Consider the following 53,176-nt stretch of genomic DNA (forward strand, 5'->3'; position numbering starts at 1 on the left):
GTGTGCTGCTTTGCTCCCGAATGAGAGAGTGGCCCAAATGGCATCGGCGTTAATCCCTGTCGGCACAGCTTGCTGTGACCACGTATAGAAGAGTGAACACTTCGCCGCCATTGACCCCGCGCGCCTGTTTTTTTCGCTAGAAAGAACAGTGGGTTATCTTTTGTTTGATAGAAGCGGGTTCACCCGCGAAGAGGCCGGTGCAAGCAAAGCAGCACCTGAAGGTGTCTATGCTTACTGCAGACCCCTCAGGAATCACACCCATGACCCTGATCAGCCGCGAACCCTGGTGGCTAGTCCCCCCAAAGCCCGGGCAGCAAGAGCAGGACCTGCACTGGGGCTACCTGGAAATCTACGCCGACGGTCGCGCTGTGTTCGTCGACCAGCGCCCCACTGACCGGGAGCTGGCCGAGCGCAAGAGCTGCCGCAATTTCCCCGACCCCGAGCCGTGACGGCTCAGCCTTCCAGCTCAGCCAGGCGCGCTTCCAGCGCCGCAATGCGGGCTTCGAGGGCTTCGATGCGGTCTTCTGACACACTGCCGCCACTGGTGCGCGCGCCGCCTTCCTGCTGCCGTGCAGCGAGAATCGCCTCGATTTCCGCCGGGTCGCCCAAGGCATGGGTGTAGCGGTCTTCACGCTGGCCGGCCTGGCGTGGCAGGTGCAAGGCCAGGTCCCGCGAGATCAGGCGCTCCAGCTGATGCTGGATCTGCTCGGCGTCGTCAAAGTCGTGCAGGCGGTTGCTACGAGTCAGCAGTTCGTTGAGGGTTTGCGGGCCCCGCAGGAACATCAGGCCCATCAGCACCAACTGCGCTGGCACCAGCTCCAGTGCCTTGTCTACCCGATGTTCCCAGCGGTCGGCACGGCTGCCCATCTGCAGGCGGGTCATGCCCTGACCTTCGAGGGCGCGCAAGGCCTGGCCGACCTGGCCTTGGGTGAGGTTCATCACCGGCTCGCGGCTGGTCTTCTGGTTGCAGGCCAGGACCAGGGCATTGAGGGTCAGCGGGTAGCTTTCCGGGCTGGTGGCCTGCTTTTCGATCAGCGAGCCGAGAACGCGGATCTCGATGCTGTTGAAGCGGCCTTCACCCGCGGTTTCGTGTTCTGACATGGCCCTGTCTCGTGGCTGGGGAAAGGCCACTAGGGTAGGTAATGCCATCGCGTAAGGCAATTGGGGCCGCAAAGCGGCCCCGGCCCTCTTAGCCGTGGCGCTGCTCTTGAGCCTGACATGCCGCGGCAGTGAACAGCACATCGGTCGAAGAATTCAGCGCCGTTTCGGCCGAGTCCTGCAACACGCCGATGATGAAGCCCACCGCAACCACCTGCATGGCAATTTCGCTTGGGATGCCAAACAGGCTGCACGCCAGCGGAATCAGCAGCAGCGAACCCCCGGCCACGCCCGAGGCGCCGCAGGCGCACACTGCCGCTACCACGCTGAGCAGCACGGCAGTCGGCAGGTCCACCTGGATACCCAGGGTATGCACTGCGGCCAGGGTCAGCACGGTAATGGTGATCGCCGCACCGGCCATGTTGATGGTCGCGCCCAGCGGGATCGACACCGAGTAGGTGTCTTCATGCAGGCCAAGGCGTTCCGACAACGCCAGGTTCACCGGGATGTTGGCGGCCGAGCTGCGGGTGAAGAATGCGGTAATGCCGCTTTCACGCAGGCACAGCAGCGTCAGCGGGTAGGGGTTGCGGCGGATCTTCCAGAACACGATCAGCGGGTTCATCACCAGCGCCACGAACAGCATGCAGCCGATCAGTACCGCCAGCAGGTGCAGGTAGCCGAGCAGCGCGTCCAGGCCCGACTGGGCCAGGGTGGAACTGACCAGGCCAAAGATGCCCAGCGGGGCGAAGCGGATGACCACGCGCACGATCAGGGTTACACCATTGGACAGGTCTTCGACCACGGTACGGGTCGTTTCGCCGGCGTGGCGCAGGGCCACGCCCAAGCCGATGGCCCATGTCAGCACGCCGATGAAGTTGGCGTTGAGCAGGGCATTGACCGGGTTGTCTACCGCGTTCAGCAACAGGTTCTGCAGCACTTCGGCGATGCCGCCTGGCGCGCTCAGCGTGGCCTCGCTGGTGCTTAGCGCCAGGTGCGACGGAAACAGCATGCTGGCAAACACGGCCACCACTGCTGCGGCAAAGGTGCCCAGCAGGTACAGCCAGAGGATCGGGCGAATGTGGGTTTCCTGGCCGTGACGATGGTTGGCGACCGAAGCCATGACCAGGATGAACACCAGCACGGGCGCAACCGCCTTCAGGGCACTGACAAATACCTTGCCAAGAAAGGCCAGGTCGCGGGCGATGGCAGGTGCAAGCAGGGCGAGGGCGATGCCGGCGAGCAGGCCGATGACGATCTGGGTCACCAGGCTGGTGCGGTTGAGGATGCGGAGGAAAGGGGTCATGTGCAGCGGTATCTCGGAATCTGGAAAGGGCGGACTTTACCATAGAGCACCTATAGCGCATGTCGGGCCGTGTTCTTTGTCAATCAGGCTTTTACGGCTACCAGTGAAACAACTCCCGCCGCGCCCCCTCGGTAATCGCCACGATCCCTGGGTGCTTGACCTTGCGCTCCACCGAAATGGCATAGAACGATTCGTGCACGGCCTCGGTCTGCCCGATCAGTTGCACGCCATACTGACGGCACACCTCCTCGGCGATTACGCTGGGCGCTACGAAAATGCCGCTGCCCGACTGTCCGAACGCTTGCATCAAGGCACTGTCATCGAACTCCCCCACGATCCGTGGCTGCACCTGCTGCTCGCCCAGCCACCGCAGCAGGCGGCTGCGTACCACGGTCTCCTGGCCGGGAACCAGCAGCGGAGCATCCTGCAGGCAAGCTGGAAAAGGACCTTCAAGCCGTTGTGCCAGCGCCGGGGTGGCGAAGAAGCTCAGCCCGCACTCGCCCAGCTTTTGGCTGTAGCACTTGATGTCCAGGTGGTTAGGCATGGGGCTGTCGGATATCACCAGGTCCAGGCGCTGGATAGCCAGGTCTGCCAGTAACCGCTCAAGTTTGTCCTCGCGGCAGTTGATGCGCAGCACCTCCTCCAGGTCCATGGTCGGTGCCAGCAGGCGGTAGACAATGGATTTGGGCACCACGTCAGCCACCCCCACACGGAACAGGATCTGCTCTTGAGGGCCGGCACGCAGCATGGCTTCAAGCTCGCTGCCGATCTGAAACATCTGCTCTGCATACACCAGGGCCTGACGGCCGGTTTCTGTCAGTTCCAGCTGCCGGCCAGCGCGCTGGAACAGTTCCAGGCCGTAGGTTTGCTCGAACAGGGTGATCTGCCCGCTGATGGTTTGCGGTGTGAGGTTCAGCTGTTGGCTGGCGCGGGTGATGCTGCCCGTCTTGGCCACGGCCCAGAAGTAATGCAACTGGCGATAGTTAAGCACCGTCGGTCGTTCCGATTCGTAAAAACCGAAGTATATGCCATGAAAATACGAATTTTCCTGAACTATTGCCGTCTTTAGAATGCACGGCTATCAGGCGCCATGCGCCGCCGGGTTATTTCAAGCGAGGACACCATGCTGCAACTCAAATCCATAGGCACCCCGTTGGTGCTGGCTTTGGCCCTGTTCACCCTGGCAGGCTGCGACCAGGCCGAGAAATCCGCGCAGCAGATGCTCGATCAGGCCGCGCAGTCGGCCAAGCAAGCCATCGACGACACCAACAAGGCTGCCCAGCAGGCGCTGAGCGAAGCCATCGGCAGCGAAGGGCAGAAGCCCAAGGATGCCGAGAAGAAAGAAGAAACCCAGGAAATCTGACCCCAACCGCTGCTGCAGGATTTGAACAATGGAATATTTGCTGGAACTCGCCGCTAGCCCTACCGCCTGGGTTGCCCTGGCTACGCTGGTGGCCATGGAAGTTGTTCTGGGCATCGACAACCTGATCTTCATCTCGATCCTGACCAACAAATTGCCGGTGGAGTACCGCTCCAAGGCGCGGCGTATCGGTATCAGCATGGCCTTGGTCATGCGACTGGCCTTGCTCAGCACCGTGGCCTGGATCGTCCAGTTGACCGACCCGGTGTTCGAAGTGTTCGGCAACGCCTTCTCGTGGAAGGATGTGATCCTGATTGCCGGTGGTCTGTTCCTGCTGTGGAAGGCGACCAAGGAAATTCACGAAAACGTCGACCCGCATGGCGCCAAGGAGGAAGCCAAGGTCTCCTCCACGGTTACCCTGGGCTTTGCTGCGGCGATTTTCCAGATCCTGCTGCTGGACATCGTCTTCTCGGTCGACAGCATCATTACCGCCGTGGGCATGACCGAGCACCTGCCGATCATGATTATCGCTGTTATCACGGCTGTGATCGTGATGATGGTGGCTGCCGACCCGCTGGCCAACTTCATCAACGACAACCCGACCGTGGTCATGCTGGCGCTGGGCTTCCTCATCATGATCGGCATGACGCTGATCGCCGAAGGCTTTGGCGCCCATGTACCCAAGGGCTATGTGTATGCGGCCATGGCGTTCTCGACGGCTATCGAGGTCCTCAACATCCTGGCCCGTCGAGCGCGTTTGAAGCGTGAGGCGGCTGAAGGTTGATGTAAAAAGGGGCGCCTCGCGCCCCTCTTGCGGACAAGCCCGCTGCACAGGTATTCGCGTGGCACTGGCAACGCGAATACCTGTGCAGCGGGCTTGTCAGTCAGTGGGCTTCGGGAAATCCTGAGGTTAGCTCACCCCGGCATGCCGCCGGGGCCGTCTTACTGGCTGTGGCTTGGCGGGTGCCTGCGGTGGCAGGTGGTGTGCATGACGCCGCACGATACGCAGTACACCCCACAGCATGGCGGCTGCGACGCTCAGCCACATGCCTACCAGCATGAGAATTGCCATGGTCAGGCTCATCTGTGCCTCCATCTTTGCGGCAAGCGCTTGATTGGGCCGCGTTTACCTTCCAGACACTGCTTTAGTCTAGCCCTTCGTCTGTGACGTTCCATCGAACAATGGTCTATCTCTAGGGCCGATTCGCTCCAAGGCGCTGTCGGACTATACCCGCGCCGCTGTCGGACCTATGATCGGTGGCCAGAGCCGGGCGCTGCCTGCCTGGCGTTGGAACAAGCGAGTGTCCATGGAGCAACATTCCTTCAAGGCTGCCCCCCGGCGGCTACTGGCTGCCTGCCTGCTGGCTGCCACCCTGGCCGGCTGCGCCGGCGCACCGCCCGGCAACCTCAAGGGCCTGCCGCAGCGAGTCGAGATCAGCAGCGTGCCGTTCTACCGTGGCAACGCCAACCACAGCGGGGCCATGGCGCTGGCGGCAGTGCTGTCGCAGCAGGGGGCGCCTATTACGCCGGGCTTGCTGGATAAGCCGCTCAACCTGCCTCAGGGCGCTGAAACGCTGGATACCGCTATTCCCCGTGTGGCGCGGGACTACGGTAGGGTGGTGTACCCGCTGGACAAGCAACTGGACGCGCTGCTGACCCAGGTGGCAGCGGGCAACCCGGTGCTGCTGCGTTACGAGGACGGTTCGGCCTGGTGGAGCGAGCCGCGCTATGCGGTGTTGATGGGCTATGACCGTTACAAGCAGCGGGTGCTGCTGCGCTCGGGCATGCACCGGCGGCAGGTGATGGCATTCGATGAATTTGCATCGGCATGGGAGAAGCAGGGGAGTTGGGCGGTGCTGGTGCAGCCACCTCGGCAACTGCCGGCCCAGGTTGATCGCCAGCGGTGGTTGCATGCTGCGGATGAATTGGCCAAGGCCGGGCAAGAGATTGCGGCGAAGCAGGCGGTCAATAGCCTGAACGAATAGCGTTGCCTGTGCCGGCTTCTTCGCCGGCAAGCCCGCGCCCACAGGATTTGTGCTTATTGCACAGTCCGTGTGGGCGCAGGTTTGCCGGCGAAGAGGCCAGGCCTGCCTGAATCAGAAGCCCAGGCGATCGCGCAGGCTGTAGTACCAGGCACCGATGGCGCTGAAGGGTACGCGCAGCATCTGGCCACCCGGGAACGGGTAGTGCGGCAGGCCGGCAAAGGCGTCGAAACGCTCTGCCTGGCCGCGCAGGGCCTCGGCCAGCACCTTGCCCGCCAGGTGGGTATAGGTCACGCCGTGGCCCGAGCAACCCTGCGAGTAGTAGATGTTGTCGCCAATCCGGCCAACCTGTGGCAGGCGCGACAAGGTCAGCAGGAAGTTACCGGTCCAGGCGTAGTCGATCTTCACGTTCTTCAGCTGCGGGAAGGCCTTGAGCATTTTCGGGCGGATGATCGCCTCGATGTTGGCCGGGTCACGCGCGCCGTACACCACGCCGCCACCGAAAATCAGGCGCTTGTCGCTGGTCAGGCGGTAGTAGTCGAGCAGGTAGTTGCAGTCCTCGACGCAGTAGTCCTGCGGCAGCAGGGTGCGTGCCAGTTCTTCGCCCAGTGGCTCGGTGGTGATCACCTGCGTGCCGCATGGCATGGACTTGGCGGCCAGCTCGGGTACCAGGTTGCCCAGGTAGGCGTTGCCGGCAACGATGATGAACTTGGCGCGGACCTTGCCCTGCGGGGTATGCACGACCGGGTTGGCACCGCGTTCGATGCGCACGGCCGGGGTTTGCTCATAGATGATGCCACCCAGCGACTCGACCGCGGCAGCTTCACCCAGGGCCAGGTTCAGCGGGTGGATGTGGCCGCCGCTCATGTCGAGCATGCCGCCGATGTAGCTGTCGCAGGCAACCACTTCGCGGATGCGCTTCTGGTCCATCAGCTCCAGCTGATTATGGCCAAAGCGTTCCCACAGGCGCTTTTGCGATTCCAGGTGACCCATCTGCTTGCTGGTAAGGGCAGCGAATACGCCACCATCTTTCAGGTCGCACTGAATGTTGTACTTGGCCACGCGTTCACGAATGATGCGCCCGCCCTCGAAGGCCATGTGACCCAGCAGTTGCGCCTGCTTGGGGCCGACGGTGCGTTCGATGACATCAATGTCGCGGCTGTAGCTGTTGACGATCTGGCCGCCGTTGCGGCCCGATGCGCCGAAGCCGACCTTGGCCGCTTCGACGATGCTCACCTTGAAGCCGTTCTCCAGAAGGAACAGGGCGCTGGACAGGCCGGTGTAGCCGGCACCGATGATGCACACATCGGTTTCCACCTCACCCTGCAGCGCCGGACGTGGCGGCACCGGGTTGGCCGAGGCGGCGTAGTAGGACTGGGGGTAGGGGGTGTTAGCCATGCTGCAGGAACCTCGTGTTTTATATTTTTAACGAATGTACCGATGCTATCAATAATAATAAACACCCGCTAGTCGTCTGGTGAAAATCCTTTACGGGGCCCCCCTCAGTCAGCCTCTCTATAAAGAGTTTAAGATTCAGTAGGTTAGCGCGAAAAAAAGTGTTGACAGGGTTTTTGTAATGCGTAGAATGCGCACCACACGACAGGCACATAGCTCAGTTGGTTAGAGCACCACCTTGACATGGTGGGGGTCGTTGGTTCGAGTCCAATTGTGCCTACCAAATCGAAAAAGGGGTGATCCGAAAGGGTCACCCCTTTTTTCATTGTCCATTGCCGCGCGAGCGGGAATACCGCGGCATGGACGCAAAGCGCTTTCATTCGAAAGTTTTTGATTTTTCTCAAAAAAAAGCTTTACAGGTACGCATCGGGCCACTAATATGCGCACCACACGACAGGCACATAGCTCAGTTGGTTAGAGCACCACCTTGACATGGTGGGGGTCGTTGGTTCGAGTCCAATTGTGCCTACCAAATCGAAAAAGGGCGATCAGAAATGATCGCCCTTTTTGCATTTGCGCCCGAAGCAGCGTGTAACGTTTGGTCGCGGTTCGGGGCATACCCGACGTGCTAGAATCCGCCCCTTCGAATCTGGAGGTACACGCGTGCGCAAACTGGCTGTGGTAATGGCAGTGCTCGCCCTGGCGGGCTGTGAGAACGAGGTCGAAGGCGTGCACAAGCAGGTGGCCGAACACCTGCATAACCCCAAGACCGCCAAGTTCGGCAACGTGCGGATCGACACCCAGGGCACCATCTGCGGTCAGGTCCGCGGCAAGGACGATGCCGGGCAGTACGAAGCCTACCGCAGCTACGTGGCGATCAAGCGCGATGGCCAATACGACATCATCGTCGACGATACCGGCAACAACCTGCGTATCCGTGAGCTCTGCGGTGGAGCCGACCTGCAGCGCCGTGCCGAGGCGCTGGCAGACCAGCCGGCGCCACAGGGGTGGGATGTGGAAGTGGTACAGGGCGCCAACATGGGCGCACTCAGCGATATGACGGCGCGCCTGATCGAAAAGGGCATCCCCTCTTCGGTGGAGTACCGTGACGGCAAGCCGGTGGTGCTGCTGGGGCCGTTCCCCACCCGTGAAGAAGCGCAGGCGCGCAGGGACGAAGTGATGGCCAAGCTGGGTACCGATTCGGTGGTCATCCAGCACGGCGCAGCACGCTAAACCAGTAAAAGTGGCGCCGCAGCCAAGGCTTGTGTCAGGCGCCGTTCACACAAGTTTGGCTATGCTTGGGGTGGTAGCTGCCAAACGGGGAGGGCCTCATGTCTACACTGGAGCGGGCCATTGCCGTGGCCGCCAGGGCGCATGAAGGGCAATACGATAAGGGTGGGGCGGCTTATATCCTCCACCCTTTGCGCGTGATGATGCGGGTTTCCACACCTGAACAGCGGATTGTGGCGGTGCTTCACGATGTGATCGAGGACACCCCGCTGACCCTGTCCGACCTGGCGCGTGAGGGCTTCGCGCTGAAAATCCTGGCTGCGTTGCTGGCGCTTAGCCGCCGCGAAGGCGAGCCTTACCAGGATTTCGTGGTGCGCCTGGGCGAAGACCCGTTGGCGCGCACCGTCAAGCTGGCTGATCTGGCCGACAACAGCGACCTCTCGCGCATCCCTTGCCCGGGCCCCGCCGACCTGGCGCGGCTGGCCCGTTATCGCCAAGCCAGTGCCTATTTACAGGCACTGGCCTGAGGATCAACCGCACGCCTTGAGGTTGACCGGCCCCACGAACGCGTTTCCTCGCCCCATCACGCAGGCGACCTGTTGGTTGCGTTGCTGCTCCCAGGCTTGCGGCGGGTAGGTCTTGTTCCAGGCTTCGAACAGCTGGCGGTCCTGTTTGGACAGGCGCAGGTTGTACTGCTTGCTCATGTAGAAGTAGGTGCGGGCGATCATGCCGCGGATCGACGGGCGCGGCATCACCTTCTTGGCCTTGAAGTCGACTTGGGTCAGGCAGCGGCCATACTGGCCGCGTTGTTCTGGTAGCCAGCCGAAGCTGAAGTTGCTGCGGTCGCCGTTGACCTCGCCGATGCTTGGCACCAGGTTGTGCAGGTCGGCTTCGGCGCGTTGGTACACTTCGTCATGCTGCGAGCACTGCTTGCGCCCGCCGCTCTGCCAACACTGGCGCTGATGGCCGATCTGCCAGGCGGGTACGATGTGCTCCCACTCGATGCGCGACGCGCGCTGGGCGTTCTTGCGTGGGGTATAGCCGCAAGATGCCAGGTCGACCTTGTTGCCTTTGTATTTACAGCCGCAATAAAACTCGGTCGATTGCGGCGCATAGAGCTTCCAGGCGACCTTCTTGGCCTCCTGGAAGGTGCGCGGGGCGTCGGCTTGAACAAGCGGAGTGGTCAGTAACAGGCAAGCTGCTGCGAAAAGCGAAACTCTCATGCGCAGTCAATCTTCCTTCGGTACGGTCCAGAAAATCTGCACACCGCCATCGTCGCGATGCGCGAGGGTGACGTTGTCGTTTTCTGCGATCTCCTGAAGCAGGGTCTCCCAGTCATCCGGGCTTTCCTGTTCCAGGCGGAAGATCAGCGCCGCACGGCTGCGCTGGGCGGTGGGGCTGTTGATGATCTTCTGGATGCGTACACCCAGCTGTTCATAGCTGCTCGGGGTGGCGGAGGCGGTGCTGGACACAGGAATTCCCTTGTTTTTGCTGTATGCACATACAGTATTTCACTGTAGGTAAATTCGCAACAGCTTGTCAGGAGAAATCCAGCGTTGGCCTGTAAACCATGAGGCCGGTCAGAAAGGTAAACGATGTCGCCGGTTTGTAACCTCTGTGTCTATGCGGTTGAGGAATTGGCAACGAGGCCCTCAGAGCCGGCGCACCGGCCCTGAGGGGGAAGCACTCAGTACTCCCAGAAGATCCGCTGCAGCTCTTTGCTGTCCTGGGTCTTGGTCATCGCTACCATCGCCAGGATCCGCGCTTTTTGCGGGTTCAGGTCGTGAGCCACGACCCAGTCGTTCTTGTCATCCGGCTGTTCGGCGTTACGCAGTACGAAACCACCCTGGTTGACATGCGACGAGCGGATGATCTGCACGCCGTTCTTGCGCAGTTCTTGCAGCGCCGGGACTACCCGCGACGATACCGAACCGTTGCCGGTACCGGCATGGATCAGCGCCTTGGCGCCGTTCTGTGCCAGGGCCTTGTAGGCGGTGTCGGTGACGTTGCCATAGCCATAGGCAATGTCTACCTGCGGCAGGCTGCTGATCTGCTTGATATCGAACTCGGAATTGACCGTATGGCGCTTGGCCGGCAGGCGGAACCAGTACGATTTGCCTTCCACCACCATGCCCATCGGGCCCCAGGCGCTCTTGAAGGCTTCGGTCTTGATGTTGACCGCCTTGCTCACATCGCGGCCGGACTGGATCTCGTCGTTCATGGTCACCAGCACGCCCTTGCCACGCGACTGCTTGTCGCTGGCTACGGCCACGGCGTTGTACAGGTTGAGCATGCCGTCGGCGGACATGGCGGTACCCGGACGCATCGAGCCGACCACCACGATTGGCTTGTCGGTCTTCTCTACCAGGTTGAGGAAGTAGGCGGTTTCTTCGAGGGTGTCGGTGCCGTGGGTGATGACGATGCCGTCCACGTCCTTGCTTTCGGCCAGCTCGGCGACGCGCTTGCCCAGCTTCAGCAGGTCGTCATTGCTGATGCTCTCGGAGGCGATCTGCATCACTTGCTCGCCACGGACATTGGCGATGTCGGCCAGTTCCGGCACGCCGGCGATGAGCTTGTCGACGCCCAGCTTGGCAGCCTGGTAAGTGGCGCTGTTGGCAGCGCTGGCACCGGCGCCGGCAATGGTGCCGCCGGTGGCGAGGATGACCACATTGGCCAGCTTCTGTTGGGTTTCGGCTTCTTTGGCCGAGGCGCTGGATGGCAGGATCAGCAGCAGGGCGAGTGCGCTGGGGGCGAAGGTTTTCAGTGCGGCATTCATCGTTATTGTTCTCGCTTCCTAGTGAGTTAGTTATTGAGTCGCGCAGGGCTACAGGCATTTTCCGTACCAAGGCACCACGCGTTGCCTGGGTTGGAGCGGCCTTGCGTTGCAATGGGCGGCGTAGCAGCCCCCGGCAATGTGTGGTGTTGCACCGAACCGCGCCTGCCAAAGGCGGCATTTCATTCGTAATACCGAACAAAAAAAGGAAAAGGGTTCGGTTTTCCGTAAAAGCCTGCATAATCGGCCCCAGCAGCACGCTGGCCTCCGACAGCCATGCGGATTTGACAAACAACGGTCCTGTTACCATAGTTGGTCAACGCAAACGTTTGCGATCCGACAAAAAACACAAGATTCGGAGTCATCGTTCATGAAGCTGCCGTTCCCCGGTCGTGTGCTGGCCCTCGCTGTCATTTCCTCGCTTAGCCTCACCTTGCCATTGTCTGCCGCCCACGCTGAAGACAAGCCTAAGGTCGCCCTTGTCATGAAGTCGCTGGCCAACGAGTTCTTCCGCACCATGGAAGACGGCGCCAAGGACTACCAGAAAGCCCACGCCGACGAGTTCGACCTCATCGCCAACGGCATCAAGAACGAGACCGACACTGGCGAGCAGATCCGCATCGTCGAGCAGATGGTCAATGCCGGCGCCAAGGCGCTGGTGATTGCCCCGGCTGATTCCAAGGCGCTTGTGTCGGCGGTGAAGAAGGCCATGGACCAGGGCGTGGTGGTGATCAACATCGACAACCGTCTGGACCCTGATCTGCTAAAGAGCAAAGGCATCAGCGTTCCCTTCGTCGGCCCCGACAACCGCAAGGGCGCGCGCCTGGTTGGCGATTACCTGGCCAGCCAGAAGCTCAAGGCCGGCGACCAGGTGGGCATTATCGAAGGCGTGTCGACCACCACCAATGCCCAGCAGCGCACCGCCGGCTTCAAGGACGCCATGGACGCCGCGCAGATGAAAGTCGTCTCGGTACAAAGCGGCAATTGGGAGATCGACAAAGGCAACGCCGTCGCCGCCTCCATGCTCAACGAATACCCCGACCTGAAGGCCTTGCTGGCCGGCAACGACAGCATGGCCCTGGGCGCTGTGTCCGCCGTGCGTGCCGCTGGCAAGACCGGCCAGGTGCAAGTGGTGGGCTATGACAACATCAATGCCATCAAGCCAATGCTTGAAGACGGTCGGGTGCTTGCCACCCTCGACCAGGCGGCCAGCCAGCAGGCGGTGTATGGCATTCAGGCGGCGCTGAAAATGGTCAAGGGCGAAAAGCCTGATGTGGATGCCGACAACGTCATCCAGACCCCGGTCGAACTCATCACCAAGAAGCCCTGATGCTGCCAGGAGAATCGGCCATGCCTGCATTGGCCAATGAAGTGGTGCTTGCCGCCAGCGGCCTGGGCAAGACCTATGCCCAGCCCGTACTCGGCGAGGTCAGCCTGAGCCTGCGCGCGGGCGAAGTGCTGGCCCTGACCGGCGAGAACGGCGCAGGCAAGAGTACGTTGTCCAAGCTTATCAGCGGCCTGGAGGTGCCCACCACCGGTCACATGACCTACCGCGGCCAGGCCTACGCGCCCGGCAGCCGCGGCGAGGCCGAACGCCTTGGGGTGCGCATGGTCATGCAGGAGCTGAACCTGCTGCCGACGCTGACCGTGGCGGAAAACCTGTTTCTCGACAACCTGCCCAGCCGCTTCGGCTGGATCAGCCACAAGCGTTTGCGCCAGCTGGCAACGGCTGCCATGGCTCGGGTCGGGCTCGACGCCATTGACCCGGACACCCCTGTCGGCGAACTGGGCATCGGCCATCAGCAAATGGTCGAGATTGCCCGCAACCTGATCGGTGACTGCCATGTGCTGATCCTGGACGAGCCCACTGCCATGCTCACTGCGCGCGAGGTGGCGTTGCTGTTCATCCAGATCGAGCGCCTGCGCGCGCGCGGCGTGGCCATCGTCTATATCTCGCATCGCCTGGAAGAGTTGCAGCGTGTGGCCCAACGCATCGTTGTGCTGCGCGATGGCAAGCTGGTGTGCGACGAGCCGATCCAGCGTTACAGCAGCGCCGAGCTGGTCAACCTGATGGTCGGCCGCGAGCTGGGCGAGCATATCGACCTGGGTCGACGGCAGTTGGGTGCACCGCTGCTCAAGGTCGACAAACTGTGCCGTGGCGACAAGGTGCGCGAGGTGTCGTTCGAAGTCAGGGCAGGGGAGATTTTTGGCATCTCCGGCCTGATCGGCGCCGGCCGTACCGAGCTGCTGCGCCTGATCTACGGTGCCGATCGCGCCGACAGCGGCGGTATCGCGCTCGGCCAGCCGCCACAGGCGGTCAGCATCGACTCGCCCAAGGCTGCAGTGCGTGCCGGTATCGCGCTGATAACCGAAGACCGAAAAGGCGAGGGCCTGCTGTTGACGCAGTCGATCAGCGCCAACATTGCGTTGGGCAACCTGGGCGCGGTATCGCGCGCCGGTGTGCTCGATAGCGAAGCGGAAAAGGCCTTGGCCGAACGCCAGATCCAGGCCATGCGCATTCGCAGTGCTGGCGCGCAGCAAGTGGTGGGCGAGCTGTCTGGCGGTAACCAGCAGAAGGTGGTGATCGGCCGCTGGCTGGAGCGCGATTGCCAGGTGCTGCTGTTCGACGAACCCACGCGTGGCATCGATGTGGGCGCCAAGTTCGACATTTATGGCCTGCTGGCCGAGCTGGCGCGCCAAGGCAAGGCCTTGGTGGTGGTGTCCAGTGACCTGCGCGAACTGATGCTGATTTGCGACCGCATCGCCGTGCTGTCCGCTGGCCGCCTGATCGACACCTTCGCGCGTGATCATTGGAGCCAGGACCAGTTGCTTGCCGCCGCCTTCGCCGGTTATCAGAAACGTGACGCGCTGCTGCATGATGCAGCCCCCAGGATGGATGCATGAAAACCACCCCGCTCAACAACCAGGACGCCGCCCCCGTGCGCCGCAGCGGTACGTACTTTGGCCTGGGCACCTACCTGGGCCTGGCTGGCGCCTTGCTGGCGATGATCGTGCTGTTCTCGTTCCTCAGCAGCCACTTCTGGTCGTATGGCACCTTCAGCACGCTGGCCAACCAGATCCCGGACCTGATGGTGCTGGCGGTGGGCATGACCTTCGTGCTGATCATCGGCGGCATCGACCTGTCGGTGGGCTCGGTGCTGGCGCTGGCCGCCTCGACGGTGAGCGTGGCGATACTCGGCTGGGGCTGGGGCGTGCTGCCCTCGGCGCTGCTGGGCATGGCTGTGGCCGCATTGGCCGGCAGCATTACCGGTGGCGTCACCGTGGCCTGGCGCATCCCGTCGTTCATCGTCTCGCTTGGTGTGTTGGAGATGGCCCGTGGCCTGGCCTATCAGTTCACCGACTCGCGCACCGCCTATATCGGCGACGCCTATGCCTGGTTCTCCAACCCGGTCGCCTTTGGTGTTTCGCCAGCGTTCATCATCGCCTTGCTGGTGATCGTGCTCGCCCAGTTGGTACTGACGCGCACGGTGTTCGGCCGTTACCTGATCGGTATCGGCACCAACGAAGAGGCCGTGCGCCTGGCCGGTATCGATCCGCGCCCTTACAAAGTGCTGGTGTTCGCCCTGATGGGCCTGCTCGCCGGCCTGGCCGCACTGTTCCAGATCTCGCGGCTGGAAGCCGCCGACCCCAACGCCGGGTCAGGCCTGGAGCTGCAGGTCATTGCCGCCGTCGTGATCGGCGGCACCAGCCTGATGGGTGGGCGTGGCTCGGTCATCAGCACCTTCTTTGGCGTACTGATCATTTCCGTATTGGCCGCCGGGCTGGCGCAGATCGGTGCCAGCGAGCCGACCAAACGCATCATCACCGGGGCGGTGATCGTCATCGCCGTGGTGCTCGACACTTACCGTAGCCGGCGCGCAGGCCGGCGGAACTGACAACATGGCAACCATCAAAGACGTCGCGGCACTGGCGGGTATTTCCTACACCACCGTGTCCCATGTACTCAACAAGACCCGTCCGGTCAGCGAGCAGGTGCGGCTGAAAGTGGAAGCCGCCATCATCGAACTGGATTACGTGCCCAGTGCGGTGGCGCGCTCGCTGAAAGCGCGCAGCACGGCCACCATCGGCCTGTTGGTGCCCAACAGCGTCAACCCGTACTTCGCCGAGCTGGCGCGGGGTATCGAAGACGCCTGCGAGCGCAACGGCTATTGCGTGATCCTGTGCAACTCCGACGACAACCCGCAGAAGCAGCGCAGCTACCTGCGCGTGCTGCTGGAAAAGCGCATCGACGGCCTGGTAGTGGCCTCGGTGGGCCAGGACGACGACTTGCTGCAAAGCCTGGCCAGTGTGCGCACGCCAATGGTCATCGTCGACCGTGAGCTGGAAGGCGTCGATGCCGACCTGGTGCGCATTGACCACGAGCAGGGGGCGTACCTGGCCACCCGGCATCTGCTGGAGCTTGGCCATCGCGACGTCGCCTATATCGGTGGCCCCGCCGAAACCGGGGTTACCCAGCTGCGCCTGAGCGGTTTCCGCCGTGCCATGGCCGAAGCCGGTGCGCCCGTGCCGGGCAGCCGTGTACTGCACTGCGACTTCACCAGCCCGGGTGGCCATGCAGCGGCGGCGCAGGTGCTGGAAGGCAAGCGGCCCTCGGCGATTTTTGCCGGCAACGACATGATCGGCTTTGGTGTGCTGCGCGCTGCAGCCGAACGCAATATCAGCGTACCCGGCGAGCTGTCGGTGATCGGCTTCGATGACATCGAACTGAGCCGCTACGTGTACCCACCACTGACCACCGTGGGCCAGTCGATCCGCGAACTGGGCGAGAGCGCTGCCTCGTTGCTGCTGACGCGTATCGCTACGCCCCGGCAAGGCGCGGCGGAGCAGCGCATTGTCGCCCCGCGTATCGTCTTGCGTGAGTCCACCGGGCCGCGCCCGGACCTGTTCAATGATTACCGCTAACGCTAAGGAAACGTCATGAATGCCAAGGTTGTGGTGGTTGGCAGCCTCAACATGGACCTGGTGGTCCGCGCCCAGCGCCTGCCGCGGGCCGGCGAAACACTCCCCGGCGATAGCTTTTTCACGGTGCCGGGCGGCAAGGGTGCCAACCAGGCGGTGGCAGTGGCGCGGCTGGGCGGCAGCGTGGCTATGATCGGCAATGTGGGGGATGACGACTACGGGCGGCAACTGCACCGGGCCTTGTATGTCGAGGGGATCGACTGTCAGGGCGTCAGCACCTGTCCAGCCATGTCCAGCGGTGTGGCGCTGATCACGGTGGATGCTGCCAGCCAGAACTGTATTGTCATCATTCCCGGCGCCAACGGCCTGCTGACGCCGCAGTCGGTGCGGCGCTTCGATGCGTTGCTGCAGGCTGCCGAGGTAATCATCTGCCAGTTGGAAGTGCCAGCCAGCACCGTGGCCTGGACACTGGCCAGAGGGCACGAGCTGGGCAAGCAGGTGATCCTGAACCCAGCACCCGCTACCGGCCCCTTGCCAGCGGACTGGTTTGCGCATATCGATTACCTTACCCCTAACGAAAGTGAGGCCGAAGCCTTGACCGGTGTGGTGGTGACCGACCAGGACAGTGCCCGGCGCGCGGGCGAGCGCTTGCTGCAGCTGGGGGCAGGCAAAGTGATCATCACCTTGGGTGCGCAAGGTGCCTTGCTGGTTACTGCCCAAGGTCATCAGCACTATCCGGCGCCGCACGTGCAACCGCTGGACACCACCGCTGCCGGCGATACCTTCATCGGTGGCTTTGCTGCCGGCCTGGTGCGTGGGCTGGAGGAGGGGGAGGCGATCGCCTTTGGTCAGCGTGCCGCGGCATTGTCGGTTACCCGTGCCGGTGCCCAACCGTCGATTCCCTACCTGGCGGAGCTGACGCCATGAAGAAAACCCCGCTGCTGAACGTTGCCCTGTCGCGGGTCATTGCCGGCATGGGGCATGGCGATATCCTGGTGATCGGCGATGCCGGGCTGCCGGTGCCGCCGGGTGTGGAACTGATCGACCTGGCCATTACGCCTGGCCTGCCGGACTTCGCCAGCGTGCTGCGGGTGGTGCTGAGCGAATTGCAGGTTGAGCGGCATGTGCTGGCTGAAGAAATGCAGAAAGTGGTGCCACCTGCGCTGGTCGAAATCGAGCGACTGAAGGGCAAGCTGGGCAAGCGCGAATGGCTGACCCATGAGGATTTCAAAGTGCTGTCGCGCAGTGCCCGTGCGGTGGTGCGTACAGGCGAGTGCCAACCCTATAGCAATATCGCCCTCATCTCCGGCGTCACCTTCTAGCCGCTTTCACAAAGGACGCCGGGCTGTGTAAACGCATGATTCATAGGCAACAGGAGTGCCACCCATGCTCAAGTCCCTGCTACAAGGAGTCGTCTTCATGGCCGCAGCCTCCACCCTCCAGGCCGCACCCATCGATCTGATCATCGACACCGATCCCGGCGCCGACGATGTGGTGGCGCTGTTTCTGGCCATGGCTTCGCCCAACGAACTCAGTATCCGCGCCATCACCACCGTGGCCGGCAACGTTCGCCTGGACAAGACCTCGCGCAATGCCCGCCTGGCCCGCGAATGGGCGGGGCGTGAAGACATCCCGGTGTACGCTGGTGCCGGCCGCCCATTGGTGCGCACGCCGATCTACGCCGCCGACGTTCATGGCGAAGAAGGCCTCACCGGCGTACAGGTGCACGAGCCGAAAGCGCCCCTGGCCCAGGGCAATGCCGTGCAATACCTGGTCGATACCCTCGGCGCAGCCGAACCACACAGCATCACCGTCGCCATGCTCGGCCCGCAGACCAACCTGGCCCTGGCGCTGATCCAGCGCCCGAGCATCGTCAAAGGCATCAAGGAGGTGGTGGTCATGGGGGGAGCGCATTTCAACGGCGGCAACATCACCCCGGTGGCGGAGTTCAACCTCTACGCCGACCCGCACGCCGCCGAAGTGGTGCTGGCCAGCGGCGTGCAGCTGACCTACCTGCCGCTGGATGTCACGCACAAGCTGCTGACCAGTAACGCCCGCCTGAAGCAGTTGGCAGCCGTGAACAACCAGGCGAGCAAGCGCGTGGTGGATATCCTCAATGCCTACATCACCCACGACATGGACGTGTATGGCATACCTGGCGGCCCTGTGCACGACGCCAGCGTCATCGCCTACCTGTTAAAGCCCGAGCTGTTCAGCGGCCGGCGTATCCACATGAGCATCGACAGCCGCGAAGGACCCACTTTCGGCCAGACAATTGCAGACTGGTACGGTGTGCTCAAGCGGCCGGCGAATGTGCTGTGGGTGGAGCAGGGTGATGCCCAGGGGCTGTTCGACCTGCTCAGTGCCCGTCTGGCGCGATTGGAATAGCCGCGTGCGGCGCGTAGCGCTCGAACACCTGGTCGATGAAGCTGCGTGCCGCCTCGGCACCGTTGTCGCGCACCAACAGGTCGATGGCGATCAGCAGCAACTCTTCCGGTGTGCCAGGGCTGTACGCGCTCTGGCCCTCGGCCCATTTGACCTTGATGTCGGCATCGATGCTGTGGGTGCTCATGAAAAGCTCTCGCTAGGGGCCCGGAACGAAGGAGGAACACCTGACCCTGGTGTTCGATGGAGGCGGGATGCGCTCCACTTCTTGCAGCAAATCATGGCTTTGCGCCGGTGACCGTGCGGGCTAAGCATATGGCAAACACAGTACGTTGTGCAAAATCCGGTCACGATTGCTTTTCGCCTCGCTGCTGCAGTTCAGGCAGACTTGACCGGTTTTGCAACAAATGATGAGCGGAGCTGTCGGATCAGGCAGTTCCCGGACCGATTTAGGAGGCTTCATGTTCCGTACCCGTGCTTACCTGGCAACTCTGGCTGTGGCTGCTGTCCTGGCGGGTTGCAGCACTGGTGGCAATGCTGATGGCGGTGGTGCGCCGGCCGCGTCAGCGGGCAACGATGGCCGCTGCGAAGCCAGTGGTGCCGACTTTGCCATGGGCAAGCAGGCCAGCGCCGAATTGCTGGAGCAGGCACGCAAGGCCAGCGGCTCGCAGATGGCGCGCATTCTCAAGCCGCACGACGTGGTCACCCTGGAGTACCGCTCCGAGCGCCTGAACCTGAACGTGGACGAGCAGGGCAGGGTAACCCGCGTCAACTGCGGTTGATGCACGCGGGGGCAACTGCCTTGCGCAAAATGTGAAAAGCCTGCGCGGTCGCCTTGTAGGAGCGGGTTCACCCGCGAACACGGGCAAAGCCCGTGCCATTCACCCTACAGTCGGTTTCGCAGGCAATCCCGCCCCTTCAGATGATGCATCACCCATAAAAAAACCCGCCACAAGGGCGGGTTTTTTTACAGCTATCCGAATTACTCCGGACGAACCTGTGCAGCCTGCATGCCCTTCTGGCCGCGCTCGGCGACGAAGGAAACAGTCTGGCCTTCTTTCAGGCTCTTGAAGCCGTCAGATTCGATGGCTTTGAAGTGTACGAACAGGTCGTCGCCGCCGCCTGCTGGGGTGATGAAGCCGTAGCCTTTCTCATCATTGAACCATTTGACGGTGCCTTGTTGGCGATTGGACATGGGTGAATCTCCAGAACATTTAGTTTTTTCAGTGGTGCAATGCGGCCGAGGCTACGGAGCACGGGATACATCATAGTCTAATTCTGCGCATCTAGCGCCTTTTACCTTCGCAGGATATTGATCCAGCTCAAAGAATGGCTGGCCATCACCGGCTTTAAGGTTTCAGCCCTTCGGTGCGCAGGCCTGTTTCACCACCGACTGCGCCTTCTGCATCAGTTTGGCGTCAACGCCGTCCTTGCTGTCGAGGTCGGCAATCTCGGCGTCGGTGAAATTCTTTTTGATGGCTTGCGCGCCGCAGTCGCAGTGTTTTTTCGCGGTGGCAGCGTCAACGCCCTGGCCGCTGGCCACTTGCGTGCACTGGGTCATGTAGGCGGCCTCCTTCCCGGCTGGGAAGTTGCCGGCGTTCGCAGCCACGGGCAGCAGCAGGGCGCCAGCGGCCGCCAGGGCCAGAAGAGACGGAACTCGCATCACCAGTTACTCCTTGGGTTAAGGTCTCATCAAGAGTAGGTTGCTTCCCAAAGTCTGAGCGGTATTTTTCCGCGTTAGTTCACCGCTGCGGTGCAATTTCCAAATATTTCTGCCTGGGGTGCAACCCGCGTGCTAGCATGCTCGGCTTGCAGTCGCGCTGTTGCCGGCTGCAGCTATCTTTTTTCTTTCCAGTCACTCTGGTTCGTCCCTGACAAGCCGAAAGGCTTCTGCCACTGTGGGGCAGGCTTCCTTTTACCGGAAGGCAGGTCGGATCTTGTACTGGCTCATCCCAACCCACGTGACCTTTGGTAGGGGTCACCACTAGGAGAGGAGGCGCCATGCCCGTTATTACTCTTCCCGATGGCAGTCAACGTTCGTTCGATCACGCCGTATCCGTAGCCGAAGTAGCCGCTTCCATCGGCGCTGGCCTGGCCAAGGCCACCGTTGCCGGCAAGGTCGACGGCAAGCTGGTCGATGCGTGTGACCTGATCAGCAACGACGCCACCCTGCAGATCATCACCCCTAAAGATGAAGAGGGACTGGAGATCATTCGTCACTCGTGCGCCCACTTGGTTGGCCACGCCGTGAAGCAGCTGTACCCGACCGCCAAGATGGTGATCGGCCCGGTCATTGACGAAGGCTTCTATTACGACATCGCCTACGAGCGCCCCTTCACCCCAGAAGACATGGCCGCCATCGAAAAGCGCATGATGGAGCTGATTGAAAAAGACTACGACGTGGTCAAGAAAATGACCCCGCGCGCCGAAGTCATCGATGTGTTCAAGGCCCGTGGCGAAGACTACAAGCTGCGTCTGGTCGAAGACATGCCGGATGAACAGGCCATGGGCCTGTACTACCACGAAGAATACGTCGACATGTGCCGTGGCCCGCACGTGCCGAACACCCGCTTCCTCAAGGCATTCAAGCTGACCAAGCTGTCCGGCGCCTACTGGCGTGGCGATGCCAAGAACGAGCAGCTTCAGCGCGTGTACGGCACGGCCTGGGCTGACAAGAAGCAGCTGGCTGCGTACATCCAGCGCATCGAAGAAGCCGAAAAACGCGACCACCGCAAGATCGGCAAGCAGCTCGACCTGTTCCACCTGCAGGAAGAAGCCCCGGGCATGGTGTTCTGGCACGCCAACGGCTGGACCGTCTACCAGGTACTCGAGCAGTACATGCGTGGCGTGCAGCGCGAAAACGGCTACCAGGAAATCAAGACCCCGCAGGTTGTCGACCGCATCCTGTGGGAGCGTTCCGGCCACTGGTCCAACTATGCCGAAAACATGTTCACCACTTCGTCGGAAAGCCGTGACTACGCGGTAAAACCGATGAACTGCCCGTGCCACGTGCAGGTGTTCAACCAGGGCCTGAAAAGCTACCGCGACCTGCCGCTGCGTCTCGCCGAGTTCGGTGCCTGCCACCGTAACGAGCCGTCCGGCGCCCTGCACGGCATCATGCGCGTGCGTGGCTTCGTACAGGACGATGCGCACATTTTCTGCACCGAAGATCAGGTGAAGAAAGAGGCCGCCGACTTCATCAAGCTGACCCTGGACGTGTACAAGGACTTCGGTTTCAGCGACATCGCCATGAAACTGTCCACTCGTCCGGCCAAGCGTGTCGGTTCCGAAGAGCTGTGGGATCGTGCTGAAACAGCGCTGGCCGACGCCCTGAACGAATCCGGCCTTGAGTGGGAATACCAGCCGGGCGAGGGTGCCTTCTACGGCCCGAAAATCGAGTTTACCCTGCGCGACTGCCTCGGCCGTAACTGGCAGTGCGGTACCCTGCAGTACGACCCGAACCTGCCAGAGCGTCTGGATGCCAGCTATATCGCCGAAGATAACAGCCGAGTTCGCCCGGTCATGCTGCACCGCGCCATCCTCGGTTCGTTCGAGCGCTTCATCGGCATGCTGATCGAGCACTACGCGGGCGTGTTCCCGGCGTGGCTGGCCCCAACTCAGGCGGTGATCATGAATATCACCGACAAGCAGGCCGATTTCGCCCTCGAGGTTGAGAAATCTCTGAACGGAAGCGGTTTCCGTGCCAAGTCGGACTTGAGAAATGAGAAGATCGGCTTTAAAATCCGCGAGCATACTTTGCTCAAGGTCCCGTACCTTTTGGTTATAGGGGACCGCGAAGTCGAAACGCAAACCGTCGCTGTGCGTACTCGCGAAGGCGCAGACCTGGGCTCCATGCCCGTCGCCCAATTCGTTGAGTTGCTGACACAAGCGGTTTCCCGGCGTGGTCGCCAAGAATCGGAGTAATGACTATTAAGCGTGAAATGAGAAACGATAAGCGTGCTGTACCGAAGGCCCCGATCAACGAGAATATCTCGGCCCGCGAGGTTCGGTTAATTGGCGCAGACGGCGAGCAGGTTGGCATCGTCTCGATTGATGAAGCGCTGCGTATCGCTGATGAAGCGAAGCTGGACCTGGTAGAAATCTCTGCAGACGCGGTACCACCCGTCTGCAAGGTCATGGACTACGGCAAGCACCTCTTCGAGAAGAAGAAGCAGGCTAACGAAGCCAAGAAAAACCAGAAACAGATCCAGATCAAAGAAATCAAGTTTCGTCCAGGGACGGAGGATGGGGATTACCAGGTAAAACTACGCAACCTGGTACGTTTCCTTACCGATGGGGACAAGGCCAAGATCTCTCTGAGATTCCGTGGTCGTGAGATGGCCCACCAGGAGCTGGGCATGGAGCTGTTGAAGCGGGTCGAAGCCGACCTCGCCGAATACGGCACCGTTGAGCAGCATCCGAAGATGGAAGGACGCCAGCTTATGATGGTCATCGCCCCCAAGAAAAAGAAGTAATCTCCCGGGCACGGCAGGCCTGATGATTATGTGTAATTTTATCGAATGCGGAGTTCCAACATGCCAAAAATGAAAACCAAGAGCGGTGCTGCGAAGCGCTTCCTGAAGACAGCTTCGGGCTTCAAGCACAAGCACGCTTTCAAGAGCCACATCCTGACCAAAATGTCGACCAAGCGTAAGCGTCAACTGCGCGGTGCCAGCTTGCTGCACCCGTCCGACGTCGCAAAAGTCGAGCGCATGCTGCGCGTTCGTTAATTCTGGTTAAGATAGAGGAAGTTACTCATGGCTCGTGTTAAGCGCGGCGTTATCGCTCGTAAGCGTCACAAAAAAATTCTGAAACTGGCTAAAGGTTACTATGGTGCACGTTCGCGCGTATTCCGTGTAGCCAAGCAAGCGGTCATCAAGGCAGGCCAATACGCCTACCGCGACCGTCGCCAGAAGAAGCGTCAGTTCCGCGCACTGTGGATCGCTCGTATCAACGCCGGTGCCCGCACCAACGGTCTGTCCTACAGCCGTCTGATTGCTGGCCTGAAAAAGGCTTCGATCGAAATCGACCGTAAGGTTCTGGCTGATCTGGCAGTGAACGAAAAAGCGGCGTTTGCTGCGATTGTCGAGAAAGCTAAAGCCGTTCTGGCTTAAGTACCCGCGACAATCACCCGGCGGTGCTAGCGCTGCCGGGCATTGAACGTCATCGATAGGGGAAGAGCCTTCAAAGCTCTTCCCCTATTTTCGTATCTGGAGTCTGTACATGGAAAACCTGGATGCGCTGGTCTCCCAAGCCCTAGAGGCCGTGGAACGCGCTGAAGACATCAACGCCCTGGAACAGATCCGGGTTAATTATCTCGGCAAGAAGGGCGAACTGACCCAGGTGATGAAGACCCTGGGCAACCTGCCAGCCGAAGAGCGACCGAAAGTCGGCGCGCTGATCAACGACGCCAAAGAGCGCGTCACCGTTGTGCTCAATGCCCGCAAGGCTGCCTTTGAAGAAGCCGAGCTCAGCGCTCGCCTGGCTGCCGAATGCATTGACGTCACCCTGCCAGGTCGCGGCCAGGCCACCGGTGGCCTGCACCCGATTACCCGTACACTCGAGCGCATCGAGCAGTTCTTCACCCACATTGGTTACGGCATTGCCGAAGGCCCAGAAGTGGAAGACGACTACCACAACTTCGAAGCGCTCAACATCCCTGGCCACCACCCGGCGCGGGCGATGCACGACACCTTCTACTTCAATGCCAACATGCTGCTGCGCACCCACACCTCGCCGGTGCAGGTGCGGACCATGGAGTCCACCCAGCCGCCCATCCGCATTGTGTGCCCGGGCCGCGTATACCGCTGCGACTCGGATATCACCCACTCGCCGATGTTCCACCAGGTCGAAGGCCTGCTGATCGATCGCGATATCAACTTCGCCGACCTCAAGGGCACCATCGAAGAATTCCTGCGCGTATTCTTCGAAAAAGAACTGGCGGTCCGTTTCCGCCCATCGTTCTTCCCCTTCACCGAGCCGTCTGCAGAAGTCGACATCCAGTGCGTGATGTGTTCCGGCAACGGCTGCCGCGTGTGCAAGCAAACCGGCTGGCTGGAAGTGATGGGCTGCGGCATGGTGCACCCGAATGTGTTGCGCATGTCCGGCATCGACCCAGAAGAGTTCCAGGGCTTTGCCTTCGGCATGGGTGCCGAGCGCCTGGCCATGCTGCGCTATGGCGTCAACGATTTGCGTCTGTTCTTCGACAACGACCTGCGGTTCCTAGCCCAATTCCGCTAGGCCCAATCGACGCAACTTTCAGGAGAACAGCATGAAATTCAGTGAACAGTGGCTGCGCGGTTGGGTCAACCCGCAAGTCTCCCGTGACGAACTGGTCGCCCGCCTGTCCATGGCCGGCCTCGAAGTTGACAGTGTTACCCCCGCTGCCGGCCAGTTCAGCGGCATCGTCGTGGGCGAAATTCTCGCCACCGAACAACACCCGGACGCCGACAAGCTGCGCGTGTGCCAGGTAAGCAGCGGCCAGGAAACCTTCCAGGTTGTGTGCGGCGCCCCTAACGCCCGCCCAGGCATCAAGATCCCGTTCGCCATGATCGGTGCCGAACTGCCAGGCGACTTCAAGATCAAGAAGGCCAAGCTGCGCGGTGTCGAGTCCTTCGGCATGCTGTGCTCGGCTGCCGAGCTGCAGATCAGCGAAGAAAACGACGGCCTGCTGGAGCTGGCTGCCGACGCTCCGGTTGGCGAAGACATTCGCACGTACCTGAGCCTGGATGATGCCAGCATCGAAATCGGCCTGACCCCGAACCGCGGCGACTGCCTGTCCATCGCCGGCCTGGCCCGCGACGTCAGCGCCCTGTACGACACCCCGGTCACCCGCCCGGTGGTGCCAGCCGTAGCGGCCGCCCATGACGAAGTGCGCCCGGTCGAAGTCAGCGCCCCGGCTGCCTGCCCGCGCTACCTGGGCCGCGTTATCCGTAACGTCGACCTGAGCAAGCCAACCCCACTGTGGATGGTCGAGCGCCTGCGCCGCAGCGACGTTCGCAGCATCGACGCCGCCGTCGACATCACCAACTACGTGATGCTCGAACTCGGCCAGCCGATGCACGCCTTCGACCTGGCAGAAATCAACGGCGGCATCCGCGTGCGCATGGCCGAAGAGGGCGAAAAGCTCGTCCTGCTCGACGGCCAGGAAGTGGCCCTGCGCGCCGACACCCTGGTCATCGCCGACCACACCCGCGCCTTGGCCATCGCCGGCGTCATGGGTGGCGAGCACAGCGGTGTGAACACCGAAAAAACCCGCGACCTGTTCCTGGAAAGCGCCTTCTTCGAGCCGATTTCCGTCGCTGGTAAAGCCCGTTCCTACGGCCTGCACACCGATGCATCGCACCGCTACGAGCGCGGCGTCGACTCGCAACTGGCCCGCGAAGCCATGGAGCGCGCCACCCAGTTGCTGCTGGACATCGTTGGCGGCGAAGCCGGCCCTGTGGTCGAAGCGGTCAGCGAACAGCACCTGCCACAAGTAGCCCCGGTCACCCTGCGCGCCGAACGCATCACCCAGATGCTTGGCATGGAAATGGACCCAGCCCAGGTCGAGCAGTTGCTCAACGCCCTCGAGCTGACCACGACCAAGAGCGGGGAAGGGCAGTGGACCGTCAGCGTACCAAGCCACCGCTTCGACATCAGCCTGGAAGTGGACCTGATCGAAGAGCTGGCCCGCCTGTACGGCTACAACAACCTGCCGGTTCGTTACCCGCAAGCCCGCCTGGCCCCACAGGGCAAGCCAGAAACCCGCGGTGACCTGCCGACCCTGCGCCGCCTGCTGGTTGCCCGCGGCTACCAGGAAGCCATCACCTACAGCTTCATCGACCCGAAACTGTTCGAACTGTTCAGCCCGGGCGTAGAGCCGCTGCTGCTGGCCAACCCCATCTCCAGCGACATGGCCGCCATGCGCGCCTCGCTGTGGCCGGGCCTGGTCAAGGCTCTGCAGCACAACCTGAACCGCCAGCAAGACCGCGTGCGCCTGTTCGAAAGCGGCCTGCGTTTTGTCGGCCAACTGGGTGATCTGCAGCAGCAGCCAATGATTGCCGGCGTCATCACCGGCAGCCGCCTGCCAGAAGGCTGGGCCAACGGCCGCGACGGCGTCGACTTCTTCGACGTGAAAGCCGACGTGGAAGCCCTGCTGGGTTACTCCGGCGCCCTGAGCGACTTCACCTTCAGCGCCGGCAAACACCCAGCCCTGCACCCAGGCCAGACCGCTGTCATCGAGCGTGACGGCAAGCTGGTCGGCTACCTCGGCGCCATCCACCCGGAGCTGGCCAAAGCCCTGGGCCTGGACCGCCCGGTGTTCCTGTTCGAGCTGGTGCTGGGCGACGTGGTCGAAGGCCGCCTGCCGAAATTCAGCGAACTGTCCAAGTTCCCGGAAACCCGTCGTGACCTGGCTTTGATCGCAGGACGTGATGTAGCTTCTAGCGCGGTGCTTGAATTAATTCGTGACAATGCAGGCGAATGGCTCACAGACCTCAGGCTGTTTGATGTGTACCAAGGTAAAGGCATTGATCCTGATAGAAAAAGCCTTGCCGTCGGCTTGACCTGGCAGCATCCATCGCGCACTCTTAACGACGATGAGGTGAACACTACCCTGCAAAACATCCTCACCTCGCTCGAACAAAGGTTGAACACCACGTTAAGGAAATAACGGCATGGGTGCTCTGACGAAAGCTGAGATGGCCGAAAGGCTGTACGAGGAGCTGGGGCTTAACAAGCGTGAGGCCAAGGAGCTGGTCGAGCTGTTTTTCGAAGAAATTCGGCACGCACTTGAAGAGAACGAGCAGGTCAAGCTGTCCGGTTTCGGCAACTTCGACCTTCGCGACAAACGCCAGCGGCCGGGCCGTAACCCCAAGACAGGGGAAGAGATCCCGATCACCGCACGGCGCGTCGTCACCTTTCGTCCAGGGCAGAAGTTGAAGGCCCGGGTTGAGGCCTATGCTGGAACCAAGCCATAACGACGAACTGCCCCCCATACCGGGCAAACGCTACTTCACCATTGGTGAAGTGAGCGAGTTGTGTGCCGTAAAGCCACACGTGCTGCGGTATTGGGAGCAGGAGTTCGACCAGCTGAACCCTGTGAAGCGGCGGGGGAACCGGCGGTATTACCAGCGCCAGGATGTGCTGATGATCCGCCAGATTCGTGCGCTGCTGTATGACCAGGGGTTCACCATTGGCGGGGCGCGGTTGAGGCTCTCCAGTGATGAGGCTAAAGATGAATCCAGCCAGTACAAGCAGCTGATTCGGCAGATGATTGTTGAGTTGGAGGATGTGTTGGTGGTTTTGAAGAAGTAAGCTGGGTTTCTGATGAGTGGAAAATTTTTTGAGAAAAAGCTTTCATTTATCAGAGGGTTAGGGTACATTCTTCAACGTTCTCGGCAAGATTGAGAACATGCTTCAAAGCCCAGTCGGGGCGTAGCGCAGCCCGGTAGCGCACTTGCATGGGGTGCAAGGGGTCGAGTGTTCGAATCACTCCGTCCCGACCATATATTTCAATGACTTAGGCCATTTCCGAAAGGAGTGGCCTTTTTCATGTGCGTGACTTTTGCGTCACTTCTCAGGGTTTTACCCCTGCCGGCACTGTGCTTGCAACAGCTCGACCCGTACCTGGGTGACCTAGCCCTTGCGCGTAGCAGCGTGAGTCCATCCATGCCACCGGCTCGGCCCGGTGCTGGGCCGACATGTGCTAAACCGCACATCGGCCCAAGGCCAACTACAGGCTGGCCCATCGGCGCCGCATCCACCATGGCACTGACACAGAGTGATACGCCCCCTCAGCTGCCAGCGGCCCAGTGGCGCCGCTTGTCCATGATGAAGTCGACGAAGGCCCGCAGGCGCAACGGCATGTGTCGGCCTTGGGGATACAGCAGGGTGAACGGCCGCGAGCGGCCAGCGAAGGGCCGCAGCACCTCGACCAGCGAGCCCTCGGCCAGCTCGCGCTCGACGATGAAGCGGTAGGTCTGGAACAGTCCCGCGCCGTGCTTGGCCAAGGTCACGCCACCGAGCACGTCGTCCGAGCAGACGTAGCCGCCCTCGGTGAGGACTTCCCGCTCGCGGCCCTCCTCGTCGAACAGCCAGGCGATGCGCCGACCGCTGCTGGGCAGTTCGAACTGGATGCAGTCATGCTGCGCCAGTTCTTCAAGGCTCTGCGGCGCGCCTGCGTGTTCCAAGTAATCTGGAGTGGCCACCACCACCAGCCGGGCGTCTTCCAGCGGCCGGGCGATCAGGGTCGAATCCGGCTGTGCACGCACGCGGATGGCCAGGTCGTAGCCCTCGCCGACAAAGTCGATGTTGCGGTTGCCCAGGTGGATGTCGACCTGCACCTTCGGGTAGCGCCGTCGAAACTCGGGCAGCAGCGGCAGGATGCGGTGGTGCCCGTAGGTCGTGGGCAGGCTGATGCGCAGTGTGCCCGAAGGCTCCTGCTGCTGCCCGGTCACCACCCGTTCGGCCTCCACCAGCTGGGTCAGCGCCTGACGACACTGTTCGTAGTAGCCTCGCCCGCCCTCGGTCAGACGGATGCTGCGGGTGGTACGGACGAACAGTCTGGAGCCCAAGCGCTCTTCCAGGCGGCTGATCGAGCGACTGACCGCTGCCGGCGTCACGCCCGCCGCGAGAGCGGCCGCGGTGAAGCTGCCCAGCTCCGCCGCCAGGCAGAACAGCTCGATGCTGCCGAGTAGGACGTCGTCGAAATGCCGCTGCATTGATTACACCATGTATCAACTGAAGTTCTCGCTGCCATATTTATCCTTATCTAAAGCAAAAATATAGTCCTCCCAACGGCGCTCTTCTGCGTCACCTGATTGGGAGAAACGACATGAGCAACAGCAAAACGGTAGTGATCACCGGCGCCTCCAGCGGCATCGGCTTCGGCCTGGCCAAGGCTTTCCTCGCCAGTGGCTTCAATGTGGTCGGCAATGCCCGCTCCGCCGGACGCCTCGCCGAGGCCAAGGCACAACTGGACAGCCCCGCCTTCATCGGCGTGGCCGGCGACATCGCCAAGCCTGAAACCGCCCGCCGCCTGATTCAGGCCAGCATCGACGCCTTCGGCCAGGTCGACGTGTTGGTCAACAACGCTGGCTTCTTCCTGCCCAAACCCTTCATCGAATACAGCCCGGAAGACATCCAAGGCATGCTGGAGACCAACCTCAAGGGCGTGGTCTACGCCTCCCAGGCCGCCGCCGCGCACATGATCGAGCGGCGCCAGGGTCACATCATCAACATCACTGCTGCCGTGGCGCTGCAACCCAACATCGCCGTGCCCGCCGCCCTGCCGGTGCTGATCAAGGGGGGCCTCAACCAGGTCACCCGCGCCCTGGCGCTGGAGCTGTCGTCGTACAACATCCAGGTTAACGCGGTGGCTCCCGGCATCATCGAGACGCCGATGCACGATCCGGCCAGCTTCGACTTCCTCAACGGTCTGCAACCGGCCGGACACATCGGCCGCGTCAGCGACATTGCCGACGCCGTGCTTTACCTGGCCAACGCCGGGTTCACCACGGGCGTGGTGTTGCCGGTCGACGGCGGTATGAGTGTCGGCAAATGGTAATAGGCTGAACGTAACGGGGAGGCATCCCGCCTCCTTGCCCTCATTTCCCCACCCCATAGGAGTAATACCATGCCCTTCGTCAGCGTCCGCATCACTCGCGACGGCGTCACCCGTGATCAGAAAGCCCAGGTCATCAAGGAAATCACAGAGACCTTGCAGCGAGTGCTCGGAAAGAAACCTGAGCTCACCCATATCGTGATCGAGGAGGTCGACACCGATAACTGGGGCTACGCCGGCATGACCACCACCGAGTACCGCAGCAAAGAAACTCAGGGATGAGTTCCGAACTGCCCCGGCGGCGCGAATCAGCGCCTCCAGGGCGGCCTTGGCTCGACACGCTTGCGAAGGAGAATCCACTTGAAGACCGCCATGAGCAATACATCCAGGCCCGTGACGAAGGCGGTATGGGTGATGCTGGTGTGTTGAAGTCCGACGGATTGGAAAATGTTACCCAAGCACAAGGCCACTGGCGTCGGTCGCTGGTTTAGATCGCTATCTGAAAGAACTTGGTCCAGAAAATATGCTGTTGGCGGGGGGAGATGCAGTTGTCTGCTAGGATTCAGCACGCTGGCCAGAGTATTGAATGTTGATCGCTTGTCTCCATGTCGAATAACTACTTAGGGAAGAGATATGTCCATCCATGCAATCACCATCCCCTGTTTCGCCCAAATGTTACGGACCCTATCGGCACTGTTGTCCAAGGGAGAGTCCTGCGCGCTTGAAGGGGGCTACGATCCGATAATCTTGCTTGAGTCTCGGCTAGCGCCTGACATGCACAATCTTGCTCGGCAGGTTCAATACGCGTGCGTCCAAGCACAGGAGGCGGTTCAGCGGCTTACACATCAGCCGCTTGAGACGCTCTCGCCGCCAGAGGACATTGCATCAGCGAAGGCTCTGATTGAGCGAACGTTACGACTACTGGATACTGCTGATGCCGCAGCGATAGATGCAGCAGCAGACCTCAAGCTCGCAATCGAGCTACCCAATAACATCACGTTCGATATGACTGGCAGTGAGTACGCAGTCAATTGGGTTACGCCACAGTTCTACTTTCATCTAGTCACGGCCTATAACATTCTGCGTCACAACGGCGTTCCGCTCGGAAAGGCCGATTACGTGCAGCACATGTTCGCCTATCTGCGACAGTGAATCCTGCACGAGGTGGGCGCTAAGCAACTGTGCCGCGCTCGCCACTCGGGGCGGTCGCAGTTTGTTTGTCCAGCGATGTGGACGCCATTCCCGCCCCTGGTTGCAATAAGGGGCGGCGATCAGTTGAAAGCGAGCTGATCAGGCAAATTGGTAACTCAGCCGAATGTGATGCGTACCCTCCCGGATCCGGAGATCTTAACTTCCTCAGGATAACGCTGGCACATAGACAACTTGGTCACGTCCACCATGTTTGGCCGCATAGAGACCGCCGTCAGCGCGCTTTATTGCATCATCAATCTGCTCACCCTGGGTGAGCAGGGCGCACCCAATGCTCATGGTCATCTTCCGAGGGCCGCCGGGTAACAGAAACGGCGCGCTGCCGATTGACTGACGCAAGCGCTCCGCAATCTGCGCCAATTCTTGGCTATCTTTAACCCGTAGCAAGGCTACGAATTCCTCTCCTCCCTGGCGTACCAGCAGGTCATCTGGCCGCAGCGTAGCCCGCAGGCGGCGGGCGCACTCGCAGAGCACTTTATCGCCGGCATCGTGGCCATGCTCGTCATTGACCGATTTGAAACGGTCGAGGTCTGCGTAGACGGCACCTAGCTGTAAACCTCGCTCCTCAGCCAAACGAAGTTCTCGGTTCTGAAATGCTGCCAACGCCCCGCGGTTCCATAGTTGTGTCAAAGGATCAAGCAAAGCCCTGCGCTGCCCGCGATCCATTTCAACACGCAGAGCGTGATTGACCTGAGCTAGGCTCCGCAGTTGCAAATAACCCTCGGTGAGCGTGGCTAAGTCCCGAAAATTAGCCTGTTGCGCGTCGCTGAGCTTCCGCGGCCGAGGATCGAACATGCACAGGGTGCCAATGGCTTTGCCATTTGAGGCACGTAACGGGTGGCCCGCATAGAACCGGATATAGGGTGGGTTCAGCACGAGGGGATTGTCCTCGAAGCGTGAATCGCACCTGGCGTCGGAAACCATCAAGGTATCTTCACCGAGAATCGCGTAGCCGCAAAAGGACACATTGCGCTTCGTCTCGCTTACCTCGATACCGATTCGAGCCTTGAACCACTGCCGATCCTGATCGATTAGGCTGATCAGAACGGTCTCCACCTGGGCTAGTTCTTGGGTGAGTCGTACCAAGGTATCAAGATAATGCTCGGCCGGCGTATCGACCAAGTCCATATCATCAAGTGTGCGCTGACGAAGTGCTTCATCAGCGGGTAGGGGACAAGCTGGCATGTCTGTTACTCCACTCCTTGGTTCTTTTTTTCACAAATGCGGATAGAAAATTCTCAAGCATCTTGACCAATGCCGCACACGCTCGGCGCCTTCAGGCCAGGCCAGCCGGAATAGAGAGCATAGCAAACCGGTTGGCTCTATCCCGGATCCTCCAGTGGGTATACCTGCGGCGTTGATCGGCGCGGCTCGGTCGGTCGCCCAAGACCTCGACAAACTTCTCAGACCTACAGACGGCTTGAACAAACGGCTGAGGTTGTCGCCCCTGCCTGCCTTATTGGAAATCCGGTATTGACCTCGAGTTAAGTCAAGGTTTTAGAGTGGCGTCCAGACGCTCTCGCTGCTTTCGGAAACGAACTCACAAAGGACCCGGAATGGACACTCCGACTTCACTGCTGATTTTCCAGATCACCTGCTGCATTGGCTTGAGCCTGTGGCTGAGTATCAGCCTGATCAACAACTTGCATGCCTTTGCCAGCTCAGCCGGGGCGATCGGGGAGACCATGTCGATGGCGCCGCTGGCCCAACCTCCCGCAATCAGCCTCCCTCTGCTGGTGAGAGCGATGACCTCTCACGCCATCCATCGCTTGGCCTTGTCGATCATAGTGCTGACACAGGCAGCCGCCGCTCTCGCGGCTTGGATTGGCTGCTATGAACTGCTGCTTGGCGCCGGCCTGGAGGTGGCGCGGCCCTGGTTGAACCTGGCCTTGAGCGCAACGCTCGGGTTCCTGTTCGCGATGCTGCTGGGCGGGATATGGTTCGGCTACTGGATCCGCCAGGAAGGGTTGCAACTGACCCATCTGCTGTTGATGGTCTGGATCCTGCTGCACTTCGTCGTACTGAATGTCCGCTGGAGTTGAACGGCCCAGGGAAGCTTGGAGCATTTCAGTTAAAAGGAGCAACGGATGAAAATGATGATCGTAGGCGCCGGCAGAGGGTTGGGCCGGGCTTTGCTCGAAGGGCTCGGCAAGCCAGGGGACACGCTGATCGGCGTATCACGCAAACAGCCGTCAGACTTGGCCCTTGCCCCGGGCATCGACCTGCAGTGGGTCGATGCCGACCTTGCCAAGCCAACGGCGGCTGTAGCACAGATCGCGGATCGGGCACCTGCCGATTTGGATGTCCTGATCTACAACGTTGGCATCTGGGAAGAAAACGCCCTCAGCGAGCACTATGCATTCCTTGACGACAGCGACGAATCGATCACCAGGCTGGTCGAGGTGAACATCACGGCCACGCTGCTTCTGCTCAAGCGCCTGGTGCCCAAGTTGCTTGGTGCGCCCCGGCCGCAGTTGATCCTCACTGGTTCGACCTCAGCTCTTCGCCAGAGTGGGCGCCCGGAGGTAGCGTTCGGCGCCTCAAAGTTCGCCCTCAACGGCATGGCTGATGCGCTGCGCGAAGGTTTCAGGGATGACAACCTGGCCGTGACCGTGCTCCAACTGGGTTATCTCAATACCGACGACTCCCTGAACACGCCATTGGCGCAAGCCGCAGCACGTGGCGAGCGGCGCCAGGTACCGGTGCATGATGTGGTCACCATGGTCGACGCGCTGTTGCGCTTGTCTGGGGCTTCGTTCGTACGGGAGCTGATCTTGCCGGCTATCGGCGATGAGCGCTTCTGACGCCAAAGCTGCCATCAGCCCTCAAGTTTACTGGCTGTGCTGCCGTCGGTACCCGCCCGGTGTCATGCCTCTTCAGGCTCGAAGCGCGCAAGAAAGAAATGGAGTTCATAACCCAGCCAGAAACGCAATTTCCCCTGAGGACAGGTTTGAGCGAAACGGCCTGAAGCCGTGCCGTTTCGTCTTTTTCGAATCGATTTCGTCACTGAAACTACATGTATTGGACGCTTGTACCACTGTCTTGAAAACCGTTGAGCTACGCAAAACCACCCCTGCAGAGAATTCGCTTGAGCGGTTAGGGCGACTGTGATTACACCGGAATGTTGTCCTTTTTCTACTGCAATGTAGGAATATTCCTCTTTTTTGATAGGCTTCTGCCGTCAGTCGAGAGGAAAATGGAATGCCCGTCGTCATCGTTGAAAACGATACATCACAGTGGGAAGACCAGACAGGCGCTGTCTATCACTTCCCCAAGCGTTACCAAACCTTGCTCGCTCAGGGAACCGAGGTTGTTTACTACAAAGGGCGTATCAAAGATAAAGCCTTTGCCTCGATCCGTCTGAGTGCCGATCCGCACTATTTTGGCAAGGCGCGTATAGGCAAGGTCTACGCAGATAGCAGTAGTAATAAGGGTGATCTTTTTGCTTTGATTGAAAATTTCATTCCATTTGAAAGCGCTGTTCCCGCCAAAATCGACGGCGCGTATATGGAGACTATCCCCGGTAGTCGCGCGAGTAACTACTGGCGTGACGGGGTTCGGCTCATTTCTCAGTCTGATTACGACGCTATCTTAAGCCACGCGAAGCTTTTAGATCCGCAGTTGGATACTGCTCTACCGCAGTCAGAAGACGATCCGATTACATTTGAGTCGTCTAATGAAGGCAGCAAGACAAGCTACTTTGGAACCCGATACGAACGCCGGAAAGATCTTAGGATGAAGGCCATCGCTATTCACGGGCTTGACTGCAAAGCATGCGGTTTTGATTTCGAGCAGGCTTACGGCGAACATGCAAAGGGCTTCATTCACGTTCATCACGTAGTACCTATTTCGAAATTTGGTGGAGAACAGGCTGTGAATCCTGAGACAGACCTCGTGACGTTATGTGCCAACTGTCATGCAGTAGTCCACCGCAAGCGCGACATGACCCTCAGTGTCGATGAGCTGAAAGGCATGTTACGCGGACGATGGGTCATCGAACCTCAGTAGGCATAGATATCTAAGCGTACCCGGGATATAGCCTAGCTACAGCGTTCAATCCAATAATATGAGTATCTTCTGACACGCCAATAGCTCTCGCTGAGGCAAGGGGTCAGGTCGCTGAGTCGCCTTCAAAACCTGGAGTCGCATAAGGTCTTGAAGGCACCCAGTCAATGATGAGTCATTCAGCGCATCATGCCCAGTTCAGCATCATCCATCAGCGCCTTGGCCAACGCGCACAGGTAGTGCGAAGCCCAGATCAACTGAGGTTTGTCTTCCATCAATCCATCCAGGGTCATGTCCCGTGCATAGCCCATCAGCTCCGAAGCCTGTTCACGGGCACTCTGGCAAGGGATGCCGGCTTCGATGCGGAAGAGGGGATGGGTCTGGTTTTCACCTTGGTAGAAGGTGGTTTTGCCGACGGTGAATTTGGTTTCTTCTGTGGACATTGTTCAGTTTCCCCAAGATTGCTTCAGCCTGTACGGGCCTATTCGCGGGCGAACCCGCTCCTACGGGAGCACGGCAGTCTTCAAGGCTGAGGGAGTGCCGGGGAGGGGGTATCCGCGAAGAGGCCGGCCCAGGCAGTACATCAGCGACACGTCAATGCATAGTCCGAGGCTCACTGGGCATCTGCACTTGGGCTATTGCGGACTCGAGCAAAGCTCTCAAGGTCTCCAGTTCATGCATCGAGGTCATCATCAAAATCGACGCGGGGGACTTGGGCTGCAACAGCATTGCCTGATGCACGACGGTCGCCGCGCATAACGCGTAGTCCGTAGCCTGAATCAGGGTGTCTTCCAAGGAAAGAACGTTGTGGGGTGGATCAGGTACTATTTTTAGCATAAACCCTCTCAGTGCCTTACAGGGCTGCCGCAGTACCGCTGTCAAACGGAAGGGTGGCAGCTGTTTGTGGGTTGACAGACCGGGGGCACTGAGAATCCCGGCGCACACGAAGGTGCCCCACGCACAGCTGCCATAACTGGCATTGCACATGCTCTCAGTGAACCACGGTCTGTCAAAACCGTGCCGCCAATGGGTGGCGACAGGCCGAGACTAGGGCTGACTATTTCCATGTGCAACGAAAATCAGGCGCGAGGAGTATCTTTGGGAAATGGCCTACAAGGAAGGGGTAATTTCTGATTTTTCGACCCGCTCCCGTTCCTCAAAACGTCGACAGGAAACATGCGGGCAAAAGAAAGCCCGCCGAGGCGGGCTAAGTACTATCACGTAGGGATAGCTTCATCCTGCCCAAGCCACTGTGAAAATTGGGTGAAAGAAAGGTCCCCATAACGTGATCATCCAGAGGGCCCCGCGCCCTTTAAAGCTCGGCTTTCTGCCGCTGGTGGCGCTGAAAGCGGGTAACCGCGATCTGGACGGCAGCTGCCACGAGGCACAGTAGGCCGACTTTCCAGCTGCCCTCCAGGCCGTAATGCTCGGCGATCTTCCCTGTGATGATGACGCTAACGAAGATGGCGAAAGGCAGGATCAGTTTGTTCATCGGGTGTTCCAGCAGGCTGCAAAGGGCTCGGGTGAATACGCAGTTCACCCAGCGGAAAGGCCGCGATCTTAGCAAATCCGGGTGCGGCGCTCGATCTCACCGGCAACACAAATCCATCGGCGCCCCCCCCAGCCCCCCCATTGCGAATTTCCTGGTTTCAGCTAACTTATACAAAAACCTGTACAAGCATGAGAGGTTGTACATGTATTGCAAGTGGCCCTTCACGCTGTACTTTGACGGCGCCTGCCCATTGTGCGCTCGGGAGATCGCCTTCCTGCGCAGGCAATCGACCGGGGGAAAGCTCATCCTGGTTGACATCAGTGCTGATGATTTCGATGCAGGGGCGTTGGGCTTCACGGTTGAACAACTGAGGTCATGCCTGCATGGAAGGTTCGCGAGCGGGCACTGGGTTACAGGCTTGGACGCCACCTTGTGGAGTTGGCGTGCTGCCGATGTGGGCCTGTGGGTCGCGCCACTGGCTTGGCGTCCGCTACGTCCCCTGTTTTCGGTTCTTTACAGGCTGTTCTGTCGATTGAGGCCACACTTGGCCTGGCTACCACATCCCGCTGGCGCTGGCGGGCACCGTTGTAACGGTGAGGAGTCCAAATGTCACATTCGTTAGCCGAGCACTACCATGAAATCCTGGTCGGTATTGGTGAAAACCCGCAGCGCGAAGGGCTTCTGGACACACCCCAGCGTGCGGCAAAAGTGATGCAGTACTTGTGCAACGGGTATGCCCAGGATCTTCACGAGGTCGTAAACGGTGCTCTGTTCGAGAGTGAAAACGATGAAATGATTGTGGTGCGTGACATTGAGCTCTACTCATTGTGCGAACACCACATGCTGCCGTTTATTGGCAAGGCGCATGTCGCGTACCTGCCAACAGGGCGTGTGTTAGGCCTTTCCAAGGTTGCACGCGTGGTGGATATGTTCGCCCGTCGTTTACAGATACAGGAAAACCTCACGCGGCAAATTGCGTATGCCGTGCAGGAAGTCACGGATGCCGCAGGGGTGGGGGTCGTGATCGAAGCCAAGCATATGTGCATGATGATGCGCGGTGTAGAGAAGCAGAACTCGGTGATGATTTCATCCGTGATGTTAGGTGCATTTCGCGACGCCCCCTCGACGCGACACGAATTCCTGAACCTCATTGGACGACACAATTGACATCCGATCTTGAACCGTTGCGAAGGGGCGCCCAGATGAGTTCCGTTGCTACTGCTTTATCTCCAAGCCGCTTCACTGTCCTGGGTTACGGCGGCCTGCTGCCGTTTATTGGTTTGACGCTGCTCATCCTTTTTTGGGCTGAATATCGAGCGTTTTTCTCGATGATGCTGGTCGGCTATGGCGCGGTGATATTGAGCTTCGTCGGTGCCCTTCACTGGGGGTTCGCCATGACGTTGCAGGATTTGCCCGCAAAGCAGCGTCAAGAGCGACTGGTGTGGAGCGTTATACCGGCCCTGATCGGTTGGGTTGGCACGTTGCTGCCTGTGCCGGTGGGGTGTCTGGTGTTGACCTCTGGTTTTGTCGGCCATCTTTGGCAGGATCGCAAGCTGGCGCAAGCCGTGCCTGGGTGGTATCTGCCGATGCGCGTGCATTTAACGGCTGTCGCGAGCCTCTGTTTGCTGGTCAGTGCACTTGCGGTGTCCATTCATTTTTGAAACCCCAAGCAACCATTGATGAGTCACTTCTCCGGCCCACCCCAAGTATCTCGCCCGATGCACACAACCCCGTCAAACAGCAAACGGGCCGTCCTCACCAACCCGCACCCCTTGATCACGCCATGTTCCAGGCTGATTTCCACCGTAAATTCCCCACTCGGATGCTCCACCGCCAAACGCTGACGATCACCGCCGGACGTGCTGGCAAGGCCCTGTGCAACCGACCCTTCAATCAAGCAGGCCGTAGCAACACTCACCGCACCAAACACCCCGATGGACGCATGGCAGCGGTGCGGGATGAACGAGCGCGTATTGACCGTGCCGCCGTTGCGCGGTGCCGACAGCAGGCACATCTTCGGCACATTGCGCTGGCTGACATCACCCAGGTTCATGCGTGGGCCCAGTTGCAGGCGGATGGCTTCCAGGCGTGTTTTCAGTGCGCTGTCGGCCTCCAGCGTTTCGCACGGCTCGTAACCGGTCACGCCAAGGTCCTCGGCACACAGCAGTACCACCGGCATGCCGTTGTCGATGCAGGTGACTTCCACACCCTCGACACAGTCGCGGCTGTTGCCGGTGGGCAACAGTGCTCCGCAGCTGGCGCCGGCCACGTCGGCAAACGTGACCACCAGCGCCGCCGCACGGCCCGGCACCCCATCAATACGGGTATCGCCGGCATACTCCACCTGGCCATCGGCGGTCGGCACCTGGGCGACGGCGATCTGCCCGGTGTTTTCCATGAAGATGCGCACCGGTGTGCTCGCGCCGCTGGCGGCCACCAGGCCGCGCTCAAGGGCGAACGGCCCTACGCCGGCCAGAATGTTGCCGCAGTTTTGCCCATAGTCCACCCGCGCCTCGTCCACCACCACCTGAGCGAACAGGTAGTCCACGTCGGCGTCATCGCGCTGCGAAGCGCGGATGATGGCGACTTTGCTGGTGAGCGAGTCGGCGCCGCCGATGCCGTCAATCTGCCGGGCATCGGGCGAGCCCATCACCGCCAGCAGCACCCGGTCACGTAGCGGGCCAGGGGCGGGCAGGTCGTCATGCAGAAAATAGGCGCCCTTGGAGGTGCCGCCGCGCATCAGCAGGCAGGGTATGCGGGTCTGGCCCATGTTCAGCCTTCCAGGTCGGTGAGGTGGTCGACATAACGCAGGCCCTTCGCCGCCAGGCGCGGGCGCATCTCGTAGATGTCCAGGCCAAGCTCGCCGGCGGCCAGGCGCAGGCGTTTGCGTTCTTCCAGGTCGGCGCGCTGGGTGGCGGCTTCGAGTACTGCCTGGGCTTCGCCATGGCGCACCACCACTACGCCGTCGTCATCGGCCACCACGATGTCACCGGCATGGACGAGCTGCCCGGCACACAGCAGCGGCAGGTTCACCGAACCCAGCACTTCCTTCACTGTGCCTTGGGCATTGATGGCGCGGGACCACACGGCAAAGCCCATGTCGCGCAGTGTCTGGCTGTCGCGCACGCCCGCATCGATCACCAGGCCGCGCACGCCGCGGGCCTGGAGCGAGGTCGCCAGCAGGTCGCCGAAATAGCCATCGCTGCACGGCGAACTGGGCGCCACCACCAGTACGTCGCCTGGGCGGCACTGCTCCACAGCAACATGGAACATCCAGTTGTCGCCAGGGGCCACCAGCACGGTTACCGCGCTGCCGGCCACCGCCACACCTTGCTGGATAGGGCGCACGGCAGTATTGAGCAGCCCCTTGCGACCTTGGGCCTCATGCACCGTGGCGACACCCAGCCGGCCCAGGGCATCGATGATGTGTGGCTCAACGCGTGGGATGTTACGCACGACGATGCCGGTCTTGCCGATCAGCCCGCTCATGCCAGGTTCTCCGTCACGCGTGGGAACACGCTCTGCAGGCCTTCGGCGTAGACGATGTTGCGTGCACTGGTGATGCCCACGTTACGCTTGGCTTGCACGCCGCGCTGCAGGGCCACGCGGGTGTAGTACTCCCAGAGGTGTTCCTGGCCGGCCATGCACTGGATGGCGGCATACTTTTTGTCCCACACCGGGGTAATGTCCAGGAACGTGTCCGGGCGCCATTCGCACTGCTCGGGCTGGTGCGGCTCAAAGGCGTACACCGGCGGTGCGCCAACGATCTTCTCGCCCGGCTTGTAGCCTTCAGCCTGCGCGATGATTCGGGCTTCCTGGGCCAGGTGCATGGCCAGCGGGTGGTCGTAGTTGTAAGGGTCTTTGAGGGAGTGGCTGAGTACGAACTCCGGTTGTACCCGGCGATACACATCGGCCAGGCGGAACAGGGTGTCCTTGTTGGCGCGCATCGGATAGTCGCCGATGTCGAAGAACTCCACGCTGGCACCGAGGATTTCGGCCGCGGCCATGGCCTCTTCACGGCGTGCGTCCTTGACCTTGGCTTCGGTCATTTCACCCTTGCGCCACAGCTTGGCAGACTCACCACGCTCACCGAAAGACAGGCAGACCACGTGCATGGCATAGCCTTGCTTAGCGTGCAGCGCAATGGCGCCACCGGCACGCCAGACAAAGTCGGCGGAATGTGCGCTGACCACCAGGGCGGATTTTTGTGGGGTATTCATGGTTCGTTGGCTCCTGCAGTGGGGGTGGGCGCAGGATGTCATTGGCCTGTGCAGGGCACTAATGCGTTCATTTGCAGCGGCTATGCGTTTTATTTATTGCCGGGCAAGCGGGGTAGAGGCATAGTCGCCGCAGTCACGAGCCGAGCGCCGGGAGCCCTTATGATCGATGTCGAACTGCCCAACCTGATGCAAGTCCGCGCGTTCATCCGGGTAGCCGAGCTGGGCAGCGTTTCGCGGGCGACGGAGGTGTTGTTCCGTGCTCAGTCCGTGGTCACCCGCGCCATCGCCGAATTGGAGGCGCGCTTTGCCGTGCCCCTGTTCGAGCGCCATGCCAATGGCATGCGCCTGACCGACTATGGCGAGTGCCTGCTGCCGCGTGCACAGCGCGTGCTGGCGGAACTGGACGGCGTGCCGAGTTTGCTGGGCACCGCGCAGGGCGAGCCACTCTACCTGTTTCAGGCGCGGCGCCTGCAGGTGTTCGTGAAGCTCTGTGAAACACGGCACATGCAAACCGTGGCGCGGCACTTCGGCCTTAGCCAGCCGGCGGTCAGTGCTGCTTTGAAAGTGCTCGAAGGCGGGTGCGGACAGCCCTTGTTCGTGCGCACGTCGCGTGGCCTGCAGCCCACTGTGGCCAGCCGGGACATTCTGTTCCCCATCCGCCGGGCGCTGAACGAGTTGCGCCTGCTGGACAGTGACCTGAGCGCGATGCAAGGCACCCTGCGCGGGGTGGTGCATGTCGGCGCGTTGCCGTTGGGCCGCTCGCGCATTCTGCCGGATGCCATTTTACGCTTCACGGCCCAGCACCCACAGGTTCGTGTGGTGACCAACGAAAGCCCGTTCGACCTGCTGGCAACCGAGCTGCGGGTAGGGGATGTGGATTTCGTCTTGGGCGCGTTGCGGCCTCACGACTATGCCAGCGACCTGGTGGGCGAGCCGCTCATCAACGAGGAAATGGTGGTGCTGGCCCGTCGGGGGCACCCGCTGTTGCACACTCACCTGACGCTCAAGGGCGTGCACCAGGCGCGCTGGGTGTTGCCGCGGGCCGGCTCGCCGGCCCGTCAGCTGCTCGACAACTGCTTCGCCGCCGCGGGCCTGACAGCGCCGTGGCCGGTGGTGGAAAGCGCTGATCTGGCGGTTATCCGTGGCCTACTGGTGCGTTCGGACATGCTGGCGGCGGTGTCTGCGCACCAGTTGGCTTACGAGATTGCCAGCGGCGAACTGCAACGCCTGCCGCTGGCACTGCCCGGCACTGCCCGCGCCATCGGCCTCATGCAGCGCAGTGGCTGCCTGCAGTCACCGGCGGCAGTCGCGCTGATGGCCTGTATCCGCCAGGTCATCACCGAGCAGGCGTGAGCCCAGGAGGGTGCCTTAAAGCAGGCTCAGCGGGTAGCTGACGATCAGCCTGTTCTCATCGAAACTGTTGGTGCTGCCCCAGTCCCGGCGCTGGCTGGAGTTGCGCCACTTGAGGTTCAGGGCCTTGAACGGCCCGGACTGGACCACATAGGCCAGCTCGCTTTCGCGGCCCCACTCGGTGCCGTCCTGGGTGCTGGCGTTGTGCACGTTGTAGCCGTGGATGTAGCGGTTCATCAGGGTCAGGCCGGGTATGCCAAGCACCACGAAGTTGAAGTCGTGGCGCACCTGCCAGGAGCGTTCGCGGGCGCTTTCGTAGCTGGAGCCGAAGGCGTCGTTGGCCAGCGTGCCGCCGCTGGCGCCGTTGACCCGGAACCATTCATCATCGCCCATGACCTTCTGCAAGCCGACGTAGAACGTGTTGCCACCCAGCTTCGCCGAGAACAGGCCCGAAGCGGTGCGGTTGTTCAGTTCGCCTGCCTTGGCGCCACCGTCGTCCTTGCCCCAGAAGTAGCCCAGGTTGGCGCCCAGTACCCAGTTGCCCAGCGGCTGTTGATGCTGCACCTGGAAGTAGCGCTGCTGGTAGATGTCTTCCAGCTGGGCATACCAGGCGCCGACCAGGGTGCGCTCCTGGTTGAAGCGGTATTCGCCGCCGGCGAAGTTGAAACGGTCCGAGGTGAAGGCTGTGCGCGTGAACAGGCTCATGTCCTGCATGCTGGCGTCGTTGCGCGGGCTGTTCTGGCGGAACTGGCCGCCATACAGGCTCAGGCCGGCCAGCTCGTTGGAGGTGACCTGCGCGCCCTGCAAGGTTTGTGGCAGCGAGCGGCCGTCATCGGCGCGCAGGATGGGCAGGGTGGGTGACCACTCGCCGACCTTGAGTTCGGTCCTGGAAACCCGCATCTTGCCCGCCAGCGCCGTGCGGCCAAAGTCGTCCGCCGGGCGCCCGTCGTCGTGAACAGGCAGCAATTGCGTGCCGGCGGTGCCCTTGCCGCCATCGAGTTTGATGCTGTAAAGGCCCAGCACGTCAACGCCGAAACCGACCACGCCGGGGGTGTAGCCGGACTTGAAGTCGAGGATGAAACTTTGCGTCCATTCCTCGGCTTTGCCTTGGCTTGCCGTGCCCGTGTAGTCGCGGTTCATGTAGAAGTTACGCAACGTCAGGCTTGCCTTGGCATCGTCGACGAAGCCTTCGGCCAGGGCTTGCAGTGGCAGGCTGGCTGCCAGTGCGAATGTGGGGACGAGCGGGTACAGGGTGCGGCATTTCATTATTTTTATTCTCCAGGGATGGGCAAAGCGCTGCCCGCCAGCGGCGCATCGGCGCTGGGCAGGTTGAATCAGGGGGCGGTGGGGGTGGCGGCGCGGGACGCGCCGTCACACGATCAAGCGGGTTGCATCGGTCAGTTGGGCGCTTTGCCAGCCACCGAGTAGCGAACCTGCTGGTTACGGGTCTTCATGAAGTCCTCGATGCTCTGCCCGCGCATGGCGGCGTAAATGTCCAGGTTGGACACACCCAGTACGGCGCCTAGCTTCTCCAGTACAAAGAAGATCACCCCATAGTGGATCAGCCCACGCCAGTCGCGGCGGCGCAGCAGGTCGCTTTCCTCTTCGCTCAGGCCCGCCTCGCGGTACAGCGCTTCGGGTTCGCTCAGGAAACGCTGGCGCCACTGCGGCTCAATCATGCGATGCAAGAACTTGTTCAGGCGGTAGCCCTTGGCACTGCGCTCCAGGGTGTAGGGGTAGGTGCCTTCAAGCTGCTCAGCCCCTGCCAGCTGATGCTGCATGTGCTGGCGGTGACGTTCGTTGACCGGCGCCGGCAGTGCCTGGTCACGGTTTTCCAGCAGCAGGGTGGCGATGCCGGTCATCGACGGCAGGTAGTAGCTTTGGTGCTTGCGCTCAACGTTGGCAGACAACGCGCCACGCATGATCAGCCAGGTAATCACCTCGGCACCTTCCATGCCGCCGAGCGTGGCGTACTCGGCCAGTGTCATCTCGGTAAGGCGCTGCGGGTCGTTCACCAGCAGGTCAAGGAACTGCGCGTCCCACTCTGGGTTGTTGAAGCCGCAACGCTCGCCGTGCACCTGGTGTGACACCCCGCCGGTGGCGACGATCGCCACCTTGAGGTCTTCGGGGTAGCTCTCGATGGCGCGGCGCAATGCCTGGCCCAGTTTGTAGCAGCGCCGCGCCGTGGGTATCGGCAGCTGCAGTACGCCGACCTGCAGCGGCACGATCTGTACGGGCCAGCTTTCATCGCAGGGCAGCAGCGCCGACATGGGCGAGAAGAAGCCGTGGTCCAGCGGCTTGTCGCGGAAAAAGCTCATGTCGAACTCATCGGCCATCAGGCTCTGGCCGATGTGTCGCGACAGCGCTGCGTGGCCGCCCACTGGCGGCAGGTCCCGCGGGTTGCCCCCTTCATCGGCCACGCCATATTGCTCGTCTACGCCCAGGGTGAAGGCGCTGTAATGGTCAAAGAAGAACGAGGTGATGTGGTCGTTGAAGATATAGAAGAGTACGTCCGGCTGGCGCTGCTGCAGCCACGTGCGGATCGGCTCGAAGCTTTCGAAGATCGGCGCCCAGGCGGCTTCTTCCTGTTTGTCGTGGTCGACTGCGAAGCCGATGGTTGGGGTGTGGGAGACGGCCAGGCCACCAATGATACGAGCCATGCGAAAGTCCTCTGTTACAGGTTACGGCGCGGTTACTGCGGGGGTCGCGCGCAGCCGGGCGTGGCCGTTGGCCAGGATCGCCAGGGCAGCGGCGAATGCCGGCAGGCCGAGGAGGGTGAACAGCAGCGGCAGGCCCAGCCCCAGGCTGAGCACGGCACCACCGATGAGGGAGCCGAAAATGGCCCCGAAGCGCCCGATACCGAGCATCCAGCTTACGCCTGTGGCGCGGAACTCGGTCGGGTAATAGCCAGGGGCGAAGGCGTTCAGGCCGGTCTGCGCACCGCTCATGCAGAACCCGGCAGCCGCCACGCCCACCACCAGCAGGCTCGACTCCAGGCTCAGGGCGCCCAGTGAGACGATGCACAGGCCGCCGAGGGCGTAGGCGATGGCGATGACCCGGTTAGGGTTGCGTCGGTCCATGATCCAGCCGACCACGATTGCGCCCACTGCGCCGCCGATCTGGAACAGCCCCGTGATGGTGGCGGCGCGCTCGATGGACAGCCCGCCATCACGCAGCAGGGTCGGCAACCAGCCCATGGTCAGGTAGATCACCAGCAGGCCCATGAAGTAGGTCAGCCACAGGGCCAGTGTGCCAAACCGGTAGCGCTCGCTGAACAGCTGCCGGGCCGGTGCCTTGTGCTGCGTGGTTGGCTCACTGACGGTAAAGCGGGTGCCGGCAGCGAAGCGGCCGCCAAGCTTGGCCAAGGCTGCCGCAATCTGGCTGGCCGGTGCCTGGCGTGCGGCGAGGAAGCGAGCGGACTCTGGCAGCAGCCACCACAGCAGTGGCAGCAAGGCCAGTGGCAGCAGGCCGCCGGCCAGCAGTACCGACTTCCAGCCGTGATGAGGTATCAGCCAGGCGGACAGGAAGCCGCCCAGGCCCGAGCCCATGTTGAAGCCGGTGAACATGATGGTGATCATCAGCGAGCGGTTGCGTGTGGGCAGGTATTCGGCAAGCAGGGTGGTGCAGTTGGGCATGGCCGCACCCAGGGCAATGCCGGTCAGCAGCCGTAACACAGCCAGCTCATAGGGGTTGCGGGCGAAGGCGCAGGCCAGGCTCAGCAGGCTGAAACCGCTGACCGCGATCAGCAGCACTTTCTTGCGGCCCAACCGGTCGGCGTACGGGCCGGCGGTCAGCGCGCCGATGGCAAGGCCGACCATGCCGGCACTCATCACCGGGCCAAAGGCGGCGCGCGACAGGCCCCAGTCCTGCATCAGCGAAGGCGCGATGAAACCCATGACGGCGACATCGAAGCCATCGAACAGCACGATCAGGAAGCACAGCACCAGGATCAGCCACTGGTAGGCAGCAATGGGGCGGTTATCGATCCAGTCTTTGACATCGATGGGGGCATCGACAGGAGGCTTAAGCATGCGTGGTCACCTTTGTTCTTGTATTGGTGTGAATTGCGCCGGGTTCCGGTAAGGCTTCGAACGCGTAATGGCCCAGCAGCAACCACCCCGCCGGACGACGGCGTGAGGCGGACTGTAATCCCATGGTCCAGGGCAGCGCCTGCGGGATTTCTTTAATGAGATATCCAATTTTTTTATCGCAGACTTCGCGGCGCTAATGTCGCGTCAAGCTGTGCCGCTCGGCAGCAAGCTGTTGGCCTGTAAAAGACCTCATGCGCTGCTGGCGTTGTCAGGCTTCCTGGTGATGATGACGCTTATGGTGATTTGTTTCTGAATGTGTGATCTCTCCCGCTCAGTCTTCGTCAAGAAGACTGCCCCTCGCCGTCGTCTGGGGATTGATACAGGGCCTTCCATGCAAACGCTGTTGAACGAGATTCTCGAAGAAGTACGTCCCTTGATCGGCAAGGGCAAAGTCGCTGACTACATTCCCGCGCTGGCGGACGTGCCGGCGAACCAACTGGGTATCGCTGTCTATGGCAACGATGGCAGTTACCACTGCGCAGGTGATGCGCAGGTGCCATTCTCGGTGCAGAGCATTTCCAAGGTGTTCAGCCTGGTTCAGGCCATTGGCCATTCGGGTGAAGCCATTTGGGAGCGGCTGGGGCATGAGCCTTCGGGGCAGCCGTTCAACTCGTTGGTACAGCTGGAGTTCGAGCGCGGGCGGCCGCGTAACCCGTTCATCAATGCGGGGGCATTGGTGATCTGCGATATCAATCAGTCGCGCTTCGCTGCCCCCACGTTGTCGATGCGCGATTTTGTCCGACGGCTTTCAGGCAACCCCCACATCTCGATCAATACCCGGGTCGCTGATTCGGAATATCAGTTTCGCGCGCGCAACGCTGCCATGGCGTACCTGATGCAGTCATTTGGCAACTTCCATAACGAGGTCGAGACGGTGCTGCGCAGTTACTTCAGTTACTGCGCACTGCAAATGAACTGCCTGGACCTGGCGCGGGCATTCTGCTTCCTGGCCAATGACGGGTTCTGCAAGCACAGCGGTGAGCAGATCCTGACGCGGCGCCAGACCCAACAAGTGAACTCGATCATGGCCACCAGCGGGCTGTATGACGAGGCGGGGAATTTCGCCTTCAGGGTGGGTTTGCCTGGCAAGAGTGGTGTGGGTGGCGGGATCGTGGCGATCGTACCGGGGCAATTTACCGTATGCGTGTGGTCGCCAGAGCTGAATGCGGCGGGCAACTCCCTGGCCGGGATGGCGGCGCTTGAGCTGCTCAGTTCGCGGATCGGATGGTCGGTGTTCTGATCTGCGAACTCAGGGGCCATCAGGCGTCGCCTTGGCGGGTCAGAACGCGAATACCAACGTGGCCGTGGCGCTGCGTGGGCTGCCATACCAGCCGCGCGCGCCAATCGCCGTGTAGTAGGTTTTGTCCAACACGTTGTTGAGGTTCAGTGAAACGCTGGTCTGCGGCGTGAAGGCATACTGAGCCATCAGGTCGACCACGCTGTAGGGGTCCTGGGTGAACGTTTCGTTGTTGGGCCCGGCGCTCTTGTAATACTCGGTACCCTGCCAGCGCACACCACCCCCTACCTTCAACTGTGGCAGGGTCGAAAGGCGGTAGCTGGTGAACAGTTTCAAGGTGTCTCGCGGTATTTCAGTGTTCAGGCGGTCGCCATCCGAATCCTTGCTCACCGCATAGGTGTAGCTGGCCGAGACCTGCCAATCAGGCAAAATCTCGCCCGCCATTTCCATCTCGAAACCACGTGTCTTGGTACCTGACTCGGCACGGTAGGCCTGGTTGCCGTCTGGCGCCAGGTTGCTTCCGTCGGCTACCGCCAGGTTGTCCTGGTGCACCTCGAATATGCTGAAAGCGGTGGTCAGGCGCTGGTCCCAGAACTCACTCTTCAGACCGAGCTCGTAGTTCACGCCTTCCAGCGGGTCCAGGTAGGTACCGTTGATATCCTTGTTGCTCTGCGGCTTGAAAATGGTGGTGTAACTGGCATAGGCCGACCAGTGCTCGTTGAGGTCATACACCAGGCCAAGGTAGGGCGTGACGACCCCGGTTTCGCTACGCGAGGTGCGGCTTGTAGCGCCAGACGACAGGGTGGTAGAGGTTTCGTCGCGTTTCCAGTCAATCAGCCGCGCCCCGGTAATCAGCGACAGGTCATCGGCCAGGCTCCAGCGTACCGAAGCCACCAGGCCGTCCTGGGTTTCATCCAGCGCGTCTTCCGAGGACTTGGCATGGATGGCGTCCGGTATCACCAGCGAACCGTCCCAGGTGTAAATGTTGTCGATGGTCTGGATCGTCCACAGTGGGTAACCGTCGTTGCGGTAGTAGGCGCGGTAGTGACTGGCCCCGAGGTAGGCCTGGTGCTCGCGGGACAACAGCGCGAACGGGCCCGACGCCGACAGGTCGAACGAGGTCTGCCGGGGCTCGCCGGCCCAACGCCCCGTCCAGGTGCTGATGCCACTGCCATCGGGCTTGACGGTGCCGCTGGCCGCGGTGGCAAAGGCGTCGTCATAGCTGCGACGGCTGTGTTCGGCATTCAGTTTCAACTGCCAGCCGTTGTCCAGTTGATGCTCCAGCGCAGTGAATACCGTCTTGGTGCGACGCTTGTGATAGCTCCAGTCCGAAGCCGAATTGAACGCGCGGGAGGGGCTGAAGTGACTGCCATCCGAATTGAACATCGGGAAGCCGTGGTTGCCTGCCCCGTCGTTGTCCATCTCCTGATATTCCGCACCTGCTGTCAGCATCGTGCTGTCGGTGATGTCCCACTCCAGCACCCCATAGGCCACCTGCCGCTCCAGCGACTGGCGGTCGACGTAGCTCTGGCTGTCGGTATTGGAGGCGACAAAGCGCCCGCGGACATTGCCGCTTTGCGTCAACTTGCCAGAAACGTCCAGCTCGGTGCGGTAGTTGTCCCACGAGCCCGCTTTCAAGGTCAGCTTGCGTTGTGTTTCCAGGGTCGGCTTCTTGCGGATCAGGTTGACGGTGGCGCCCGGGTCGCCAGTGCCAGACATCAGGCCCGTGGCACCGCGCACTACCTCTACCCGGTCATACGACACCATGTCGGAGAGGTCGTCCCTGAAACCAAAGGTATCGGGGCGGTTGATGCCGTCCACCTGGATGCTGCCGACCTCGAAGCCGCGCACGTAGATATGGTTGGCGTCGCTTCCGGCGGGCCCCATGCTGTCAACGACCACGCCTGGTGTCTGTTCAAGCACTTGGGCAACATCGTTCAGGTTCTGGTCTTCAATCTGCTGGCGGGTGACCACGCTGACCGATTGGGGTGTCTCGCGTGCAGACAACCGCAGCCCGGTTGCGGTATTGACCGAGCCGGTGGTGTAGCTGCCGGTGCCCTCGGTGGTGGCACCCAGGGCCATGCTGGAGACGGTGGTTGCCGCAAGCTCCATGGTGCCATCCTGTTCAGCGCTAACCAGCGTGAAGTGCTTGTCGCCCGCTGCCTGCACCTGCAAGCCACTGCCTTGCAGCAGTTCTGCCAACGCCTGATGCAGCGCGTAATTGCCGTTCAGCCCTTTGCTGTGCAAGCCTGCGACTGCTTCATGGCTGAAACTGATGACTGCCCCGCTGGCGTCGGCAAACTGGTCGAGTGCGTGAGCCAATGACCCTGCCGGGATGCTGTAACCCACAGGTTCGGCCCAGGCATGTGCAGTGCCCAGCAGCGAGCCCGCGAAGCTGACCGCTAGCGCGGTTTGGCGAATACGGGTGGCGGGGGAGGAAAAGCGAGCGGACATCCATTGACTCCTTGCTGATCGAATACAAGTGCTCCCAGTAACAAACGTGTTGTTGACGGAAATACTTAGTAGCAAGGTGCTGATAGGGCTGAGGATCTACTTTGACAGTAATATCCTCATCGCAGCACCAGGCTGCTCCTGCCAGTGCTGTACAGGCTTTGAAACCGACATGCAGGCTCTCGGTACTTGCCCAGGCAGTGTCCGGACGGCGCCCGTGGAACCCGCGCATTCACCGGAAATGGAACCTACCGAAGATGACCCGCGAAGCGTTTGCTCCTTATCAGTGCCTTGCCACTGACTTGCTGAAGTATCTGCCGTCTGACCAGAATGATGGCTCCCACGACTTGGCCCATATTCATCGTGTGTGGGTCAATGCGCACCGGATCCAGCGGGTGGAGGGTGGCGACCTTGAAATCTTGCTTGCGGCGACGGTGCTGCACGACTGTGTGGCGGTGGAAAAGCATTCGCCGTTACGTGGGCAGGCCTCGACGTTGTCGGCGAACAAGGCTGCATCAGTCCTTGCTGAGATGGGCTGGCCGAGTGGGCGTGTTGAGCAGGTAGTGCATGCGATCAAAACACACAGTTACTCGGCGGGGTTCGAACCGCTGACACGTGAGGCCTGCATCCTTCAGGACAGTGACCGGCTTGACGCCATAGGCGCGGTGGGTATTGCCCGGTGTTTTTACGTCGCCGGGCGAATGGGGTCGGCGCTCTATGACTTCGAGAATCCTTTCGCGCAGCAGAGGGCGTACCAGGACGGGGCGTATGCCATCGAGCACTTCCAGACCAAACTGCTCAAGCTCGCCTCGGGCTTTAAAACCCAAGAAGGGGCGCGCCTTGCTGCCGAGCGTCATACCCGGCTTGAAACCTTTCTTACCCAGTTCATGGACGAGATTACCGGGGCAGGTTAGTCATGCCGGGCTTGTACCGTCGTGCTTGAGCTCAGTCAGCCCAACGCCACAGCGGCTCATCCAGCAACCCAACCCCCCGCAGCTGGGTTTGCCCTTGTATTTTTTCCAGCTCTAGCACATTGCACCCGTCACAGGCTGCCAGCGCGTTGATTAATGGCGCACTGTGCGATACCACCCAAACCTGGCTACGGCGTGATGCACGAATGATCAGCCGCGCCAAGGCCGGGAGCAGGTCCGCGTGCAGACTGGTTTCCGGTTCGTTCAACACCATCAGCGATGGCGGCCGTGGTGTGAGCAGGGCGGCCATCAGCAGAAGATAACGCAGGGTGCCGTCCGACAATTCAGCACCCTCAAGCGGGCGCAAAAGACCGTGCTGGTGCAGCCGTACACTGAACAGCCCGCCAGGTGGCGCATTGACCTCCAGACGGCTGCCGGGAAACGCGTCATTCAGCGCTTCCACCAGATCCTCCACATCGCCAATTTCGATAATGGTCTGCAACGCCGAGGCCAGGTTGCGCCCGTCGTGATGCAGCACCGGCGAGCGAGTGCCCAGTTGGGGTTGACGGCAAGGCGCGTCACGGTCAATCCGGAAGTGATCGTAAAACCGCCAGCTGTTGATGAACGCGCGCAGGTCACCGATCTCCGGTGCCTGGCGTGGCCGGCCGACGATGTTGAAAAAGCTCTCGCCGCTGTCAGCATGCTGATCGAGCACTGCCCAGCTGTTGCCCTCGCGGGCCCGCACCAGGGCATTCTTGCGCTCGACCAGCAAGGAAGAGGGGCGATAGGCGCCAGCGCCCCAGATGGCCTCGCACTTTATTTCAGGGTCGAGCATGAACGCGCTCGGATACGGCAGGGGAATTGGCAGGCCGAGGGTGATGGCAAAACCGAGGTCTTCGGTGGCAAAGCCCAGGCGCAGGCGCCTGACTTCGCTCGGATGCTGGCCTTGGATGGGCACTTCGCCGCGCCGCATTCGTGCGCTGGTTTCTGGGCCAGCCCACCAGGTCGAATCCAGCCCGCCTTCACGGGCGAGGGCTTCGACCACACCGCCCTGTGCGGTTTCGGCCAGCAGGCGCAGCGCCTTGTACAGGTTGGATTTGCCGCTGCCGTTGGCACCGGTCACCAGGTTGAGTTGGCTCAGCGGCAGCACCAGGTGGTTGATCGAGCGGTAGTTGCCGATGGCAAGGGTAGTGAGCATGCAGTGCTTCCCAGCGTGGACCAGGCGACCGATTGTGGCCGAAGCGTGCCTGCCTTGTCAGCCATCCCTGCTGAGGCTGCTGCAAGTGAAGCAGGCGTGCGCACCGTCTATAGTGTGGGGCAACCTCTCGCGCAAAGGATGCTCACATGGCCAGATCACCAATCATGACAGCCGTTGTCACCTCATTGGCGGTGGCCTTGGCCTCTGGTCCGGTGCTCGCCGACCCGGGTAATGGCAAAGGCCAGGGCCAAGGTCAGGGGCACGGCAAGGGCCAGGCGCCGCACGCCCAGGGCCAGGGCAATTCGGGCGGCCACAAGCAGAGCGCCGGCGGCAATGACTGGCACGGCGGCCCGTCCATCGACCGTGGCGATGTACTGGGCATCCTCGGTGGCCACCGCAGCTACTGGAGCCCGGGCCCGGCATTGCCTCCAGGCATTCAGAAGAACCTGGCCCGCGGCAAGCCCCTGCCACCTGGTATCGCCAAGAAGCTGGATGGTCGTCTGTTGGGGCAGCTGCCTCACTACGACGGGTATGAGTGGATGCAAGCGGGCGCAGACCTGATTCTGGTCGCCGTGGCGACCGGGATCATCTATGAGGTGTTGAACGGGGCATTCGACTAAGGCCGCAGGTGCGAGCAGTCCGCTCGGTCTCTGCAGGCGCTGGCGTGCCTGCGATGGGCTGCGCAGCAGCCCAACGGCCTATCAACGCTGCCGTAACACCGCGGCCAGCCCAAGGGTCAGCACCACAGCGCACAGCATGGCCAGCCCGATGGTCACGCCAACGCCCCACGTTTCCAGCAGCCCTGCCAATACCAGATAGAACGCAATCACCCCCACCGCGCCGATCGCATTCCCCCGCACCATCGCTGCCATCCCGGCTCGCCCGCCCTGCACATGGGCGAACACTACCAGCGGCCAGGCAATCACCGGAATCGGCGCCAGCATCCCGCTGGTCGCCGGGCCCAGCCAACTGGCCAGGCTGGTGGTGATCATCAGCAGGGAAGTGGCAGATACCATGCGCA

General features: G+C 61.2%; 61 protein-coding genes and 3 tRNA genes (1 of these 64 cut by a window edge). 39 read left to right on the forward strand and 25 right to left on the reverse strand.

What is annotated here, in order from left to right; translation table 11 throughout:
- The first annotated feature begins 260 nt into the window (after positions 1-260).
- The gene (locus tag ACF8FB_RS21115; RefSeq protein ID WP_003250541.1) at positions 261-449 is read left to right on the forward strand and encodes a hypothetical protein; all 189 of its coding nucleotides are present in this window, start codon (positions 261-263) and stop codon (positions 447-449) included.
- A 4-nt stretch (positions 450-453) separates the two neighbouring features.
- Here the strand turns inward: ACF8FB_RS21115 and ACF8FB_RS21120 are convergent, their stop codons facing one another.
- The 3 genes from ACF8FB_RS21120 to nhaR all read right to left on the reverse strand — a co-directional run bounded on the left by ACF8FB_RS21120 (position 454) and on the right by nhaR (position 3,392).
- Complete coding sequence (locus ACF8FB_RS21120) at positions 454-1,101, reverse strand: YceH family protein (protein ID WP_392510393.1); 648 nt, start codon at positions 1,099-1,101, stop codon at positions 454-456.
- Between the two features lie 88 nt (positions 1,102-1,189).
- A complete protein-coding gene (sstT, locus tag ACF8FB_RS21125) occupies positions 1,190-2,401 on the reverse strand; it encodes a serine/threonine transporter SstT (protein ID WP_010953393.1) in 1,212 nt (403 codons plus the stop codon).
- A 97-nt stretch (positions 2,402-2,498) separates the two neighbouring features.
- A complete protein-coding gene (gene nhaR, locus ACF8FB_RS21130; protein WP_003250547.1) occupies positions 2,499-3,392 on the reverse strand; it encodes a transcriptional activator NhaR in 894 nt (297 codons plus the stop codon).
- Positions 3,393-3,524: 132 nt separating this feature from the next.
- Here nhaR and ACF8FB_RS21135 point away from each other — a divergent pair, with 132 nt between their 5' ends.
- Both ACF8FB_RS21135 and ACF8FB_RS21140 read left to right on the forward strand, forming a co-directional pair.
- A complete protein-coding gene (locus tag ACF8FB_RS21135; protein WP_020191237.1) occupies positions 3,525-3,764 on the forward strand; it encodes a hypothetical protein in 240 nt (79 codons plus the stop codon).
- Between the two features lie 28 nt (positions 3,765-3,792).
- Complete coding sequence (locus tag ACF8FB_RS21140; RefSeq protein WP_003250551.1) at positions 3,793-4,545, forward strand: TerC family protein; 753 nt, start codon at positions 3,793-3,795, stop codon at positions 4,543-4,545.
- Between the two features lie 126 nt (positions 4,546-4,671).
- On the opposite strand, the gene ACF8FB_RS21145 is transcribed toward ACF8FB_RS21140, so the two are convergent.
- A complete protein-coding gene (locus tag ACF8FB_RS21145) occupies positions 4,672-4,845 on the reverse strand; it encodes a hypothetical protein (protein ID WP_003250553.1) in 174 nt (57 codons plus the stop codon).
- Between the two features lie 166 nt (positions 4,846-5,011).
- Here ACF8FB_RS21145 and ACF8FB_RS21150 point away from each other — a divergent pair, with 166 nt between their 5' ends.
- The gene (locus tag ACF8FB_RS21150; RefSeq protein ID WP_010953395.1) at positions 5,012-5,746 is read left to right on the forward strand and encodes a peptidase C39 family protein; all 735 of its coding nucleotides are present in this window, start codon (positions 5,012-5,014) and stop codon (positions 5,744-5,746) included.
- Between the two features lie 111 nt (positions 5,747-5,857).
- On the opposite strand, the gene ACF8FB_RS21155 is transcribed toward ACF8FB_RS21150, so the two are convergent.
- Complete coding sequence (locus ACF8FB_RS21155; protein WP_003250557.1) at positions 5,858-7,141, reverse strand: FAD-binding oxidoreductase; 1,284 nt, start codon at positions 7,139-7,141, stop codon at positions 5,858-5,860.
- 203 nt (positions 7,142-7,344) lie between these two features.
- Between ACF8FB_RS21155 and ACF8FB_RS21160 the strand changes: the two genes are divergently transcribed.
- The 4 genes from ACF8FB_RS21160 to ACF8FB_RS21175 all read left to right on the forward strand — a co-directional run bounded on the left by ACF8FB_RS21160 (position 7,345) and on the right by ACF8FB_RS21175 (position 8,895).
- A tRNA-Val gene (locus ACF8FB_RS21160) sits at positions 7,345-7,421 on the forward strand.
- Between the two features lie 172 nt (positions 7,422-7,593).
- Positions 7,594-7,670: transfer RNA gene (locus ACF8FB_RS21165), tRNA-Val, on the forward strand.
- Positions 7,671-7,801: 131 nt separating this feature from the next.
- A complete protein-coding gene (locus tag ACF8FB_RS21170) occupies positions 7,802-8,371 on the forward strand; it encodes an SPOR domain-containing protein (RefSeq protein WP_014591568.1) in 570 nt (189 codons plus the stop codon).
- A gap of 98 nt (positions 8,372-8,469) precedes the next feature.
- Complete coding sequence (locus tag ACF8FB_RS21175) at positions 8,470-8,895, forward strand: hypothetical protein (RefSeq protein ID WP_003250560.1); 426 nt, start codon at positions 8,470-8,472, stop codon at positions 8,893-8,895.
- Between the two features lie 3 nt (positions 8,896-8,898).
- Here the strand turns inward: ACF8FB_RS21175 and ACF8FB_RS21180 are convergent, their stop codons facing one another.
- From ACF8FB_RS21180 to ACF8FB_RS21190, 3 genes are all read right to left on the reverse strand, one after another.
- The gene (locus ACF8FB_RS21180) at positions 8,899-9,591 is read right to left on the reverse strand and encodes an endonuclease (protein ID WP_014591566.1); all 693 of its coding nucleotides are present in this window, start codon (positions 9,589-9,591) and stop codon (positions 8,899-8,901) included.
- A gap of 6 nt (positions 9,592-9,597) precedes the next feature.
- Positions 9,598-9,840 carry a DUF1654 domain-containing protein gene (locus ACF8FB_RS21185; protein ID WP_004574330.1) on the reverse strand — a complete coding sequence of 81 codons (243 nt, stop codon included), beginning with the start codon at positions 9,838-9,840 and terminating at the stop codon, positions 9,598-9,600.
- A 215-nt stretch (positions 9,841-10,055) separates the two neighbouring features.
- Positions 10,056-11,144, reverse strand: coding sequence for an asparaginase (locus ACF8FB_RS21190; protein ID WP_003250634.1), 1,089 nt, complete (start codon positions 11,142-11,144; stop codon positions 10,056-10,058).
- A 367-nt stretch (positions 11,145-11,511) separates the two neighbouring features.
- On the opposite strand from ACF8FB_RS21190, the gene ACF8FB_RS21195 reads away from it, so the two are divergent.
- From ACF8FB_RS21195 to ACF8FB_RS21225, 7 genes are all read left to right on the forward strand, one after another.
- Positions 11,512-12,471, forward strand: a complete 960-nt coding sequence (locus ACF8FB_RS21195; protein WP_392511888.1) for a sugar ABC transporter substrate-binding protein — start codon at positions 11,512-11,514, stop codon at positions 12,469-12,471.
- Between the two features lie 20 nt (positions 12,472-12,491).
- Positions 12,492-14,045 carry a sugar ABC transporter ATP-binding protein gene (locus tag ACF8FB_RS21200; RefSeq protein ID WP_392510445.1) on the forward strand — a complete coding sequence of 518 codons (1,554 nt, stop codon included), beginning with the start codon at positions 12,492-12,494 and terminating at the stop codon, positions 14,043-14,045.
- Positions 14,042-15,037 (forward strand): ABC transporter permease, encoded by a 996-nt coding sequence (locus tag ACF8FB_RS21205; RefSeq protein ID WP_010953403.1) that lies wholly within the window; start codon positions 14,042-14,044, stop codon positions 15,035-15,037. The genes ACF8FB_RS21200 and ACF8FB_RS21205 overlap by 4 nt, the downstream gene beginning before the upstream one ends.
- 4 nt (positions 15,038-15,041) lie before the next feature.
- Positions 15,042-16,064, forward strand: a complete 1,023-nt coding sequence (locus tag ACF8FB_RS21210) for a LacI family DNA-binding transcriptional regulator (protein WP_104962064.1) — start codon at positions 15,042-15,044, stop codon at positions 16,062-16,064.
- A gap of 15 nt (positions 16,065-16,079) precedes the next feature.
- A complete protein-coding gene (rbsK, locus tag ACF8FB_RS21215; protein WP_010953405.1) occupies positions 16,080-16,988 on the forward strand; it encodes a ribokinase in 909 nt (302 codons plus the stop codon).
- Positions 16,985-17,383, forward strand: coding sequence for a D-ribose pyranase (gene rbsD, locus ACF8FB_RS21220; protein WP_003250646.1), 399 nt, complete (start codon positions 16,985-16,987; stop codon positions 17,381-17,383). The genes rbsK and rbsD overlap by 4 nt, the downstream gene beginning before the upstream one ends.
- A gap of 64 nt (positions 17,384-17,447) precedes the next feature.
- Complete coding sequence (locus ACF8FB_RS21225) at positions 17,448-18,449, forward strand: nucleoside hydrolase (RefSeq protein ID WP_392511891.1); 1,002 nt, start codon at positions 17,448-17,450, stop codon at positions 18,447-18,449.
- Here ACF8FB_RS21225 and ACF8FB_RS21230 read toward each other — a convergent pair.
- The gene (locus ACF8FB_RS21230) at positions 18,421-18,633 is read right to left on the reverse strand and encodes a hypothetical protein (RefSeq protein ID WP_003250649.1); all 213 of its coding nucleotides are present in this window, start codon (positions 18,631-18,633) and stop codon (positions 18,421-18,423) included. The genes ACF8FB_RS21225 and ACF8FB_RS21230 overlap by 29 nt on opposite strands.
- Positions 18,634-18,907: 274 nt before the next feature.
- Between ACF8FB_RS21230 and ACF8FB_RS21235 the strand changes: the two genes are divergently transcribed.
- Entirely contained in the window at positions 18,908-19,228 is a 321-nt protein-coding gene (locus tag ACF8FB_RS21235) for an I78 family peptidase inhibitor (protein WP_049587634.1), read from the forward strand.
- A gap of 200 nt (positions 19,229-19,428) precedes the next feature.
- Here ACF8FB_RS21235 and ACF8FB_RS21240 read toward each other — a convergent pair whose 3' ends face one another.
- Both ACF8FB_RS21240 and ACF8FB_RS21245 read right to left on the reverse strand, forming a co-directional pair.
- The gene (locus ACF8FB_RS21240; RefSeq protein WP_003250656.1) at positions 19,429-19,641 is read right to left on the reverse strand and encodes a cold-shock protein; all 213 of its coding nucleotides are present in this window, start codon (positions 19,639-19,641) and stop codon (positions 19,429-19,431) included.
- 162 nt (positions 19,642-19,803) lie between these two features.
- Positions 19,804-20,109 (reverse strand): hypothetical protein, encoded by a 306-nt coding sequence (locus tag ACF8FB_RS21245; protein ID WP_392509940.1) that lies wholly within the window; start codon positions 20,107-20,109, stop codon positions 19,804-19,806.
- A gap of 338 nt (positions 20,110-20,447) precedes the next feature.
- On the opposite strand from ACF8FB_RS21245, the gene thrS reads away from it, so the two are divergent.
- The 9 genes from thrS to ACF8FB_RS21290 all read left to right on the forward strand — a co-directional run bounded on the left by thrS (position 20,448) and on the right by ACF8FB_RS21290 (position 27,934).
- Positions 20,448-22,370 (forward strand): threonine--tRNA ligase, encoded by a 1,923-nt coding sequence (thrS, locus tag ACF8FB_RS21250; RefSeq protein ID WP_010953409.1) that lies wholly within the window; start codon positions 20,448-20,450, stop codon positions 22,368-22,370.
- Entirely contained in the window at positions 22,370-22,921 is a 552-nt protein-coding gene (infC, locus tag ACF8FB_RS21255; RefSeq protein WP_012052879.1) for a translation initiation factor IF-3, read from the forward strand. Before thrS ends, infC begins: the two co-directional genes overlap by 1 nt.
- Before the next feature lie 60 nt (positions 22,922-22,981).
- Positions 22,982-23,176, forward strand: coding sequence for a 50S ribosomal protein L35 (gene rpmI, locus ACF8FB_RS21260; protein WP_003250667.1), 195 nt, complete (start codon positions 22,982-22,984; stop codon positions 23,174-23,176).
- Between the two features lie 27 nt (positions 23,177-23,203).
- Positions 23,204-23,560 carry a 50S ribosomal protein L20 gene (rplT, locus tag ACF8FB_RS21265; RefSeq protein ID WP_003250671.1) on the forward strand — a complete coding sequence of 119 codons (357 nt, stop codon included), beginning with the start codon at positions 23,204-23,206 and terminating at the stop codon, positions 23,558-23,560.
- A gap of 109 nt (positions 23,561-23,669) precedes the next feature.
- Positions 23,670-24,686 carry a phenylalanine--tRNA ligase subunit alpha gene (pheS, locus tag ACF8FB_RS21270; protein WP_003250674.1) on the forward strand — a complete coding sequence of 339 codons (1,017 nt, stop codon included), beginning with the start codon at positions 23,670-23,672 and terminating at the stop codon, positions 24,684-24,686.
- 31 nt (positions 24,687-24,717) lie between these two features.
- Positions 24,718-27,099 (forward strand): phenylalanine--tRNA ligase subunit beta, encoded by a 2,382-nt coding sequence (gene pheT, locus ACF8FB_RS21275; protein WP_010953410.1) that lies wholly within the window; start codon positions 24,718-24,720, stop codon positions 27,097-27,099.
- Positions 27,100-27,103: 4 nt separating this feature from the next.
- Positions 27,104-27,406, forward strand: a complete 303-nt coding sequence (gene ihfA, locus ACF8FB_RS21280; RefSeq protein ID WP_003250679.1) for an integration host factor subunit alpha — start codon at positions 27,104-27,106, stop codon at positions 27,404-27,406.
- Entirely contained in the window at positions 27,387-27,743 is a 357-nt protein-coding gene (locus tag ACF8FB_RS21285) for a MerR family transcriptional regulator (protein ID WP_003250681.1), read from the forward strand. The genes ihfA and ACF8FB_RS21285 overlap by 20 nt, the downstream gene beginning before the upstream one ends.
- 114 nt (positions 27,744-27,857) lie before the next feature.
- Positions 27,858-27,934, forward strand: a tRNA-Pro gene (locus tag ACF8FB_RS21290).
- Between the two features lie 288 nt (positions 27,935-28,222).
- Here ACF8FB_RS21290 and ACF8FB_RS21295 read toward each other — a convergent pair.
- Positions 28,223-29,149, reverse strand: a complete 927-nt coding sequence (locus ACF8FB_RS21295; protein WP_010953436.1) for a LysR family transcriptional regulator — start codon at positions 29,147-29,149, stop codon at positions 28,223-28,225.
- Positions 29,150-29,262: 113 nt separating this feature from the next.
- Here ACF8FB_RS21295 and ACF8FB_RS21300 point away from each other — a divergent pair, with 113 nt between their 5' ends.
- The 4 genes from ACF8FB_RS21300 (at position 29,263) to ACF8FB_RS21315 (ending at position 31,143) form a co-directional block, all read left to right on the forward strand.
- Positions 29,263-29,994, forward strand: coding sequence for an SDR family NAD(P)-dependent oxidoreductase (locus tag ACF8FB_RS21300; RefSeq protein WP_010953437.1), 732 nt, complete (start codon positions 29,263-29,265; stop codon positions 29,992-29,994).
- A 69-nt stretch (positions 29,995-30,063) separates the two neighbouring features.
- Positions 30,064-30,273: a 4-oxalocrotonate tautomerase family protein gene (locus ACF8FB_RS21305; RefSeq protein WP_010953438.1), complete on the forward strand. Its 210-nt coding sequence runs from the start codon at positions 30,064-30,066 to the stop codon at positions 30,271-30,273.
- Complete coding sequence (locus tag ACF8FB_RS21310; protein WP_061405625.1) at positions 30,270-30,482, forward strand: hypothetical protein; 213 nt, start codon at positions 30,270-30,272, stop codon at positions 30,480-30,482. Before ACF8FB_RS21305 ends, ACF8FB_RS21310 begins: the two co-directional genes overlap by 4 nt.
- Positions 30,483-30,624: 142 nt before the next feature.
- Positions 30,625-31,143 (forward strand): DUF1993 family protein, encoded by a 519-nt coding sequence (locus ACF8FB_RS21315; protein ID WP_049587643.1) that lies wholly within the window; start codon positions 30,625-30,627, stop codon positions 31,141-31,143.
- A gap of 204 nt (positions 31,144-31,347) precedes the next feature.
- On the opposite strand, the gene ACF8FB_RS21320 is transcribed toward ACF8FB_RS21315, so the two are convergent.
- A complete protein-coding gene (locus tag ACF8FB_RS21320) occupies positions 31,348-32,385 on the reverse strand; it encodes a sensor domain-containing diguanylate cyclase (protein ID WP_010953439.1) in 1,038 nt (345 codons plus the stop codon).
- 371 nt (positions 32,386-32,756) lie between these two features.
- Here ACF8FB_RS21320 and ACF8FB_RS21325 point away from each other — a divergent pair, with 371 nt between their 5' ends.
- The 3 genes from ACF8FB_RS21325 (at position 32,757) to ACF8FB_RS21335 (ending at position 35,208) form a co-directional block, all read left to right on the forward strand.
- The gene (locus ACF8FB_RS21325) at positions 32,757-33,242 is read left to right on the forward strand and encodes a DUF2165 domain-containing protein (protein ID WP_392511896.1); all 486 of its coding nucleotides are present in this window, start codon (positions 32,757-32,759) and stop codon (positions 33,240-33,242) included.
- A gap of 45 nt (positions 33,243-33,287) precedes the next feature.
- Complete coding sequence (locus ACF8FB_RS21330) at positions 33,288-34,004, forward strand: SDR family NAD(P)-dependent oxidoreductase (protein ID WP_392511898.1); 717 nt, start codon at positions 33,288-33,290, stop codon at positions 34,002-34,004.
- Between the two features lie 397 nt (positions 34,005-34,401).
- Positions 34,402-35,208: an HNH endonuclease gene (locus tag ACF8FB_RS21335; RefSeq protein WP_392511900.1), complete on the forward strand. Its 807-nt coding sequence runs from the start codon at positions 34,402-34,404 to the stop codon at positions 35,206-35,208.
- 176 nt (positions 35,209-35,384) lie between these two features.
- On the opposite strand, the gene ACF8FB_RS21340 is transcribed toward ACF8FB_RS21335, so the two are convergent.
- From ACF8FB_RS21340 to ACF8FB_RS21350, 3 genes are all read right to left on the reverse strand, one after another.
- Positions 35,385-35,648, reverse strand: coding sequence for a DUF3077 domain-containing protein (locus tag ACF8FB_RS21340; RefSeq protein ID WP_003250694.1), 264 nt, complete (start codon positions 35,646-35,648; stop codon positions 35,385-35,387).
- A gap of 151 nt (positions 35,649-35,799) precedes the next feature.
- Positions 35,800-36,042 (reverse strand): hypothetical protein, encoded by a 243-nt coding sequence (locus ACF8FB_RS21345; RefSeq protein WP_041167026.1) that lies wholly within the window; start codon positions 36,040-36,042, stop codon positions 35,800-35,802.
- 475 nt (positions 36,043-36,517) lie between these two features.
- On the reverse strand, positions 36,518-36,697 hold the full coding sequence (locus tag ACF8FB_RS21350) for a hypothetical protein (RefSeq protein WP_020189938.1): 180 nt from the start codon (positions 36,695-36,697) through the stop codon (positions 36,518-36,520).
- 202 nt (positions 36,698-36,899) lie between these two features.
- Between ACF8FB_RS21350 and ACF8FB_RS21355 the strand changes: the two genes are divergently transcribed.
- Genes ACF8FB_RS21355 through ACF8FB_RS21365 form a run of 3 tightly spaced genes read left to right on the forward strand, consistent with a single transcriptional unit; the run spans position 36,900 to position 38,358 of the window.
- Positions 36,900-37,319 (forward strand): thiol-disulfide oxidoreductase DCC family protein, encoded by a 420-nt coding sequence (locus tag ACF8FB_RS21355; protein ID WP_392511902.1) that lies wholly within the window; start codon positions 36,900-36,902, stop codon positions 37,317-37,319.
- Entirely contained in the window at positions 37,304-37,864 is a 561-nt protein-coding gene (gene folE, locus ACF8FB_RS21360; protein ID WP_392511904.1) for a GTP cyclohydrolase I FolE, read from the forward strand. The genes ACF8FB_RS21355 and folE overlap by 16 nt, the downstream gene beginning before the upstream one ends.
- Before the next feature lie 35 nt (positions 37,865-37,899).
- Positions 37,900-38,358 carry a DUF3429 domain-containing protein gene (locus ACF8FB_RS21365; RefSeq protein ID WP_049587655.1) on the forward strand — a complete coding sequence of 153 codons (459 nt, stop codon included), beginning with the start codon at positions 37,900-37,902 and terminating at the stop codon, positions 38,356-38,358.
- A gap of 23 nt (positions 38,359-38,381) precedes the next feature.
- Here ACF8FB_RS21365 and ACF8FB_RS21370 read toward each other — a convergent pair whose 3' ends face one another.
- The 3 genes from ACF8FB_RS21370 to galB are packed head-to-tail and all read right to left on the reverse strand — an operon-like array spanning position 38,382 to position 40,959.
- Complete coding sequence (locus ACF8FB_RS21370) at positions 38,382-39,467, reverse strand: 4-oxalomesaconate tautomerase (RefSeq protein WP_010953447.1); 1,086 nt, start codon at positions 39,465-39,467, stop codon at positions 38,382-38,384.
- Positions 39,468-39,469: 2 nt separating this feature from the next.
- A complete protein-coding gene (locus ACF8FB_RS21375; protein ID WP_161773953.1) occupies positions 39,470-40,186 on the reverse strand; it encodes a 4-carboxy-4-hydroxy-2-oxoadipate aldolase/oxaloacetate decarboxylase in 717 nt (238 codons plus the stop codon).
- Complete coding sequence (gene galB / locus ACF8FB_RS21380) at positions 40,183-40,959, reverse strand: 4-oxalmesaconate hydratase (protein ID WP_392509931.1); 777 nt, start codon at positions 40,957-40,959, stop codon at positions 40,183-40,185. Before galB ends, ACF8FB_RS21375 begins: the two co-directional genes overlap by 4 nt.
- Before the next feature lie 117 nt (positions 40,960-41,076).
- Here galB and ACF8FB_RS21385 point away from each other — a divergent pair, with 117 nt between their 5' ends.
- Complete coding sequence (locus tag ACF8FB_RS21385) at positions 41,077-42,270, forward strand: LysR family transcriptional regulator (RefSeq protein WP_010953450.1); 1,194 nt, start codon at positions 41,077-41,079, stop codon at positions 42,268-42,270.
- 15 nt (positions 42,271-42,285) lie between these two features.
- Here the strand turns inward: ACF8FB_RS21385 and ACF8FB_RS21390 are convergent, their stop codons facing one another.
- From ACF8FB_RS21390 to ACF8FB_RS21400, 3 genes are all read right to left on the reverse strand, one after another.
- Positions 42,286-43,533, reverse strand: coding sequence for an OprD family porin (locus ACF8FB_RS21390; protein ID WP_020189932.1), 1,248 nt, complete (start codon positions 43,531-43,533; stop codon positions 42,286-42,288).
- A 131-nt stretch (positions 43,534-43,664) separates the two neighbouring features.
- Positions 43,665-44,927, reverse strand: a complete 1,263-nt coding sequence (locus tag ACF8FB_RS21395; protein WP_004575382.1) for a gallate dioxygenase — start codon at positions 44,925-44,927, stop codon at positions 43,665-43,667.
- A 21-nt stretch (positions 44,928-44,948) separates the two neighbouring features.
- Positions 44,949-46,298, reverse strand: coding sequence for an aromatic acid/H+ symport family MFS transporter (locus ACF8FB_RS21400; RefSeq protein ID WP_070384012.1), 1,350 nt, complete (start codon positions 46,296-46,298; stop codon positions 44,949-44,951).
- 391 nt (positions 46,299-46,689) lie between these two features.
- Between ACF8FB_RS21400 and glsB the strand changes: the two genes are divergently transcribed.
- Complete coding sequence (gene glsB, locus ACF8FB_RS21405; protein WP_014591518.1) at positions 46,690-47,598, forward strand: glutaminase B; 909 nt, start codon at positions 46,690-46,692, stop codon at positions 47,596-47,598.
- 39 nt (positions 47,599-47,637) lie between these two features.
- Here the strand turns inward: glsB and ACF8FB_RS21410 are convergent, their stop codons facing one another.
- Entirely contained in the window at positions 47,638-50,049 is a 2,412-nt protein-coding gene (locus ACF8FB_RS21410) for a TonB-dependent siderophore receptor (RefSeq protein WP_392511908.1), read from the reverse strand.
- 254 nt (positions 50,050-50,303) lie between these two features.
- On the opposite strand from ACF8FB_RS21410, the gene ACF8FB_RS21415 reads away from it, so the two are divergent.
- Positions 50,304-50,960, forward strand: coding sequence for an HD domain-containing protein (locus ACF8FB_RS21415; RefSeq protein ID WP_010953454.1), 657 nt, complete (start codon positions 50,304-50,306; stop codon positions 50,958-50,960).
- A 31-nt stretch (positions 50,961-50,991) separates the two neighbouring features.
- On the opposite strand, the gene ACF8FB_RS21420 is transcribed toward ACF8FB_RS21415, so the two are convergent.
- Positions 50,992-52,155 (reverse strand): AAA family ATPase, encoded by a 1,164-nt coding sequence (locus ACF8FB_RS21420; RefSeq protein ID WP_392511910.1) that lies wholly within the window; start codon positions 52,153-52,155, stop codon positions 50,992-50,994.
- 146 nt (positions 52,156-52,301) lie between these two features.
- Between ACF8FB_RS21420 and ACF8FB_RS21425 the strand changes: the two genes are divergently transcribed.
- A complete protein-coding gene (locus ACF8FB_RS21425; protein ID WP_010953456.1) occupies positions 52,302-52,775 on the forward strand; it encodes an anti-virulence regulator CigR family protein in 474 nt (157 codons plus the stop codon).
- Between the two features lie 81 nt (positions 52,776-52,856).
- On the opposite strand, the gene ACF8FB_RS21430 is transcribed toward ACF8FB_RS21425, so the two are convergent.
- On the reverse strand, positions 52,857-53,176 hold the final stretch of the coding sequence (locus ACF8FB_RS21430; protein WP_350297664.1) for a hypothetical protein. The gene runs 445 nt beyond the window's last position; only the last 320 of its 765 coding nucleotides appear in the window; its start codon lies beyond the right edge, outside the window — the gene reads right to left on this strand; the stop codon is at positions 52,857-52,859.

It is taken from the genome of Pseudomonas sp. yb_2 (genome assembly GCF_043103905.1).
GTDB lineage: Bacteria > Pseudomonadota > Gammaproteobacteria > Pseudomonadales > Pseudomonadaceae > Aquipseudomonas > Aquipseudomonas alloputida.

Bases quoted from the DNA above. Each gene is read 5' to 3' on its own strand.
- ACF8FB_RS21115 (WP_003250541.1), top strand. From the start codon at position 261: ATGACCCTGATCAGCCGCGAACCCTGGTGGCTAGTCCCCCCAAAGCCC.
- ACF8FB_RS21120 (WP_392510393.1), bottom strand. From the start codon at position 1,101: ATGTCAGAACACGAAACCGCGGGTGAAGGCCGCTTCAACAGCATCGAG.
- sstT (WP_010953393.1), bottom strand. From the start codon at position 2,401: ATGACCCCTTTCCTCCGCATCCTCAACCGCACCAGCCTGGTGACCCAG.
- ACF8FB_RS21135 (WP_020191237.1), top strand. From the start codon at position 3,525: ATGCTGCAACTCAAATCCATAGGCACCCCGTTGGTGCTGGCTTTGGCC.
- ACF8FB_RS21140 (WP_003250551.1), top strand. From the start codon at position 3,793: ATGGAATATTTGCTGGAACTCGCCGCTAGCCCTACCGCCTGGGTTGCC.
- ACF8FB_RS21145 (WP_003250553.1), bottom strand. From the start codon at position 4,845: ATGAGCCTGACCATGGCAATTCTCATGCTGGTAGGCATGTGGCTGAGC.
- ACF8FB_RS21150 (WP_010953395.1), top strand. From the start codon at position 5,012: ATGATCGGTGGCCAGAGCCGGGCGCTGCCTGCCTGGCGTTGGAACAAG.
- ACF8FB_RS21155 (WP_003250557.1), bottom strand. From the start codon at position 7,141: ATGGCTAACACCCCCTACCCCCAGTCCTACTACGCCGCCTCGGCCAAC.
- ACF8FB_RS21175 (WP_003250560.1), top strand. From the start codon at position 8,470: ATGTCTACACTGGAGCGGGCCATTGCCGTGGCCGCCAGGGCGCATGAA.
- ACF8FB_RS21180 (WP_014591566.1), bottom strand. From the start codon at position 9,591: ATGAGAGTTTCGCTTTTCGCAGCAGCTTGCCTGTTACTGACCACTCCG.
- ACF8FB_RS21190 (WP_003250634.1), bottom strand. From the start codon at position 11,144: ATGAATGCCGCACTGAAAACCTTCGCCCCCAGCGCACTCGCCCTGCTG.
- ACF8FB_RS21195 (WP_392511888.1), top strand. From the start codon at position 11,512: ATGAAGCTGCCGTTCCCCGGTCGTGTGCTGGCCCTCGCTGTCATTTCC.
- ACF8FB_RS21200 (WP_392510445.1), top strand. From the start codon at position 12,492: ATGCCTGCATTGGCCAATGAAGTGGTGCTTGCCGCCAGCGGCCTGGGC.
- ACF8FB_RS21205 (WP_010953403.1), top strand. From the start codon at position 14,042: ATGAAAACCACCCCGCTCAACAACCAGGACGCCGCCCCCGTGCGCCGC.
- ACF8FB_RS21210 (WP_104962064.1), top strand. From the start codon at position 15,042: ATGGCAACCATCAAAGACGTCGCGGCACTGGCGGGTATTTCCTACACC.
- rbsK (WP_010953405.1), top strand. From the start codon at position 16,080: ATGAATGCCAAGGTTGTGGTGGTTGGCAGCCTCAACATGGACCTGGTG.
- rbsD (WP_003250646.1), top strand. From the start codon at position 16,985: ATGAAGAAAACCCCGCTGCTGAACGTTGCCCTGTCGCGGGTCATTGCC.
- ACF8FB_RS21225 (WP_392511891.1), top strand. From the start codon at position 17,448: ATGCTCAAGTCCCTGCTACAAGGAGTCGTCTTCATGGCCGCAGCCTCC.
- ACF8FB_RS21230 (WP_003250649.1), bottom strand. From the start codon at position 18,633: ATGAGCACCCACAGCATCGATGCCGACATCAAGGTCAAATGGGCCGAG.
- ACF8FB_RS21235 (WP_049587634.1), top strand. From the start codon at position 18,908: ATGTTCCGTACCCGTGCTTACCTGGCAACTCTGGCTGTGGCTGCTGTC.
- ACF8FB_RS21240 (WP_003250656.1), bottom strand. From the start codon at position 19,641: ATGTCCAATCGCCAACAAGGCACCGTCAAATGGTTCAATGATGAGAAA.
- ACF8FB_RS21245 (WP_392509940.1), bottom strand. From the start codon at position 20,109: ATGCGAGTTCCGTCTCTTCTGGCCCTGGCGGCCGCTGGCGCCCTGCTG.
- thrS (WP_010953409.1), top strand. From the start codon at position 20,448: ATGCCCGTTATTACTCTTCCCGATGGCAGTCAACGTTCGTTCGATCAC.
- infC (WP_012052879.1), top strand. From the start codon at position 22,370: ATGACTATTAAGCGTGAAATGAGAAACGATAAGCGTGCTGTACCGAAG.
- rpmI (WP_003250667.1), top strand. From the start codon at position 22,982: ATGCCAAAAATGAAAACCAAGAGCGGTGCTGCGAAGCGCTTCCTGAAG.
- rplT (WP_003250671.1), top strand. From the start codon at position 23,204: ATGGCTCGTGTTAAGCGCGGCGTTATCGCTCGTAAGCGTCACAAAAAA.
- pheS (WP_003250674.1), top strand. From the start codon at position 23,670: ATGGAAAACCTGGATGCGCTGGTCTCCCAAGCCCTAGAGGCCGTGGAA.
- pheT (WP_010953410.1), top strand. From the start codon at position 24,718: ATGAAATTCAGTGAACAGTGGCTGCGCGGTTGGGTCAACCCGCAAGTC.
- ihfA (WP_003250679.1), top strand. From the start codon at position 27,104: ATGGGTGCTCTGACGAAAGCTGAGATGGCCGAAAGGCTGTACGAGGAG.
- ACF8FB_RS21285 (WP_003250681.1), top strand. From the start codon at position 27,387: ATGCTGGAACCAAGCCATAACGACGAACTGCCCCCCATACCGGGCAAA.
- ACF8FB_RS21295 (WP_010953436.1), bottom strand. From the start codon at position 29,149: ATGCAGCGGCATTTCGACGACGTCCTACTCGGCAGCATCGAGCTGTTC.
- ACF8FB_RS21300 (WP_010953437.1), top strand. From the start codon at position 29,263: ATGAGCAACAGCAAAACGGTAGTGATCACCGGCGCCTCCAGCGGCATC.
- ACF8FB_RS21305 (WP_010953438.1), top strand. From the start codon at position 30,064: ATGCCCTTCGTCAGCGTCCGCATCACTCGCGACGGCGTCACCCGTGAT.
- ACF8FB_RS21310 (WP_061405625.1), top strand. From the start codon at position 30,270: ATGAGTTCCGAACTGCCCCGGCGGCGCGAATCAGCGCCTCCAGGGCGG.
- ACF8FB_RS21315 (WP_049587643.1), top strand. From the start codon at position 30,625: ATGTCCATCCATGCAATCACCATCCCCTGTTTCGCCCAAATGTTACGG.
- ACF8FB_RS21320 (WP_010953439.1), bottom strand. From the start codon at position 32,385: ATGCCAGCTTGTCCCCTACCCGCTGATGAAGCACTTCGTCAGCGCACA.
- ACF8FB_RS21325 (WP_392511896.1), top strand. From the start codon at position 32,757: ATGGACACTCCGACTTCACTGCTGATTTTCCAGATCACCTGCTGCATT.
- ACF8FB_RS21330 (WP_392511898.1), top strand. From the start codon at position 33,288: ATGAAAATGATGATCGTAGGCGCCGGCAGAGGGTTGGGCCGGGCTTTG.
- ACF8FB_RS21335 (WP_392511900.1), top strand. From the start codon at position 34,402: ATGCCCGTCGTCATCGTTGAAAACGATACATCACAGTGGGAAGACCAG.
- ACF8FB_RS21340 (WP_003250694.1), bottom strand. From the start codon at position 35,648: ATGTCCACAGAAGAAACCAAATTCACCGTCGGCAAAACCACCTTCTAC.
- ACF8FB_RS21345 (WP_041167026.1), bottom strand. From the start codon at position 36,042: ATGCTAAAAATAGTACCTGATCCACCCCACAACGTTCTTTCCTTGGAA.
- ACF8FB_RS21350 (WP_020189938.1), bottom strand. From the start codon at position 36,697: ATGAACAAACTGATCCTGCCTTTCGCCATCTTCGTTAGCGTCATCATC.
- ACF8FB_RS21355 (WP_392511902.1), top strand. From the start codon at position 36,900: ATGTATTGCAAGTGGCCCTTCACGCTGTACTTTGACGGCGCCTGCCCA.
- folE (WP_392511904.1), top strand. From the start codon at position 37,304: ATGTCACATTCGTTAGCCGAGCACTACCATGAAATCCTGGTCGGTATT.
- ACF8FB_RS21365 (WP_049587655.1), top strand. From the start codon at position 37,900: ATGAGTTCCGTTGCTACTGCTTTATCTCCAAGCCGCTTCACTGTCCTG.
- ACF8FB_RS21370 (WP_010953447.1), bottom strand. From the start codon at position 39,467: ATGGGCCAGACCCGCATACCCTGCCTGCTGATGCGCGGCGGCACCTCC.
- ACF8FB_RS21375 (WP_161773953.1), bottom strand. From the start codon at position 40,186: ATGAGCGGGCTGATCGGCAAGACCGGCATCGTCGTGCGTAACATCCCA.
- galB (WP_392509931.1), bottom strand. From the start codon at position 40,959: ATGACATCCTGCGCCCACCCCCACTGCAGGAGCCAACGAACCATGAAT.
- ACF8FB_RS21385 (WP_010953450.1), top strand. From the start codon at position 41,077: ATGATCGATGTCGAACTGCCCAACCTGATGCAAGTCCGCGCGTTCATC.
- ACF8FB_RS21390 (WP_020189932.1), bottom strand. From the start codon at position 43,533: ATGAAATGCCGCACCCTGTACCCGCTCGTCCCCACATTCGCACTGGCA.
- ACF8FB_RS21395 (WP_004575382.1), bottom strand. From the start codon at position 44,927: ATGGCTCGTATCATTGGTGGCCTGGCCGTCTCCCACACCCCAACCATC.
- ACF8FB_RS21400 (WP_070384012.1), bottom strand. From the start codon at position 46,298: ATGCTTAAGCCTCCTGTCGATGCCCCCATCGATGTCAAAGACTGGATC.
- glsB (WP_014591518.1), top strand. From the start codon at position 46,690: ATGCAAACGCTGTTGAACGAGATTCTCGAAGAAGTACGTCCCTTGATC.
- ACF8FB_RS21410 (WP_392511908.1), bottom strand. From the start codon at position 50,049: ATGTCCGCTCGCTTTTCCTCCCCCGCCACCCGTATTCGCCAAACCGCG.
- ACF8FB_RS21415 (WP_010953454.1), top strand. From the start codon at position 50,304: ATGACCCGCGAAGCGTTTGCTCCTTATCAGTGCCTTGCCACTGACTTG.
- ACF8FB_RS21420 (WP_392511910.1), bottom strand. From the start codon at position 52,155: ATGCTCACTACCCTTGCCATCGGCAACTACCGCTCGATCAACCACCTG.
- ACF8FB_RS21425 (WP_010953456.1), top strand. From the start codon at position 52,302: ATGGCCAGATCACCAATCATGACAGCCGTTGTCACCTCATTGGCGGTG.